Origin of the sequence: Nocardia sp. NPDC058480, assembly GCF_042720495.1 — a bacterium.
Classification (GTDB): Bacteria; Actinomycetota; Actinomycetes; order Mycobacteriales; family Mycobacteriaceae; genus Nocardia.
This window is the reverse complement of the sequence record NZ_JBHXMN010000008.1, coordinates 56901-112467: the sequence shown is the minus strand read 5'-3', so window position 1 is coordinate 112467 and position 55567 is coordinate 56901. Positions and strand designations below refer to the sequence as shown.

At 67.7% G+C, this 55567-nt stretch carries 54 protein-coding genes, 1 tRNA gene and 2 pseudogenes (1 of these 57 running past the window's edge); 28 read left to right on the top strand and 29 right to left on the bottom strand.

Features of this window, described 5'->3' with window-relative positions:
* On the bottom strand, nucleotides 1-1130 hold the 5' portion of the coding sequence (locus ACFWO8_RS20340) for a WD40 repeat domain-containing protein (protein WP_378953225.1). 2233 nt of this gene lie to the left of the window's left edge; 1130 of the gene's 3363 nt are visible here — the first part of the coding sequence; it begins with the start codon at nucleotides 1128-1130; its stop codon lies beyond the left edge, outside the window.
* A gap of 99 nt (nucleotides 1131-1229) precedes the next feature.
* On the opposite strand from ACFWO8_RS20340, the gene ACFWO8_RS20335 reads away from it, so the two are divergent.
* The 4 genes from ACFWO8_RS20335 to ACFWO8_RS20320 all read left to right on the top strand — a co-directional run bounded on the left by ACFWO8_RS20335 (nucleotide 1230) and on the right by ACFWO8_RS20320 (nucleotide 4168).
* Complete coding sequence (locus ACFWO8_RS20335) at nucleotides 1230-1727, top strand: hypothetical protein (protein ID WP_378953223.1); 498 nt, start codon at nucleotides 1230-1232, stop codon at nucleotides 1725-1727.
* A 213-nt stretch (nucleotides 1728-1940) separates the two neighbouring features.
* Nucleotides 1941-2597 carry a hypothetical protein gene (locus ACFWO8_RS20330; protein WP_378953221.1) on the top strand — a complete coding sequence of 219 codons (657 nt, stop codon included), beginning with the start codon at nucleotides 1941-1943 and terminating at the stop codon, nucleotides 2595-2597.
* Nucleotides 2597-3274, top strand: coding sequence for a hypothetical protein (locus ACFWO8_RS20325; protein ID WP_378953219.1), 678 nt, complete (start codon nucleotides 2597-2599; stop codon nucleotides 3272-3274). Before ACFWO8_RS20330 ends, ACFWO8_RS20325 begins: the two co-directional genes overlap by 1 nt.
* A 330-nt stretch (nucleotides 3275-3604) precedes the next feature.
* On the top strand, nucleotides 3605-4168 hold the full coding sequence (locus ACFWO8_RS20320; protein WP_378953217.1) for a hypothetical protein: 564 nt from the start codon (nucleotides 3605-3607) through the stop codon (nucleotides 4166-4168).
* A 146-nt stretch (nucleotides 4169-4314) separates the two neighbouring features.
* Here the strand turns inward: ACFWO8_RS20320 and ACFWO8_RS20315 are convergent, their stop codons facing one another.
* Nucleotides 4315-5694 (bottom strand): lipase family protein, encoded by a 1380-nt coding sequence (locus tag ACFWO8_RS20315; RefSeq protein WP_378953215.1) that lies wholly within the window; start codon nucleotides 5692-5694, stop codon nucleotides 4315-4317.
* Between the two features lie 248 nt (nucleotides 5695-5942).
* Between ACFWO8_RS20315 and ACFWO8_RS20310 the strand changes: the two genes are divergently transcribed.
* Nucleotides 5943-7217, top strand: a complete 1275-nt coding sequence (locus tag ACFWO8_RS20310) for a PucR family transcriptional regulator (protein WP_378953213.1) — start codon at nucleotides 5943-5945, stop codon at nucleotides 7215-7217.
* Between the two features lie 43 nt (nucleotides 7218-7260).
* Here ACFWO8_RS20310 and ACFWO8_RS20305 read toward each other — a convergent pair.
* A pseudogene (locus ACFWO8_RS20305) lies at nucleotides 7261-7587 on the bottom strand (transglycosylase family protein); the annotation flags it as partial.
* A gap of 397 nt (nucleotides 7588-7984) precedes the next feature.
* Here ACFWO8_RS20305 and ACFWO8_RS20300 point away from each other — a divergent pair.
* Entirely contained in the window at nucleotides 7985-8479 is a 495-nt protein-coding gene (locus ACFWO8_RS20300) for a DM13 domain-containing protein (protein ID WP_378953211.1), read from the top strand.
* A 6-nt stretch (nucleotides 8480-8485) separates the two neighbouring features.
* On the opposite strand, the gene ACFWO8_RS20295 is transcribed toward ACFWO8_RS20300, so the two are convergent.
* Both ACFWO8_RS20295 and ACFWO8_RS20290 read right to left on the bottom strand, forming a co-directional pair.
* Complete coding sequence (locus ACFWO8_RS20295; protein WP_378953209.1) at nucleotides 8486-9118, bottom strand: response regulator; 633 nt, start codon at nucleotides 9116-9118, stop codon at nucleotides 8486-8488.
* A gap of 95 nt (nucleotides 9119-9213) precedes the next feature.
* Nucleotides 9214-10416: a sensor histidine kinase gene (locus ACFWO8_RS20290; RefSeq protein WP_378953207.1), complete on the bottom strand. Its 1203-nt coding sequence runs from the start codon at nucleotides 10414-10416 to the stop codon at nucleotides 9214-9216.
* Nucleotides 10417-10733: 317 nt separating this feature from the next.
* Here ACFWO8_RS20290 and ACFWO8_RS20285 point away from each other — a divergent pair, with 317 nt between their 5' ends.
* Nucleotides 10734-11294 (top strand): heme-binding protein, encoded by a 561-nt coding sequence (locus ACFWO8_RS20285; protein ID WP_378953205.1) that lies wholly within the window; start codon nucleotides 10734-10736, stop codon nucleotides 11292-11294.
* Nucleotides 11295-11343: 49 nt separating this feature from the next.
* Here ACFWO8_RS20285 and ACFWO8_RS20280 read toward each other — a convergent pair whose 3' ends face one another.
* Nucleotides 11344-12297, bottom strand: a complete 954-nt coding sequence (locus ACFWO8_RS20280; protein WP_378953203.1) for a DNA polymerase domain-containing protein — start codon at nucleotides 12295-12297, stop codon at nucleotides 11344-11346.
* 110 nt (nucleotides 12298-12407) lie between these two features.
* On the opposite strand from ACFWO8_RS20280, the gene ACFWO8_RS20275 reads away from it, so the two are divergent.
* The 3 genes from ACFWO8_RS20275 to ACFWO8_RS20265 all read left to right on the top strand — a co-directional run bounded on the left by ACFWO8_RS20275 (nucleotide 12408) and on the right by ACFWO8_RS20265 (nucleotide 14375).
* A tRNA-Glu gene (locus ACFWO8_RS20275) sits at nucleotides 12408-12480 on the top strand.
* A gap of 125 nt (nucleotides 12481-12605) precedes the next feature.
* Complete coding sequence (locus ACFWO8_RS20270) at nucleotides 12606-13211, top strand: QsdR family transcriptional regulator (protein WP_378953201.1); 606 nt, start codon at nucleotides 12606-12608, stop codon at nucleotides 13209-13211.
* 18 nt (nucleotides 13212-13229) lie between these two features.
* Nucleotides 13230-14375, top strand: coding sequence for an acyl-CoA dehydrogenase family protein (locus ACFWO8_RS20265; protein ID WP_378953199.1), 1146 nt, complete (start codon nucleotides 13230-13232; stop codon nucleotides 14373-14375).
* Between the two features lie 53 nt (nucleotides 14376-14428).
* Here ACFWO8_RS20265 and ACFWO8_RS20260 read toward each other — a convergent pair whose 3' ends face one another.
* The 8 genes from ACFWO8_RS20260 to ACFWO8_RS20225 all read right to left on the bottom strand — a co-directional run bounded on the left by ACFWO8_RS20260 (nucleotide 14429) and on the right by ACFWO8_RS20225 (nucleotide 22039).
* Nucleotides 14429-15616, bottom strand: coding sequence for a cytochrome P450 (locus ACFWO8_RS20260; RefSeq protein ID WP_378953197.1), 1188 nt, complete (start codon nucleotides 15614-15616; stop codon nucleotides 14429-14431).
* Between the two features lie 29 nt (nucleotides 15617-15645).
* Entirely contained in the window at nucleotides 15646-16899 is a 1254-nt protein-coding gene (locus ACFWO8_RS20255) for a cytochrome P450 (protein WP_378953195.1), read from the bottom strand.
* The gene (locus ACFWO8_RS20250) at nucleotides 16896-17447 is read right to left on the bottom strand and encodes an ATP/GTP-binding protein (protein ID WP_378953193.1); all 552 of its coding nucleotides are present in this window, start codon (nucleotides 17445-17447) and stop codon (nucleotides 16896-16898) included. The genes ACFWO8_RS20255 and ACFWO8_RS20250 overlap by 4 nt, the downstream gene beginning before the upstream one ends.
* Before the next feature lie 43 nt (nucleotides 17448-17490).
* Nucleotides 17491-17835, bottom strand: a complete 345-nt coding sequence (locus tag ACFWO8_RS20245) for a DUF742 domain-containing protein (RefSeq protein ID WP_378953191.1) — start codon at nucleotides 17833-17835, stop codon at nucleotides 17491-17493.
* Nucleotides 17832-18242, bottom strand: coding sequence for a roadblock/LC7 domain-containing protein (locus tag ACFWO8_RS20240; RefSeq protein WP_378953189.1), 411 nt, complete (start codon nucleotides 18240-18242; stop codon nucleotides 17832-17834). The genes ACFWO8_RS20245 and ACFWO8_RS20240 overlap by 4 nt, the downstream gene beginning before the upstream one ends.
* Entirely contained in the window at nucleotides 18239-19633 is a 1395-nt protein-coding gene (locus ACFWO8_RS20235; protein WP_378953187.1) for a sensor histidine kinase, read from the bottom strand. The genes ACFWO8_RS20240 and ACFWO8_RS20235 overlap by 4 nt, the downstream gene beginning before the upstream one ends.
* 199 nt (nucleotides 19634-19832) lie before the next feature.
* Nucleotides 19833-21044 (bottom strand): SGNH/GDSL hydrolase family protein, encoded by a 1212-nt coding sequence (locus tag ACFWO8_RS20230; protein ID WP_378953185.1) that lies wholly within the window; start codon nucleotides 21042-21044, stop codon nucleotides 19833-19835.
* Complete coding sequence (locus tag ACFWO8_RS20225) at nucleotides 21041-22039, bottom strand: saccharopine dehydrogenase NADP-binding domain-containing protein (RefSeq protein WP_378953183.1); 999 nt, start codon at nucleotides 22037-22039, stop codon at nucleotides 21041-21043. The genes ACFWO8_RS20230 and ACFWO8_RS20225 overlap by 4 nt, the downstream gene beginning before the upstream one ends.
* A gap of 117 nt (nucleotides 22040-22156) precedes the next feature.
* Between ACFWO8_RS20225 and ACFWO8_RS20220 the strand changes: the two genes are divergently transcribed.
* Complete coding sequence (locus ACFWO8_RS20220; protein ID WP_378953181.1) at nucleotides 22157-23071, top strand: AraC family transcriptional regulator; 915 nt, start codon at nucleotides 22157-22159, stop codon at nucleotides 23069-23071.
* Nucleotides 23072-23074: 3 nt separating this feature from the next.
* Here the strand turns inward: ACFWO8_RS20220 and ACFWO8_RS20215 are convergent, their stop codons facing one another.
* Complete coding sequence (locus ACFWO8_RS20215) at nucleotides 23075-23482, bottom strand: RidA family protein (protein WP_378953179.1); 408 nt, start codon at nucleotides 23480-23482, stop codon at nucleotides 23075-23077.
* Nucleotides 23483-23559: 77 nt separating this feature from the next.
* On the opposite strand from ACFWO8_RS20215, the gene ACFWO8_RS20210 reads away from it, so the two are divergent.
* A complete protein-coding gene (locus ACFWO8_RS20210) occupies nucleotides 23560-23892 on the top strand; it encodes a type II toxin-antitoxin system RelE/ParE family toxin (protein ID WP_378953177.1) in 333 nt (110 codons plus the stop codon).
* Between the two features lie 4 nt (nucleotides 23893-23896).
* Complete coding sequence (locus tag ACFWO8_RS20205) at nucleotides 23897-24178, top strand: helix-turn-helix domain-containing protein (RefSeq protein WP_378953175.1); 282 nt, start codon at nucleotides 23897-23899, stop codon at nucleotides 24176-24178.
* Nucleotides 24179-24192: 14 nt separating this feature from the next.
* Here ACFWO8_RS20205 and bla read toward each other — a convergent pair whose 3' ends face one another.
* Nucleotides 24193-25128 (bottom strand): class A beta-lactamase, encoded by a 936-nt coding sequence (gene bla / locus ACFWO8_RS20200; protein ID WP_378953173.1) that lies wholly within the window; start codon nucleotides 25126-25128, stop codon nucleotides 24193-24195.
* 169 nt (nucleotides 25129-25297) lie between these two features.
* Between bla and ACFWO8_RS20195 the strand changes: the two genes are divergently transcribed.
* The 4 genes and pseudogenes from ACFWO8_RS20195 to ACFWO8_RS20180 all read left to right on the top strand — a co-directional run bounded on the left by ACFWO8_RS20195 (nucleotide 25298) and on the right by ACFWO8_RS20180 (nucleotide 31255).
* Nucleotides 25298-26173, top strand: a complete 876-nt coding sequence (locus ACFWO8_RS20195) for a LysR family transcriptional regulator (RefSeq protein ID WP_378953170.1) — start codon at nucleotides 25298-25300, stop codon at nucleotides 26171-26173.
* Nucleotides 26170-27150 (top strand): serine hydrolase, encoded by a 981-nt coding sequence (locus tag ACFWO8_RS20190; RefSeq protein ID WP_378953168.1) that lies wholly within the window; start codon nucleotides 26170-26172, stop codon nucleotides 27148-27150. The genes ACFWO8_RS20195 and ACFWO8_RS20190 overlap by 4 nt, the downstream gene beginning before the upstream one ends.
* Nucleotides 27104-27568, top strand: a pseudogene (locus tag ACFWO8_RS20185) (hypothetical protein); the annotation flags it as partial. The gene ACFWO8_RS20190 and the pseudogene ACFWO8_RS20185, both read left to right, overlap by 47 nt.
* Before the next feature lie 411 nt (nucleotides 27569-27979).
* Nucleotides 27980-31255, top strand: a complete 3276-nt coding sequence (locus ACFWO8_RS20180) for an arabinosyltransferase domain-containing protein (protein ID WP_378953552.1) — start codon at nucleotides 27980-27982, stop codon at nucleotides 31253-31255.
* A 66-nt stretch (nucleotides 31256-31321) separates the two neighbouring features.
* Here ACFWO8_RS20180 and ACFWO8_RS20175 read toward each other — a convergent pair whose 3' ends face one another.
* Nucleotides 31322-32410: an alpha/beta hydrolase gene (locus ACFWO8_RS20175; RefSeq protein ID WP_378953166.1), complete on the bottom strand. Its 1089-nt coding sequence runs from the start codon at nucleotides 32408-32410 to the stop codon at nucleotides 31322-31324.
* 299 nt (nucleotides 32411-32709) lie between these two features.
* Between ACFWO8_RS20175 and ACFWO8_RS20170 the strand changes: the two genes are divergently transcribed.
* A complete protein-coding gene (locus ACFWO8_RS20170) occupies nucleotides 32710-33840 on the top strand; it encodes a metallophosphoesterase (protein ID WP_378953164.1) in 1131 nt (376 codons plus the stop codon).
* Between the two features lie 54 nt (nucleotides 33841-33894).
* On the opposite strand, the gene ACFWO8_RS20165 is transcribed toward ACFWO8_RS20170, so the two are convergent.
* Nucleotides 33895-34596 carry an LppP/LprE family lipoprotein gene (locus ACFWO8_RS20165; RefSeq protein ID WP_378953162.1) on the bottom strand — a complete coding sequence of 234 codons (702 nt, stop codon included), beginning with the start codon at nucleotides 34594-34596 and terminating at the stop codon, nucleotides 33895-33897.
* A 191-nt stretch (nucleotides 34597-34787) separates the two neighbouring features.
* On the opposite strand from ACFWO8_RS20165, the gene ACFWO8_RS20160 reads away from it, so the two are divergent.
* Both ACFWO8_RS20160 and ACFWO8_RS20155 read left to right on the top strand, forming a co-directional pair.
* Nucleotides 34788-36254: a 3' terminal RNA ribose 2'-O-methyltransferase Hen1 gene (locus tag ACFWO8_RS20160; RefSeq protein WP_378953160.1), complete on the top strand. Its 1467-nt coding sequence runs from the start codon at nucleotides 34788-34790 to the stop codon at nucleotides 36252-36254.
* Nucleotides 36251-38770: a polynucleotide kinase-phosphatase gene (locus tag ACFWO8_RS20155; protein WP_378953157.1), complete on the top strand. Its 2520-nt coding sequence runs from the start codon at nucleotides 36251-36253 to the stop codon at nucleotides 38768-38770. Before ACFWO8_RS20160 ends, ACFWO8_RS20155 begins: the two co-directional genes overlap by 4 nt.
* Nucleotides 38771-38844: 74 nt before the next feature.
* On the opposite strand, the gene ACFWO8_RS20150 is transcribed toward ACFWO8_RS20155, so the two are convergent.
* Complete coding sequence (locus ACFWO8_RS20150) at nucleotides 38845-39489, bottom strand: dihydrofolate reductase family protein (protein ID WP_378953155.1); 645 nt, start codon at nucleotides 39487-39489, stop codon at nucleotides 38845-38847.
* A 60-nt stretch (nucleotides 39490-39549) separates the two neighbouring features.
* Here ACFWO8_RS20150 and ACFWO8_RS20145 point away from each other — a divergent pair, with 60 nt between their 5' ends.
* The gene (locus tag ACFWO8_RS20145; protein ID WP_378953153.1) at nucleotides 39550-40068 is read left to right on the top strand and encodes a winged helix-turn-helix transcriptional regulator; all 519 of its coding nucleotides are present in this window, start codon (nucleotides 39550-39552) and stop codon (nucleotides 40066-40068) included.
* Nucleotides 40069-40071: 3 nt separating this feature from the next.
* Here ACFWO8_RS20145 and ACFWO8_RS20140 read toward each other — a convergent pair whose 3' ends face one another.
* Nucleotides 40072-41088, bottom strand: a complete 1017-nt coding sequence (locus tag ACFWO8_RS20140) for a fatty acid desaturase family protein (RefSeq protein WP_378953151.1) — start codon at nucleotides 41086-41088, stop codon at nucleotides 40072-40074.
* Between the two features lie 155 nt (nucleotides 41089-41243).
* Here ACFWO8_RS20140 and ACFWO8_RS20135 point away from each other — a divergent pair, with 155 nt between their 5' ends.
* A complete protein-coding gene (locus tag ACFWO8_RS20135) occupies nucleotides 41244-41435 on the top strand; it encodes a hypothetical protein (RefSeq protein ID WP_378953149.1) in 192 nt (63 codons plus the stop codon).
* A 38-nt stretch (nucleotides 41436-41473) separates the two neighbouring features.
* Here the strand turns inward: ACFWO8_RS20135 and ACFWO8_RS20130 are convergent, their stop codons facing one another.
* From ACFWO8_RS20130 to ACFWO8_RS20120, 3 genes are all read right to left on the bottom strand, one after another.
* Nucleotides 41474-43888 carry a hypothetical protein gene (locus ACFWO8_RS20130; protein ID WP_378953147.1) on the bottom strand — a complete coding sequence of 805 codons (2415 nt, stop codon included), beginning with the start codon at nucleotides 43886-43888 and terminating at the stop codon, nucleotides 41474-41476.
* Nucleotides 43889-44035: 147 nt separating this feature from the next.
* A complete protein-coding gene (locus ACFWO8_RS20125; protein ID WP_378953145.1) occupies nucleotides 44036-44350 on the bottom strand; it encodes a WXG100 family type VII secretion target in 315 nt (104 codons plus the stop codon).
* Between the two features lie 143 nt (nucleotides 44351-44493).
* Nucleotides 44494-45300, bottom strand: a complete 807-nt coding sequence (locus ACFWO8_RS20120) for a DUF6585 family protein (RefSeq protein WP_378953143.1) — start codon at nucleotides 45298-45300, stop codon at nucleotides 44494-44496.
* Between the two features lie 133 nt (nucleotides 45301-45433).
* On the opposite strand from ACFWO8_RS20120, the gene ACFWO8_RS20115 reads away from it, so the two are divergent.
* Nucleotides 45434-45613 (top strand): hypothetical protein, encoded by a 180-nt coding sequence (locus tag ACFWO8_RS20115; RefSeq protein WP_378953141.1) that lies wholly within the window; start codon nucleotides 45434-45436, stop codon nucleotides 45611-45613.
* A gap of 96 nt (nucleotides 45614-45709) precedes the next feature.
* On the opposite strand, the gene gndA is transcribed toward ACFWO8_RS20115, so the two are convergent.
* Both gndA and ACFWO8_RS20105 read right to left on the bottom strand, forming a co-directional pair.
* Nucleotides 45710-47155 carry an NADP-dependent phosphogluconate dehydrogenase gene (gndA, locus tag ACFWO8_RS20110; protein ID WP_378953139.1) on the bottom strand — a complete coding sequence of 482 codons (1446 nt, stop codon included), beginning with the start codon at nucleotides 47153-47155 and terminating at the stop codon, nucleotides 45710-45712.
* Nucleotides 47156-47321: 166 nt separating this feature from the next.
* A complete protein-coding gene (locus ACFWO8_RS20105; RefSeq protein WP_378953137.1) occupies nucleotides 47322-47768 on the bottom strand; it encodes a MarR family winged helix-turn-helix transcriptional regulator in 447 nt (148 codons plus the stop codon).
* Between the two features lie 62 nt (nucleotides 47769-47830).
* Between ACFWO8_RS20105 and ACFWO8_RS20100 the strand changes: the two genes are divergently transcribed.
* Nucleotides 47831-49096, top strand: a complete 1266-nt coding sequence (locus ACFWO8_RS20100) for a multidrug effflux MFS transporter (RefSeq protein WP_378953135.1) — start codon at nucleotides 47831-47833, stop codon at nucleotides 49094-49096.
* A 25-nt stretch (nucleotides 49097-49121) separates the two neighbouring features.
* On the opposite strand, the gene ACFWO8_RS20095 is transcribed toward ACFWO8_RS20100, so the two are convergent.
* Nucleotides 49122-51437, bottom strand: coding sequence for an ATP-binding protein (locus ACFWO8_RS20095; protein ID WP_378953133.1), 2316 nt, complete (start codon nucleotides 51435-51437; stop codon nucleotides 49122-49124).
* Nucleotides 51438-51737: 300 nt separating this feature from the next.
* Complete coding sequence (locus tag ACFWO8_RS20090) at nucleotides 51738-51896, bottom strand: hypothetical protein (protein WP_378953562.1); 159 nt, start codon at nucleotides 51894-51896, stop codon at nucleotides 51738-51740.
* Here ACFWO8_RS20090 and ACFWO8_RS20085 point away from each other — a divergent pair.
* The 3 genes from ACFWO8_RS20085 (at nucleotide 51829) to ACFWO8_RS20075 (ending at nucleotide 53041) form a co-directional block, all read left to right on the top strand.
* Nucleotides 51829-52083 (top strand): OB-fold domain-containing protein, encoded by a 255-nt coding sequence (locus ACFWO8_RS20085; RefSeq protein WP_378953550.1) that lies wholly within the window; start codon nucleotides 51829-51831, stop codon nucleotides 52081-52083. The genes ACFWO8_RS20090 and ACFWO8_RS20085 overlap by 68 nt on opposite strands.
* Before the next feature lie 107 nt (nucleotides 52084-52190).
* Nucleotides 52191-52430, top strand: a complete 240-nt coding sequence (locus ACFWO8_RS20080) for a type II toxin-antitoxin system Phd/YefM family antitoxin (RefSeq protein ID WP_378953131.1) — start codon at nucleotides 52191-52193, stop codon at nucleotides 52428-52430.
* Entirely contained in the window at nucleotides 52427-53041 is a 615-nt protein-coding gene (locus tag ACFWO8_RS20075) for a type II toxin-antitoxin system VapC family toxin (RefSeq protein WP_378953129.1), read from the top strand. Before ACFWO8_RS20080 ends, ACFWO8_RS20075 begins: the two co-directional genes overlap by 4 nt.
* On the opposite strand, the gene ACFWO8_RS20070 is transcribed toward ACFWO8_RS20075, so the two are convergent.
* Together ACFWO8_RS20070 and ACFWO8_RS20065 are read right to left on the bottom strand one after the other, a co-directional pair.
* On the bottom strand, nucleotides 52973-53824 hold the full coding sequence (locus ACFWO8_RS20070; RefSeq protein ID WP_378953127.1) for a hypothetical protein: 852 nt from the start codon (nucleotides 53822-53824) through the stop codon (nucleotides 52973-52975). The genes ACFWO8_RS20075 and ACFWO8_RS20070 overlap by 69 nt on opposite strands.
* Complete coding sequence (locus tag ACFWO8_RS20065; RefSeq protein ID WP_378953125.1) at nucleotides 53821-54768, bottom strand: SPFH domain-containing protein; 948 nt, start codon at nucleotides 54766-54768, stop codon at nucleotides 53821-53823. The genes ACFWO8_RS20070 and ACFWO8_RS20065 overlap by 4 nt, the downstream gene beginning before the upstream one ends.
* Before the next feature lie 170 nt (nucleotides 54769-54938).
* Here ACFWO8_RS20065 and ACFWO8_RS20060 point away from each other — a divergent pair, with 170 nt between their 5' ends.
* Nucleotides 54939-55361 carry a hypothetical protein gene (locus ACFWO8_RS20060; protein WP_378953123.1) on the top strand — a complete coding sequence of 141 codons (423 nt, stop codon included), beginning with the start codon at nucleotides 54939-54941 and terminating at the stop codon, nucleotides 55359-55361.
* Nucleotides 55362-55567 lie beyond the last annotated feature (206 nt).

Below are 55567 nucleotides of genomic sequence, written 5' to 3'. Positions count from 1 at the left end.
AGCGCGAGGTTCGCCCGGGTGCGGGTCCTCGCGATCGCCTCGGACACGGTGCGGGCGGACGAGATCCGGTCGGCGTAGTTCTGTGGTGCCTCGTCGGCGGCTGCGCGGTAGGCCTCCGACGCGACCACGACCCGCAGCGACGAGCGTTGCGCGGCAGTGAGTTTGCCCGCATAGCCGCCGACGGCCGTCAGGTTCGCGCCCGACAGCCCGGCGGTGACCGCGCACTCGGGGTCGAGTCGGCGGGGCCGCAGCCGTCGCAGCAGCGCGTGGCGCGGCGCGAGGTCGTCGAGAGCGACCGCGAACGCCGCGCCCATCGACGCGCCGTTGATGTCGTTGGCCGGTGCGCTGCCGTGCGTCGAGACCGACCATCGCACACACGCGTCGGTGCCTGCCAGTCTGCTGATGCTCCATGCTCTTTCGAGGCTGTCGGTGAATTCGCGGTCGGCCTGCAGGAAGCCCATTCGCGCCGGGTCGGGGTGCAGGCCGCTCGGTCCGCCACGAACCTGGTCGAGGCGCAGCACGCCCACCTCGCCACCACCACCGAAGTTCAGGAACAGCACGCTGATCCGGCTGCCGCGCACGATCGGGAGGGTGTGCCCGGCCAATTCCAGGGCGGCCATGATGGCGTACCCGCGCGCCGCACGACCGCCCTGACCGAGCAGATGGCGCACGATCTCGCCGAGCGGGGCATTCGCGGTGGTGATCGGAATGCCCGCGGGCAGCAACTGGGTGCCGACCGAGGTCAGCCCGGCGCGTTCGGCGTGATCGAGGAAGGCCTCGCACGCGTCGCCGGTGTCGATCGAACCGGTCAGTGCCTGCGCCAGCACCGCCATGGCGCGTGCCGCGGACAGATCCGCGGTGATCCGGCGGTCTTGCGCGTCGGGATCCTCGGCCTCTTCCTCGAGCAGATCGTCGTCCGCGGCGAGGTTCTTCCACCTGGCCAGCGACTGCCGGGCGAGCACACCCGTCTCACGGCGGTGTTCCAGCAGTCGGCGCGCGGCATCCGGCCCGACGGCAACGGCGTCGCGGCACAGGGTCAGCCACCGTTGCGGTGCACCCGTCAGCTCGATCAGCACCGCGTCGTCGGTCAACAACGCGTCAGCCGACTGATCGGTCGATTCGACCGCCATCTCTCCCCCGTCTTCCGCCAGGCATCACCGGCGACCCTCCCGAGAACGCCCCGATACGATGGAATTCCAGCACACCATCGATCCACCCAGGGGACCACGTTGCCGAGACGACACATCGCCGGACGCACCCTGGCCGCCGCAGCCCTGCTCGCCGTGATGGCGGTGTCGACGAGCTGTGCCGCCGCCGAGGACACCACCACCGAACCGACCACAGTGGTAGCGCAGGAGATTTCCGCGCCGCTGCTGCTGCCGAGTGCCGACGAGGTCGGGCAGCTGATGCGGCGACTGCTCGACACGACAGTGCCCAACGCCGAGAAGATCGAGCTCATCCAGGGCATCGGGAGCGACCCCGAACTGCCGAACCGCGTCGCCGACGCCCCCCGCCAGGGCGGCGCCACCATCACGATCACCATCACGGGTACCCGAACCGCACCACCCGGCATGCTCGCCGACGGCACCGCTTCGATCAACAACAGCCCGCCGCAGCCGATCATCGTGAACTTCGTGGCCGAGGACGGGAAGTGGAAGATCGAGAAGGCCTGGTACTGCCAGATCGCGTTCTCGTTCATGGTCGCCTCCCCGGCATGTCCGACCTGATCGCGCGTGTATGCCGGGGAGGCGACCGGCGAACCGCTCAGGGCGGCAACCGCATCTGTGTAGGAGCCGATCGACCCGACAGGAGGCTTCGCGATGCGACATGCTCGATCCCGTACCGCGCTCCGCTGTCTCAGATCGGCGGCGCAGGTCGCATCGACGAGGTCGGGAAGACGGGCCGAGGTGTGCCCGTTGCCGGCCGAGTGGGGGTACCGGGTGAGTTCTGAGCCCTTGGACCGATGGCTCGGCGCCGGGTGGAGCGAAGTCCCCGAACGGCTACGTCCCGCGGTCGTCGACCACATCTTCGGCGCCGATCTGGTCACCATGTCGAGCTATGCGGCAGCCAAGGCGCGCTACGTCCTGGATCGGCTCGACCCGGATATGCGCAGCGACTTCGAAGATGTCGCCCAGGACATGATGGTCGAACTCACCGCGACGCTGCCCACCGAGCGGATCCGGCACTGGAAAGCATTGGTGCTCAAGAAGCTTCAGTGGCAGGTCCTCCAGGACCGGCGCAGTCGCACAGCCGAGAAGCGCCACCCTGGGCAGCGGGTCGACTACGAGTCGACTGTCCTGGTTCTCGAGGATCATCGGTGCGGAGATGCCGAGAACCGGCTCGCCGACCGCGCCATCCTGCGGGACGCGCTGGCCTCGATCGCGCACGCGGAGACCGCGGCCGTGCTCCGCGCGACCTTCGTGATCGCCACCGACGGCAGCTATTCCGATGTGCAGACCACCGGTGAGGTGGCCCGCGACCTGCGGTTCAGCCAGGAGAAGGTCAAGCGATTACGCGCGGCGGGCGCGAAGTTGCTACGCGAAGCCGTGCGCGCGCAGCTCGACGCCCGCGACCGGGACAACGAGGAGACAGCGTGATGGCGCCGGAACATGACGCGGACCGGCTGAGTTTGCCGGTGGATATCGATGTGCTGATCGCCTTCGCCGAATCCGACAGCCCGAATGTCGACGCGGAGTCCGCCGCCGCCGGGGCACGGATCGCCGAGCGACTGTTACGCGCCGGCGCGGTGTCGAGCGAGGTCACCGTCGGCGACCTCGGCGCGCGCCGCGCCGTGATGGCGGTGCCCGGCTGGACCGTGCAGCCGCTGGCCGCGTCGTCCGACGGCGAGACGACGGCGACCCGCGCGGTGCAGAAACAGCTCGACCGGGAGCTGGGTATCGAATTCACCCGCTCGCCCGCGGGCGCGGAGCAGACGCGAATCTCGGTGCACTCGTTCGGTGCTCGGGCCGCGGCGGGCGACATCGTGCGGGTCGCGGTGAGCCTGGGTGCCGAGCGCAGCGAACTGCTCGTCGTCCTCTACACCGATGCCGACGGCACGCTCACCGGGCAGGTCGTCACCAGGGCGCTCACCATGTCGGAGGATCTCGAGATCTCGCTGCTGCCGGGTGCCGCACTCGGCAGCACGCACACCTCGGCGGTCACCGACGCGGTGCGCTGCTCACTCACGGCCGGGCGCAACGCATGGCGCCGGGTGGCCAAGGGCCTACCCGCCGGTGATCCCGTGCGGGCCGCCATCGTCGCCGGTTTGAGCTGATCGTCACGGGTCCGCCACAGTGCACGAACCCGATTGCCGGAAGTGCTTGTCCGACAATCGGGTTCCGATGCGCCCCCAGGAGGGCGCACCGCCGAGACCGGGTGGAACCCCCCTGCGGCTCCACTCGGCGAGCGGCGGCGCGGCCGTCGCTCCCGGGGGCAGTAGTACTCCACCGACGTCGATGCGGTGGTGGCGCCGACGTCGGTGAAACCCCTCACCGACACTGATGCCGTACGGGGCACGAACGGTTCGCGGCGAACCGCTGCCGGGACGCGGCGCATCTATGTTCTCGACGGCCGCTGATGCGGCCCGGTAGTGAGGAACGCGGGGATGACACCTTCGAGGAACGACGCAGCGCGGCAGCTCGCTGTCGCCGCGGCGATGGTGTTTCAGGTGAGCGCGCATGCCAGGACTGGATTGCGGGCGACGGCCGAGGCTTTCGAAGCCCAGGCGCGGTTGTTGCTCGCCGAGGGTGAGGCCGAGCATCGCGACAGCGTGCGGGACGCCTGTGCGCGGGCCGAGGAGCTCGCCGCGACGGCCGATGCCGAGCTGGCTCGGCGACAACGTGATGGTGCGGTCGACGGGGCGGATCGGCGTCGGCACTCCCTGATCGCCGCGATCGCCCGTCATCGACTCGACGAGGACGCTCGCGACCGCCACCGCGCCGCGGCCATCGACAAGCAGGAGCGTGCCGCGCGGCGTGTGCTGATCGAGGCCAACCGCGGCGACCTCTGCGCGTACCGGCCGACGGTGCCCTCACCCGCCGGTGTGACGGTCGACGAGTTGGTGGCCGCACAGGAATTGGCCGTGCACGAGTTGCGGCGTCGCCTCGATGTCTACCTCGCGGCGGTCGAAGCACACCCCGAAGACGACAGATACGTGGCGGACCTGTGAGCCCGACCGACAAGTTCGCCGCCGATGGCGCAACCGCGCGCGAGCCCGGCGAGTTGCCCGCCGGCAGTGGACAGGTGCCTTGCGGCGCTCAGCTCACCGCCGTGGTGGAAACGCGACCGGCCACCCACCTCCGCGAGAGCACGGACTCAGCATTCGACGGCGATGGCGCCATCATCGACAACGTGCGGATGTTCGGAATCGCCGCGACACAAGCTGGTTCGTTCCGGTGACGCCCCCGCATCCGTCCCACCGATCGGCATCCCGCCGAGCATGCGCAGCACCAGGCGCACGAACGCGAGATGTGTGCGTAAGGCTCGCGGCGAACGGGCGAGGGAGGCCACGGTGCACGTACCGGTCGGCGCGGGACGGGAAGCGAACCGGTCGGTGAGCCAGTCGAGAATCGCGGGCACGATGAGGAATTCGAGTGGCAGGTGCGAGCCGCGGCGCACCCGCAGGTAGCGCACCGTCGCCCCGGCCTGCTGATAACGGCGCACGTGGGCGTCGATATCGGCGACGGCGATCACCTCGTCGTTCACCCCTTGGACGATGAGCAGCGGTGCCGCCGGCGCGCGAGTGCCGGGTTCGATGTCGGCGAGAATGCGGCGCAGGACGGGTTCGGCGAGCAACTCCCCGATGCCCCCGCGCAGATGCCGGGAGACATCGCGCCGGGCGAACCGCAGCAGCAGCGCGAAGGTACTGCGCTCTTCGGCTTCCCCGAGCAGCTCGCGGTAGCGCGCGTCGAGGTGATCGTGCAGCAGCGGACCGAGCTCGGGATAGGCCTGGCGCAATCCCGCGACGAACGCCGCCGGGAACCCGGCGAACCACCCACCGTTGAGACGCTCGAAGGCGGCGGCCGGGTCACCCACCGGTGAACCCGCCACCGCACCGACGATATTCAGCTCCGGTGCGTACTCGGCGGCCAGTTCCGCGGCCCACGCCGTCGCCAACCCGCCACCCGAATAGCCCCACAGGGCAACCGGAGTGGACGGTGTCAACGCCATCGGGGCGAAGTCGATGGCGGCCCGAATCCCGTCCAGCGCACGGTATCCGGGTTCACGCGCGGCGCCGAACCGACCGCCCAACCCCTCGTGATCGGGCACCGACACCGCCCAACCCTGCTCCAGGGCCATCGCGATGATCGGTAGCTCGAGCGGCGCGATCGAACCGATCGTCCGCGCACCGCGCCGCAGCGCGTACGACGGAAAGCACTGCGGGGCAACAGCATCGATCGCACATTGGAACGACACCAGCGGCCGGGGCCGCGCCGAGGCACCCCACGGCAGCAGTACCGTCGTCACCGAGACTTCCGGCGCACCGTCGAGATCGCAGGTGCGATACAGCAATTGCCACGCCGCGATCCGCTGCCGGATCACCCCGAACAGCGCGACCTCCACCGGCCGCGACCGCACCACCGTCCCTGGCGCGAGCGCGTCGATGCCGGGTGGGGTGGCGTAGAAGGGATCGTCGGGTGGTAGTAGTGGCGCGTCGTGCCAGGTGGTGTCCCGTGTCGGGGCGTCGAGGGTCACGAGCTGTCGCCGCCACCGAAGAACCAGGGGTTGGCCGTACAGGTCAAGGTGGGACTGCCTTCCGGATCGAGAGCACGCAACGCGATCGAGGTGGCTCGGACGCGCTCTGCGAATCTATGACCCATGACACGGTGATGTCACTGCACGGGGCAACGAGAAACTCTGGACGAGATTGGCGCGGGAGCCAAGTTCTGTTCGTCTTCGATCGGAGGCGCCTGTACCGGCCTGTCGTCGGACACAATCGAGTCATGCTCGCCGAACACCCCGTTTCCGAACTCCCCGCGCTGCCCGCGCTGACCGCCCGTCTGCTGACACGGTGGCCACAGATCTCCGAGCGCATGCTCGCCGACGGTCTGGGTGCCAACGCACCCGCCGAACTCCCCGACGGGCACTTCACCGCGGAAGTGCTGCCGACCATCTACGCGTGCGGTCGGGCCGTGCTCGAGGCGATCGGCGCCGATCGGGAGTTCACCTACGCCGAGGTGGCGGCGTTCGTCGCCCCGGTCGCCGAGCGTCACGCCGAGGACCGGCTGCCGTTGCCGATGCTGATCGGCGCGATCCACGGGTCGGCGCAGTCGGTGTTCGCGGAGGCGCTGTCGCTGGCCCAGCCCACCGAGATCGCGGAGATGGCACGGGTCGGCGGCCGCCTGCTCGAGCTGCTACGCCACATCAATATGACGGTCGTGGAGACCTACACCGAGGTCGAGCAGTCGATCTATCACGCCGAACGCGAGGCGCGCCGGGAGCTGTGTTCGGCGCTGGTACGCGGCCTGCCTGCCGAGGAACTCGCGGCCCGCGCCGACACGATCCTCGCCGACCAGTACACAGTGCTCGCGGTCCATCTGAGCGAGCCACCCCGCGTCGGCACCGCGGCCAACCTGGTGACGAGGCGACGGATCCGGGTGCTGCAGCGCGCATTGGACGAGCTCACCGGCACCACCACCCCGGCCACCTTCGATGGCACACACGGCATCGCATTGCTGAGTCACAGTTCCGAAACCGACATTCTCGACGCGGCGAAGTTCGACGAACTCGCCGACCGCCTGCGCGCGCAGTTCGGGGTACCGGTGTATCTGGCCGAATTCTCCGATATCAGCCGTGACGCGATTCCGGCCGCGGCCAAGGACGCGACCGAACTGACCGAGCTGGCGCGACTACGCGGCAGGCCCGGCGGCTGCTATCGACTCGACGATCTACTGCTGGAATACCAACTCACCCGGCCCGGCCCGGCCCGGGAACGTCTGGCGCAGCGGGTGATTCCGCTCCTGAGCAGTCCGCACCTGATCGACGCACTGGAAGCGCATCTCGTTCACGGCACCGACCGCAAAACGGCGTCACGACTGATTCACGTGCACCCGAATACTTTTACCTATCGACTACGCCGGATTGCCGAACTCACCGGTCTCGACCCGGCCGATCCGACGGATTCACGTATGCTCGCCGCATCGCTCACGGTGTATCGACTTGATACTCCGGAAAACGAAAAAACCCGCTATTCGACGTGTGCATCGAATAGCGGGTAATTCGTTTCCCGACAAGGAAAGTCTTACGTGTCAGCGCTCTTTACAGGTAGGCGCTGCACACGGGCCAGGCACCGGGGCCCTGCGCGGCCAGCACGTTCTCGGCCACGCGGATCTGCTCTTCACGGCTGGCGTTGTCGGCAGTGCCCGCGCCACCGTAGGCTTCCCAGGTGCTCTGCGAGAACTGCAGGCCGCCGTAGTAGCCGTTACCGGTGTTGATGTTCCAGTTGCCCGTGCTCTCGCACTGCGCCACGGCGTCCCAGTTGTTCGCCGAGGCGGTTGCGGTGGTCAGACCGGCCGGAACGGCGATCATCGCGCCGGCAACAGCGGCAATACCAAGGGCACGGGTGGTGAACTTGCGATTCAAAGACATAAAGTATTTCCTGCCTGCGCCCACCGACTCGGTGATGAAAACTACCGTGTCCCTGCCCCTCAGTCATGTCGGGGATCCTCGAATCACGGGGCAGGCTTTCCGGTGTTCTGCGATTCGATTCGGCTCGGGTTGTTGTTCAAGCCGTGATCGAATGTAGCCGGAATGCGCGCTGAGATCACGTGCCGATCACGGAGCCGTTTGTAGCGGCTATTGTCCAAAGGAACACTGTTCACCGCTGGTCGGCCGTGACAAATCCGTAATCACATTACTGTCGTTATAGCGTTGTAATGTGACGGGGCTCATATGGATCCGGAGACCCCGGTCACGTTTCTTTTCCGGCAATTCGGGCAAGCGCTGCGGGCCGCGACGGGGGATGATGGGTGAGAAGGAGGCACCGATGAGCACTCGCCGGACCCTGTTCACCGTCATCGCCATCGGCTTGGTCGCGGCCGTGACAGTGGGTCTCTACCTGTTCCAGCCGTGGCGGTTGTTCACCACGGTGACCGTCAACGAGGCACCGATCGTCGCGGTGGATGGTGCGCCACCACCGGTGATCGCCGAGGGCACCTTCATCTCCCATGAGCACGACACCTCCGGCACCGCGCAGCTCCAGCGCACGTCAGAGGGCACAATCGTGCTCCGGATCGCCGACCTGAACACCTCCGACGGACCTGACCTGCACGTCTGGCTCACCGATCAGCCGGTGATCGCCGACGACTGGCACAACTTCGACGACGGCAACCACATCGACCTCGGCTCATTGAAGGGAAATGAGGGCAGCCAGAACTATGAGTTGCCCGCGGGCACCGATCTGTCGACGGTGAAGTCGGTCAGCGTCTGGTGTGAGCGCTTCCGCGTGTCCTTCGGCGCCGCCACTCTGGCGCCCGGGTAAGTCCGGTCAGGCGAGCAAACGCCGCTCGGTGGCCACCGCGACCGCCGCCGCGCGGGTGTCGACGCCGAGTTTGTCGTAGATGCGGCCCAGATGGGTTTTCACCGTCGCCTCGCTGATGTGCAGCGCGCGGGCGATCTCGCGGTTGCCGAGGCCGTGCGCGAGTTGGCCGAGGATGTCACGCTCGCGGGCGGTGAGTGTGGGGCCGGGATTGCGCATCTTGGCCATCACCTTCGCGGCGACCGGCGCCGACAAGGCGGTCTGCCCGCTCGCGGCGGCGTGGATCGCGGCGAACAGTTCCTCGGGCCGTTCGGCTTTGAGGAGGTATCCGGTGGCCCCCGCCTCGATCGCGCGGGTGATGTCGGCGTCGGTGTCGTAGGTGGTCAGCACCAGGACGTGCGGGGTCGGCGCGGGCTGGGCGGTGATCCGGCGGGTCGCTTCGACGCCGTCCATGTCGGTGCCGAGCTGTAGATCCATCAGCACCACGTCAGGGTGCAGACTCGCGGCCAGTGCGACCGCGGTCGGTCCGTCGGCAGCCTCCCCGATGACCTCGATATCGGGCGCGCTCGACAGCAGCGCGTGCAGTCCGGCGCGGACGACAGCGTGATCGTCACAGATCAACAGGCGCACGGTGGTGGTCACGTCCCGATGTTAATGCGCGCATTCCGGTCGCCGCGTGTTCTCTCGCGGGCGTGCGTCCGCACGGCGTTCGAGGGGGCCGAGCCTCGGTGACCGATTCAGCGGTCGGCGATCGTGTCGGCGGTGGTCGGTGTGCCCGGAACGAGCGGGATAGCGGCGGAGAGCACGGTGCCGTCGCCGGGCGCGGATTCGATGGTGCAGGTGCCGCCGAGTTGACCCACGCGCGCCCGAATCGCGGGCAGACCGTGTCCGCGATGTTGTGCGGGGTCGGCCGGTGCGTCCAGGTCGAAGCCGCGTCCGTCGTCGGCGACGTCGAGCACGATCTGATCGTCGAGGCTGGTCAACGTGATCGTGGCGGTGGTGGCCGCCGCGTGTTCGCCCACATTGGCCAGTGCGCCCTGGGCGATGCGCAGCAGCGTGGCCTCGACCCGCTGGGGCAGCGGGCCAGGTGTGCCTTCTATATGGCAGCGCACGGTCAAGGTGTCGGTCGTCTCCCGTTCGGCGAGTGCGGCCAGCGCGGCGGGCAGCGATCCGCCCGCGGCGAGGTCGGCCGGGGCCAGGTCGTGGACGAACCGGCGCGCCTCGGTCAGGTCACGTTCGGCGATGGCCGCGGCCGATCGCAGATGCGTGTGGGCGAGTGGTGGATCGCTGTCCCACACCAGGTCGGCGGCTTGCAGCAGCATGCGCTGGCTCGACAGACCCTGGGCGAGGGTGTCGTGGATTTCCATGGCCAGCCGTTGTCGTTCGGCCAGCGTGCCTTCCCTGCGTTCGGTGGCCGCCAGTTCCTGCCTGGTCCGCACCAGGTCATCGATCAGCGCGGCCTGCCGTTCGGCCTGACGGCGCATACCGACGAACAGTGCGGTGGTCACCGCCGCCACCGCGGGCGGGGCGAGTACCAGATTCGGATCGAGCCAACCGGCGATGCGCACCTGACTCGACACCACCAGCGCGGTGAGCGCGACGACCAGGATCACCGCGACCCGCTCCGACAGAATCCGCAGGCCCGTGTACACCAGAGGTACCGCGCACCAGGCGAAACTCGGCGCGAGCACCACCAGCACCGACCAGGTGAGCACCAGCATCGCGAACCACGCGAGCCGACCCGACTGCCGCAACTCACTCAGCGCGTACAGCACCGCGAGCGTCAGCGAGAGAACGACGATCAGCGGCGTCGAACGGGTCTCGCTGTGCCGGATCAGCCACCGCATCAACGATGCGGCCAGCAGGACATAGAAGGCACTGTGGACGATGACGGCGAGCAGGCGCGTGTCGTCCCGCTGTTGGCCGAGTAGCTGAGCCAAAGAAACCACCTCTGTTTCTGCGGACGGTGGCGTCGCTGCGCCAACGAAGATCAGTTCTCGGCCGCCTCGATCTGGACTGACCGGAGGGTGCGACGAAGGAGTGCCCGGAGGGAGGGAAGATCGAGGTTAATAGGCCGAGAACACGCGGCGCCAGCCGCCAAGAATACGGGTCATCCGATCGGTTGACCCGGGTGTCGGCCGATCCGGCCGCGGAGTGCAGCCGGAACGCCGATCCGCGGGAGGCCCCGGGCGAACAGGATGGATATCAACAGGCCACGGCAGACTGCCGGCCGGCCGGGATCCACACAGGAGCAGCCATGTCCGCCAAGTCCACCACCCGCAACCGCCTGATCATCGCCGGTGCCACCGCTGGTGTCGTCGCCGCCGGAGTGGTCGGCGTCGTGACCGTTCAGGCGCAGGATCAGGACCCGGCGACCCGCACCCCCGTCGTCGTCAACGCCGCCGACGCCAACCTGGCCCAGTCCACCCACCTGTCGATCGCCGCCGCCACCAAGGCCGCGCAGACCGCCCTCGACGCCGCGGCCAAGGAGAACCAGCGCGTGAGCGTCGCGGTGGTCGACCGCAACGGCAACGTCATCGTCACTCTGCGCGGTGACGGCGCGGGCCCGCAGTCCTACGACGCCGCCCAGCAGAAGGCCTTCACCGCCGTCTCCTGGAACGCCCCGACCACCGAACTGGCCAAGCGTCTCGAGTCGGCCCCCCACTTGGCCGACATCGACGGCACCCTCTTCCTCGGTGGCGGCGCGCCCGTGAAGGCCGACAACGCCCCGATCGCGGGCATCGGCGTGGCCGGCGCCCCGAGCGGTGACCTCGACGACAAGTTCGCCCAGGCGGGCGTCGCGTCGATCGCCGGCTGATCAGGATCTGACAACATGTCGCCCTATCGAATTCGACAGGGCGACATGTTCATTCGTCGCGGCGGGCGCGGGCCCGGCGTTTGCCTTCGTGCATGGCCTGGACCCGGGCAATCGGGATCGTGTGGCCTTCGGCGATCAGATCGGCGGGAAGCGCTTGTGGTGCGGGCATTTCCGTGTCCCATGGGTCGGTGTCGCCGAGCAGGTTCGGTGCGGTGCGCAGGGTGAAGTCGGCGGGGGTCACCGAGTCGATGTCGTTCCAGCGCAACGGAAACGACACCGTGACTCCGGGACGGATGCGCGGGCTGTATGCCGCGATCACCGTCGCGCCACCTGCTCGGGTGGAGTCGAGAAAGACCTTGCCCGCTCGGTCCTCGCGGATGAACGCGGTGGTTCCGACGGCGGGATCGATGCGCTCGGCCCTGGCCGCGATGGCCCGGGTCGCCGCCGCGGCATCCTCGATCGCGACGCCGGGCTCGATCGGCACGTAGACGTGTAGCCCCTTGGCACCGCTGGTCTTCACCGCACCGGCGAGCCCATCGGCCTCCAGTGCCGCCCGGATCAGGTGCGCGCCCGCTGCCGCGTCTCGAAACGTTTGTCCCGGTGAGGGATCCAGGTCGAGCACCAGGTGTGTCGGGCCCGCGCTGTGATCGACCGGCAACAGCAGCGGGTGGTACTCCACCGCGCGCTGGTTCCCGAACCACAGCAGCGTGCGCACGTCGTCGCCGAGCGCGTAGGTGACCTCGCGATGCGAACTCTCCGCCCACACCGTCGCGCGCGGCACCCAATCCGGCGTGTATTTCGGCAGGTTCTTCTGCATGAACGGCGGCTGCCCCGGCCGCACCCGCACCACCGAAAGCACGCGCCCCCGCAACACCCGGACCAGCCGCTCCCCCATGAACTCGAGATAGTCGACGAGATCCCGCTTGGTTGCCTCGGCCCCGTCGAACAGCGGCTGATCGAGATTGCTCATCTCCACCCCGCCGCGCAGCTCTTTGCTGGTCATGGCCCCACCTTGCCCCGGCGCCCAGGGGTGGTCAACCCCCGTTTTGGTCGATCACCAGGTCGTCGGCTATCGTATGATCCGCGCGGCTCACCCCGGTGAGCTGTTGTTCTGGCCCCGTCGTCTAGCGGCCTAGGACGCCGCCCTCTCAAGGCGGTAGCGCGGGTTCGAATCCCGTCGGGGCTACAACGAGAACTCCTCGGTCATGGTGACCGGGGAGTTTTTTTGTGCCCCTTTTTGTGCCTGGAGTGCAACATATTGACAGACGTTGCACGGTTCATACACTGTAGGAAACGGTGCATGGAGGTGACGTGATCGAACAGACGGCACTGGAGAAACGACTCCAGGACGCGGCAGCGCGTCCCGATCCCGTGAGCGCGTTCCGCGCCGCCAGGGCCGTGTTCATGGCCGGGCACCGACTCGAGATGAAGGAACTCGCCGTCGCGCTCGGCGTGAACCGGGCGACGCTGTTCCGGTGGGTCGGCGGGCGCGACGAACTGCTCGCCGAGGTCATCTGGTCGGTCGCCGAGCCGACATTGGGTCGCGCGGCCGCCGCCGCACCCGGTCGCGGCGCGTACCGCATCGCGACGATCCTCGGCGATTTCGCGCAGGCCACCAACACCTCCCACGCCTTCCGCCAGTTCCTGTTGCGCGAACCCGAACGGGCGCTGCGACTGCTCACCACGCGCGCGGGATCGGTGCAGCACCGGATCGTCGCGATCGTGGAAGATCTACTCGCCGAAGAGATTTCGGCCGACGCTCTCGATCCGCTCCTGCCGGTGCCCGAGTTGGCGCTGCTGCTGGTGCGGATCACCGAGACCTTCATCTACACCGATGTGATCAGCGGTGAGGAACCCGACGCGGCCAGAGTTGTCCGGGCGTCATTGGTTCTGCTGGGCGAACGGCCCGAACAGTAAGTCAGCCGAAAGGACCCCATGAAGCGCTCCATCTACACCTCCGACCACGACGCCTTCCGCGCGTCGGTCGCCGAATTCGTCAAGCGCTCGATCGAGCCGAATGCCGAACGCTTCGTCGAAGAGCGCGCGATCGACCGCGAAACCTGGCTCGCGGCAGGCGAACTGGGCTACCTCGGCCTCGGTGTGCCCGAAGAGTTCGGCGGTAGCGACGCGGGCGACTACCGGTTCAACGCCGTGCTCGGCGAGGAGATGGCCAAGGCGAGCGCGGCGCTGTCGTCCTCGTTCGGCATCCACTACGATGTGTGCGCGCCCTACCTGGTCGAGCTCACCACCGACGAGCAGAAGCAGCGCTGGCTCCCGAAGTTCTGCACCGGCGAGATCATCACGGCCATCGGCATGACCGAGCCGTCGGGCGGTTCCGACCTGGCCGCGCTGAAGACCACCGCCGTGCGCGACGGTGACGACTGGATCGTCAACGGCTCGAAGACGTTCATCACCAACGGTTTCAATGCCGACCTGGTGATCGTCGCCGCGCGCACCAGCCCGGAGAAGAAGGCCAAGGGCATCACCCTGTTCGCGATCGAGACCGGGATGGAGGGGTTTACCCGCGGTCGCAAGCTCGACAAGGTCGGCCAGCCCGAATCCGATACCGCCGAACTGTTCTTCGACAATGTGCGCGTCCCCGACGCCAACCGGATCGGCGAGCTCGACCGCGGTTTCATCGCCATGATGGAACGGCTGCCGCAGGAGCGTATCGGCGCCGCGGTTTCCAATCTCGCGCACGCCGCCGCGATTCTGGACGAGACGCTGCAATACGCCAAGGAGCGCAAGGCTTTCGGTCAGCAGATCGGCAGCTTCCAGTACAACAAGTTCCTTTTCGCCGAACTGGTCACGAAAGTCGAAGTGACACAGGCCTTCGTCGATCAAGGTATCGCCGCGCACGCTGCGGGTGAGCTGTCCGCGGTCGATGCCGCGAAGGCGAAGTGGTGGTCGGCGCAGGTGCAGAACGAGGTGCTCGACGCGTGCGTGCAGCTGCACGGCGGCTACGGCTACATGCGTGAGTACCGGGTCGCCCGTGCGTGGATGGACGCCAGGGTCACCAAGATCTGGGCGGGTTCCAACGAGATCATGAAGGAACTGATCGGCCGCGATCTGGGCCTGTAGAGCGGAAAGCGTCGCGCCCGGTGGATCCTTCGCCGGGCGCGACGCGACGCCGGTCAGCTCAGGATGATCGGCAACGCGGCCAGATCGTTCTGGGTGAGCACCGGCAGGTTGCCGATCTCACTGTGGGGCACGGCAAGTCGCAGCTGCGGGAAGCGGGCGAACAGCGCGGGCAGCGCGATCGCGGCTTCGAGGCGCGACAGGGCGGCGCCGGGGCAGATGTGCGGCCCATAGCCGAAAGCCAAGTGGCGGTTGGCGGTCGAGCGCGTCACGTCGAACTCGTCGGCGGTCTCGCCGTGCACCGTGGTGTCGCGGCCGACCGCGCGGTAGGACATCACCACGCCCTCGCCCTTGGCGATCACGGTGTCGCCGACGGCGATGTCCTCGGTGGCGAAACGCATCAGCAGGTGCGAGACCGGGCCGTCCCAGCGCAGCGACTCCTCGATCACCTGCTTCCATTCCACGTCGCCGGCAAGCACTTTCGCCAGCTGTTCGGGTTCGCCGAGCAGCGCGCGCACGGTGTTGATGATCAGGCTCACGGTGGTCTCGTGCCCGGCGGCGACGAGCGCGGTGATATTGCCGATCGCCTCTTCCTCGGTGAGCGGCTCACCGCCCTCGTCGGCGATGATGAACGCCGAGGTGAGATCGTCGCCCGGGTTCGCGATCTTCTGCCTGACCTGGTCGGTGAAATACGCGTCGAGGTCGCCGATCACCCGCAGGCGCTCGTCCTGCGGGGTCATCACCGAGAAGAACTTCTTGTACCAGTCGAGCAGCTGCGCGTGGTCTTCGCGCGCGACGCCCATCAGGTCGCCGACCACGCGCATCGGCAGCGGGTAAGCGAACACCTCCTTGAGGTCGACCGGCGCGCCGTCGGCACCGGCGGCCGCAAGGTCGTCGAGGAGCTCGGCGGTGAGCTGCTCGATCACCGGACGAAGCTCTTCCAGCCGCCGCGGAGCCAGCGCCTGCGCGGTCTTGAGGCGCAGCTTGCGGTGCTCGGCACCGTCGACGGTGAACATCGATCGACCCACGTCGACCATGCCGATCAGCGGCCACTGGTTCGTCACCACACCGTCGGCGTACAGCGACCACGCGTTGATGTCCTTGACCAGCCGGGTGTCGGTGGTCAGCTGGCGCGCGACGGCGTGATCGGTGATGGTCCAGGCCGGCACGCCGAGCAGGTCGATCCGGGCGATCGGGCCGAGTGCTCGAAGGCGGGCGGTTTCCCCGTCGAGGTCACCGACCATAGGGTCGATGGCGAAAGGGCATGGCGAATTCACGAAAAACCTCCGACGGGTCGAACTGGTGTGAAACGAACGGGCAGTGCGCTCATGCCCCGAAGGAAAGCCGAAGGTCGCCGGGTGAGTTGGTCGGCGGGTACTGCGAGGTCCATGTCGGGGAGCCGGTCGAGCAGCACCTCGATCCCGGTCCTGGAGATGATCTCCGCGATCTGCTGCGCCGGGAAGGGACAGCGGTATTCGCCATAGCTGAACGCGAAGTGCGCGTTGTTGCCCGTCGGCACCGAGCCGCTCTCGGTGAACGACTGGCGCACATGCGGATCCAGATTGGCGGCGGCGAGACCGAGTAGCACCATGTCGCCCGCCCGGATCGTGTGATCGGCGAGTCGGGTGTCGCGCGCGGCCCACCGTCCGGACAGGATCGAGGTGGGACTCTCTTCCCAGAGCACTTCGCTCATCGCCTCGCCGACGCTGCGCCTGCCGCCGCCGAGCGCGTTCGCGAATCGATCGTCGGTGAGCATCAGCCGCATCGAACTGCCCAGCCAGTCGGCGGTGGGCAGATGGCCCGCGGCGGTGATCGCCACCAGGTCCAGCATGTATTCCTCATCGGTGAACGGCTCGGCGTCGGCCAGCATCAATGACACCAGGTCCCCTGCTGGACGGGCCTTCTTCGCTGCGACGAGCCGGGCCATGTGCTCGGTGAAACGCATGTACGCGGACTGCGCGTCGGCGCCGCCGTCGGCGAGCTGTTTCATCACCAGGGCGAGGTCGGCGGCATCGGCGTCGGGCAGCCCGAGAATGCGGGCCAACGCCAGGATGGGCAGCGGCACCGCGAATTCCGCCATCAGGTCGGCGGTGCCACGACCGCAGAACCTGTCGACCAGCCGGTCGGCGATTTCCTCACAGGCACGCCGCAATTCGAAGTGGTCGACCGCGTCCAGCGCCGGTTCCACCATCGCCAGATGCCTGCGGTGTTCGGCACCCGCGGTGAAGTAGATCGAGGGCATGGGCCCGCCGACCATCGGGAGCAGCGGCCAATCGCCGGGCACATTGGGCCACTGATTCCACAGCGACACATCGCGCGGGAAGAGCAGCGGATCACTGGTCACCTGGTGCAGTTCGCGGTAACCGATGATCAGCCAGGCCGGGAACCCGCCGGGCAGTTCGACCTGCACCACGGGACCGTGATCGCGCCGCATCCGCCGATAGACCTCGTGCGGTTCGATGTGGAATTCGGGGCCACTCAACGGCACCGCGCCGGTGATCGGGCAGGCGCCGGTCGGTGTGCTCATGAGACGGTTTCTCCCTGCGGGACAGCGGAATACAGATGCTCGACCAGTGCGATCAGCACCTGCTTGCTCGATTCGCGCGAGCGCGCGTCACACATCACCAGCGGCACCGCCGGATCGAGGTCGAGCGCTTCACGCACATCGTCGGCGGCGTGGGAGTCACCGAAGTCGTTGCAGGCGACCACGAACGGGGTGCCCTGATGTTCCAGCCGGTCGATCGCGTACCAGGAGTCGCTGATCCGGCGCTGGTCGACCAGCACGATCGCGCCGAGCGCACCGGCGAACAGCCGGTCCCACAGAAACCAGAACCGTTGCTGCCCAGGAGCTCCGAACAGATACAGCACATGTTCGTCGTCGAGGGTGATCCGGCCGAAGTCGAAGGCGACGGTGGTGGTCGACTTGCCCGGCACACCGCTGGTGTCGTCGACGCCTGCCCCGACATCGGTCATGGTGGCCTCGGTGTCGAGTGGCCGGATCTCACTCACCGAACGCACCAATGTCGTTTTGCCGACACCGAATCCGCCGATGACCACGATCTTCAACCCATGCATTGCCGTGCTGTGCAGCGGCGCTCGAGCCCGCTCGGGCACGTTCTCAGAGCTTGCGAAGTCCAACGAGCACCTTCTCGAGGGTGGAAGCATCCAGCGACATCGCCGCCGACAGCGGTGGGCGCACCGTGATCTTGCCCGCGGCCAGCAGGTCCGACAGCACAACTGTGGCGACACCGACGGGCAGGCGCAGCTCGGCCGCGATCTCCACCACCGCGGTCGGCGCCCGGCACATGTCGAGGACCGCGGCCTGCTCCGAGGACATACCCGCGGTGGGTGCCGACTCGCTGACCACCAGGGTGACCAGGTCGAAGTCCTCGGTCACCGGCGCGCGACCGCCGGTGAGGGTATAGAACCGGTCGGGATCGTCGTCGCGACCTGCCCTGGTCAATCGATCGCTCCGCGTCTGGGCTGGGTCGCCAGGTGCTCGCCGAGCTGTTCGACCAGCTCGTGCATCGTGTGCCCGACCAGACCGGCATCGGCGTCCTCGGCGGCGACCACCGCCAAGTGCGCGCCGCGCCCCGCCTCGACCACGAACAGGATGCCGCCGTAGAACTCGGTCATCGACTGGCGAACGCCGCCACGCCCGTCACCGAACTCCACGGATGCCCCGTGCGCCAGGCTCTGGAATCCGGCGGCGATCGCGGCCAGCTGATCGGCGCGGTCCACATCGAGTTCCGGTGTGTGGCAGATCTTCAGGCCGTCACCCGACAGCAGCAGGGCATGCCTGGCGCGTGGGGTGCGCGCGAGCAGCTTCTCGAGCAGCCAGCCGAGATTCGCGGGGGCGGTGGTGGTCATCGGTCCTCCAGTGGGTCGGGAGCCGCGGCGGCGCTGCCCGGTTCGTGGCTTGCGGTGGTGCGGCCCGGCGCGGAACGCTGGAAGGCACCGAGGGCGGTGGGCTCGGCCGGTGTGGCCTTGGCGGCCGGCGCGGTGGTCAGGCCTTCGGGGTGGACCTGGGCCAGGGTGTCGCCCCGGCGACGTTTCGGCAGCGTGGGCGAGGAGGAAGGGACACCGTCGGTTTCCGGTCGCGCGTGCTGACCGGCAGGCGCGCTGAAATCCATGGTGCCGGTGTCGGTTCTGCGTGGGATCGGACTGTCGAACTGGCTCAGCGTGGCGGGCTCGGCGAAGCGCGGCGGGGCCATCGCAGTGCGACTGCGGCGTTCGGCGCGGGCGGTGAGCTCGCGCGGGACGACAACGACCACCGCGGTGCCGCCGATCGCGGACGGCCGATACGACACGGTGAGTTCGTGTTTGCGCGCCAGATGCCCGACCACGGCGAGCCCGAGCCTGGTTCCCGACAGCGAGGCCAGGTCGGCGCCTTTGCCCTTGTGGTCGCGCCCGGTGACGGCGGCTTCGGCGCGGCGCAGCGCGGAATCGCTCATGATCAGGCCGCTGTCCTCGATCGTGATCACCACGCCCGCAGGCACTTCCGCGGCGTAGACGTGCACCTCGGTGGTGGGCGGCGAGAAGTTGCAGGCATTGTCGAGGAGTTCGGCGAGGCTGTGCATCACGCCTTCGGCGGCATGCCCGGCGATGCCGATCTCGGCGATCGCGCGCAGCCGTACCCGCTGATATCCGGCCACGCGACCCATCGCGCCGCGCAGAATAGATTCCATCGCAATCGGTTTCGCCCAGCGGCGGCCGGTGCGCGCACCGGACAGGACCGCGATGCTGTCGGCGAGGCGCCCCGCCTGGGCGGTGCGGTGGTCGATGTGGAGCAGGTCGGTGAGCACCCTCGGGTCGGCGTGACGGTGTTCCATCTCGCGCAGTTCGGCCAGCATCGAGGTGGTCATCGCCTGGATTCGCCCCGCCGCACCGGCGAACGCGGCCAGTGCCGCCGCGCCCCGCCGCGAATTCTCCTGGGCTTCCCAGGCGTACGCGGCGGTGTGTTCGTCGGCCTGGGTCAGACGTGCGCTCGCCTCGGCCACGGTGGCGGCCAGTCGCTGTTCGGCCAGCTGGGCGGTGGCCAGACTCGCGCGCGCCTGCGCACGCTGACGCAGTGCGAACCAGACCGCGGGGCAGCCGAACAGTGCCGCGGCCACCGCGGCGGCGAGCACCGGGATGCCGATAGTCTGCGGCGTGAACACCGCGGTCACGGCGGCGATCGCCACCACCGCCACCCCCGCACCGAGCACCACAGATCCGACGCTGTCACCGGACCCCTCCGGTGCGGCTACTGTCTGTGCCATCGGCAGTACTTCCGCAGTACTCACAGGCCCCCAAGCCATCAGTGGTCGAGCAAACACGCAGCAAGGCAGCCTGTTTCGAAGTCGGAGTCGAGCATATCGAGCCCCCGCCCTACCTGCCACTCGACCGATCAGGGTTCACCGGCCGTTCGGGTACGGGTCAGCGTCCGGCCTGCTCGGGGTCCTTGCGGCGAGACGGTGATCACGTGGCGAGGGCTCGTGCGATAACCACCGCCATAGCGCGATAGCCGGAATCATTGGGGTGCAGGTGATCACCGCTGTCGAACGCCGCGGCGAGGCGGGTGCGATCACCGGGTTCGGTCAGCGCTTGTTCGAGATCGACCACCTTGTCGAACGCGTCCGACTCCCGTATCCACGTGTTCACTTCGGTGCGCAATCGCTCCTTCTCGGGCGAGAAGTAGGTCGACCCGGCGAACGGCGGGATGGTCGCGCCGACGATATACACACCGTCCGTCCGCGCCTGGGCGATCAATTCGCGGTATCCGGCGATGAGCTGAGCCGTCGAAACCTGTGGGTAGACCACCCCGTCGGGCCCCGCGCTCCCCGACAGACCAATGTCGTTGATCCCGATCAGAACGATGGCGGTGCCGACGCCCGGCTGTTCGAGAACGTCGCGGCGGAAACGAGCCAGGGCGCTGTCGCCGAGCACGGTCGAGTCGGTGAGCAGCCGGTTGCCGCTGATTCCGGCGTTGACCACCGGGCCGTGGTGGCCCGCCGCCGCGAGTTGGTCGGGGTAGCGCAAGTCGGCGTCGAGGGTGGAGCGGTAGCCGTCGGTGAGCGAATCGCCGAAGGCCACGGTGACATCGCCCGCGCTCGGCCGCAAGGTGTCGACGCCTGCGAGGTAGTACCAGGACTGGGAGGTCTCGGTGAACGGTGCCGCCGAGGGCTCGGCGGAGTGATCGCCCTGTGCCCGATAGGTGGTGGCGAGCGCCTGGCCGTGCTGGGTCGCGGGGCCGGTGGGTTGGGCGAAGTAGAGAGTCACCGCCATCGACGCCCCCGCCGTGTCCATCGCATCGCTGACTATCTCGCCCCCGGGAGCGATCACGAAGGTGGACTGTCCGCCAACGGTCAACGCCCGCACCGATTCCGGGACGACAGCGGCTCCACCCTCACTCGCGGCGACGGTCGCCGCCGTGACCGGCAGGGGGTACTCCCCGTAGCGATTCGACAGCCGGATTCTGACTTGGGGGCCCTCCTCCGACAGGCGAACCACCTGTCGCACAGTCTGATCGGAGAAACCGAGTGCGGACCAGTTCTGGTAGATCGGGTACTGGACAGCGGTCGCCCACGCACTCGACCATGAGGTTTCGGTGTCGCGAGCACCGAATGCCACCAGGGCCAACGCGGCTACGGCAGCGACGGGCGCGGCGATCCAGCGCAGGCGCACCGTCATCGGAGCGACCATGTCATGCCGAAAGTAGCTAGGGCGTCGAGGAATTCGACCGGCTCGAACAGTTCGGCGGGTGACTGCGCGCCCGGCTTGCCCGCGCCCGTCGCGATGCGCGTCGCGACCTCGACCGCGAGTTGGGCGCTGTTGCGGTAGGCGTCGGGGCCGCTGCCGATGCCGCGCAGTGTCCGGCCGCCGCGATGGATGTCGACGACCATCGAGTACGCGGCCGGGACCGACGGCGTTTCGGGCGCCGCATCGAGATCGGCCGCGGTGACGGTGCCGACGATCTCGAAGATCGACTTCGCGAGGACGCCCTCTACCGAGCGCACCGCGGTGTGGCGTGGAATCGTCACGACCGAGGGTTGTGGAAACTTCATCACTGCAATGGGTTCCGTCTCGTCAGGGAGTAGGAAGGTTGCGCGGCGGGGCTGGGGGCCGGTGTGGAATTCGCCGTCGGACCAGGACAAGCCTCCACTGGTGAAGACATCTAGATTCTGGAAGACGGTGCGCATACTCCCGCGCGAGCCCTCGCCGCCGGGCGCGGCGACGTGACTCAGGACGATCTCGTCGGCGCCGCCGAGTCGCCGCGCCCCGAGGTGGGCGAGTAGGTCACCGAAGATCCCGGCTTCGGTGGTCGCGGTCGAGAGCGTCACGCCGGCCTCTACCGCGAGCTGGCTGTATTCAGCGAAGACCTTCTCGACGAAGAGCTGTTCGCCCGCGACGTCGACGTAGTGGGCGCCTGCCGCGATGGCGGCGCGCAGGACTCCTTCGCCGGTGCCGGTGAAGTCGGGCAGCGTGCTGATCACGGCGTCGGCATCGGCGAACGCGGCGACGAGGGCGGCGTGATCGTCGGCGGCGGCGACGCGGACCTCGGCGCCGAGACCGGCGAGGCGCTCGGCGTCGCGGCCGACGACCACGGTCTCGATACCGCGCTCGCGCAGCTCCCGCACCGCGAATGTTCCGACGTGGCCACTGGCTCCGTAGACGGCGATCTTCATGTCGTTCTCCTTGTTCATCGGGCTGATGAACTCAGCGTATGAGCCAGATCAAAGACAGGAAATCATCAATAGTCTTTCCCAGATATCCAATCGTCTCTACCCGGTATCATTCTGGACATGGATCTACTGAGCGATGTCCTGGCCACCGCGAAGACCGGCAACCCGGCCTCCGGCATGTTCGTCCGGCACGCGCCGTGGGGCCGGGCGTATCCGCGCATCGAGAGCGCGGGCTTTCACGTGGTGCTCCAGGGCTCGTGCTGGCTGACGCGGCCCGACGCGGAGCCGCTGGCACTGGGCGCCGGTGACGCGGTGTTCATGCCGCGCGGTGTCGCCCACGATCTGCTCGACCAGCTCGACAGCCCGGTGACCGAGACCGCCGGACCGGCCGACGTTCGGACCGTAGCGGGACCGGGCGCTCCCGCGACCCTGCTGTGCGGTTCCTACCAGCTCGCCGCCGACCGGACCCATCCGATGCTGGCGGAACTGCCCGAGGTGGTACACATTCCGGCCCGGCTCGGCACCCATCCGTCGCTGCGCGCCGCCGTCGACCTGCTCGCCGACGAACTCACCGACACCCACCCCGGCGCCGACGCGGCGATACCCCCGCTGCTGGATCTGCTGCTGCTCTACCTGCTGCGTGCCCGGCTGGCGGACACCAAGGAGACATCCGGCTGGGCCGCCGCGGTCGCCGACCCCGACATCTCGCGGTCCCTGCGCGCCGTCCACGACGACCCCGCCCACGGCTGGACCGTCGAATCCCTCGGTGCCCGAGCGGGTCTCAGTCGCGCCGCCTTCGCCAAACGCTTCATGAACCTCGTCGGCGAACCCCCACTGACCTACCTCACGCGCTGGCGCATGCTCACCGCCGCCCGTCTGCTCCGCGACACCGACCACCCCCTGTCCACCGTGGCCAGGCGCACCGGCTACAGCTCCGAGTACGCCTTCAGCAAAGCCTTCAAGCGCGAATTCGACACGGCCCCAGGCCGATACCGCTCGGCACCGACCGAAGTCCTGGTGGCCGGAGTGTTGTGATCCTCAGTCGAGCACGGCTGTCGCCTCGACCTCGACGAGCAGATCCGGCTCACCGAGCGCGGCCACCCCGATCAGCGTGATCGGCTTGACCGGATCGACCCCCAACTTCGCCGCCGCCCTGGCGACACCTTCACCGAGCAGCGGGAACTTGTCCGCACTCCAGTCGACGACATAGATGGTCAACTTCGCGACATCGTCGAACGAACCACCGATCGCCCCGAGCGCGGTGCCGATATTGAGATACGCCTGCTCGACTTGAGCAGCGAAATCACCTGTGCCGACCGGATTTCCGTCGGCATCACGGGCGACCTGCCCGGCCAGGAAGACCAGCCGCGAGCCTGTCGCGATCGAGAGTTGCCGATACACCTCCGGTTTGGGCAGCCCTTCCGGATTCACCAGTTCCACTGACATGCCTTCTCCCGCCACTCGAACGTCTGTGCGGATGATGGTAGCCGATCCGATATACATGCTACCTGTATACTTTCGGCATGAAGGAACTCCGGTGGGTCGGCGACGCGCTGGACCGGCTGCGCGAATTGCCGCAGCCGGTCCAGCGTGGCCTCGGTTACGGCCTACACCGAGTCCAGACAGGCCAGACGCCGCTCGACTTCAAGCCGATGCCGACTGTCGGCGCCGGTGCATTCGAACTTCGATACCGCGATCGAACCGGCGCATATCGCATGTTCTACGTCGCTCGATTCGGCGATGTCGTTTACGTGCTCCATACCTTTACGAAGAAGACGCAAAAGACCGCGCCCGGCGACTTGTCCGTCGGCCGGGACCGCTATCGCGCGGCGGAAGCGGATGCAAGGAAGGGATGAAGCCATGAGAATTCAGCGAACGTCCGATGTATGGGAAGCGATCACGGACTCCCCAGAAGAGGCCGAGCGGCTTCGAGTTTGGGCCGAGGCACTGGACGCGGTGCTCGCACGGATCGATGAGTTGGAACTCACGCCCACCCAGGCAGCCGAGCGACTCGGTGTCGCCAGGTCACGGATCTATGAGATGCGGGCAGGCAAGCAGGGTGTGTACAGCCTGGAGAGGCTGATCGGCTTCGGTGCGCGCCTCGGTTTGCACACCCATCTGACAATGCGAAAGACCGCGTGAGGCGGACCAACTGGCTAATCGATCTCGCCCACAGCGAATTTCGTTGCCTCGGCTACGAGTTCATTGGACGGTTGCGCGTTCTGTTCGGGCTTGGTGGTCAGGACGGCGAGGACGAGCGGCGCGCGGCCGGGCGGCCAGGCGATGGCTACGTCGAGGGCGGAGCCATAGGCGGGGGTGCCGGTTTTGTCGCCGACTTTCCAGTCGGCGGGCAGGCCCGCTTTGATGCGTTTGGCACCGGTGGCGCTGGCGAGCAGCCAGTCGGTGAGCTGAGCACGTTCGGGGTCGGCGAGGGCTGTGCCGAGGACGAGGGCGCGGTAGTCGGCGACCAGGGCCGCGGCGGTCGTGGTGTCACGTTCGTCGCCCGGGATGGCGGTGTTGAGCTCGGGCTCCCAGCGGTCGAGGCGGGAGACATTGTCGCCGAGGGTGCGCAAGAAGGCAGTGAAACCCGCTGGGCCGCCGAGCAATCGGAGGATGAGGTTGCCCGCGGTGTTGTCGGAGACGGTGATCGCGGCGTGGCAGATCGCGGAGACCGTCATCCCGGTATCGATGTGCTTTTCCGTCTCGGCGGAGTTCACCACGATGTCGGCCGCCGTGTAGTGGATGACCTGGTCGAAGTAGCCGGTGGACAGCGGATGGGCTTGTAGAAGGGCGCCGCACGCCAAGCCCTTGAAGGTCGAAGCCATCGGGAAGCGTTCGCTCTCACGGTAGTTCACCGTCGCGCCGCTGCCGGTATCTACGACCGAGAGTCCAAGCCGGGCACCGTATTTCGCTTCCATATCGACGAATGCGGCTGGCGCGGCCGACGCCGCAAGCCCCGATGTCGACGGTGGCGCCGGTGTTACGTCGTTGCTCGAGCAGGCCGTCGTTGTCACGGCCGAGATCGCCAGCGCGACGGCGGCGATTCGGGTTCGGAGGCGCGGCGCGCGGCGCGTCAGTGCGGTGGGAGTCACCGGTGCACAACATCATCGTCGGCCACCGTGAGGCCAATATCGGACACCCGCCTGGACAAGTCGCGCTCGATATCACCGCAGGTAGGTGGCGGTAACCCCACCCAAACGGCCGATCGCCACCGGCCGCGTCCTCGCCGATCGACCAAGTGGTAGCAAGCGCGCTGGTTCAATGGCCGATATGGATCTGATCCGCCACCTCCGGTTCTTCGTCTCTGTCGCGGACGAGGGCCACTTCGGGCGGGCAGCAGCGGCGCTCGACATGACCCAACCTCCTTTGTCGCAGGGATTGCGCCGCCTCGAACAGCATCTCGACATCGAACTCATCCGCCGCACCAGCCACGGCGCACTGCTCACCACCGCGGGCAGGCAATTGTTGCCGCGTGCCCGGCTGCTCGTCGACGACGCCGATCGGTTGCTCGCCGAATCACAGCGGATCGCGCAGCTCAGCGGCACCGTGCGGTTCGCGGCGACAACCGCGCTGCCCGATCGGCTGGTCACCGCGTGTGTCACGGGCCTGCGCGCCGCGGGTGGCAGCGTGGCGACGACGCTGGGCACGACCGTCGATCTCGTCGCCGAGGTGCGGGCGGGTGTGTGCGATGTGGCGGTGGTCGAACATCCGGCGCTGGTCGACGGTGTCGAGGCCGGACCGGTGGTGAAGTTACCGCGCTGGTTGGTGGTGCCCGCCGAGCACCGCACCACCACCGCCGAGCGCCCGACCTTCCCGATGCTCGCCGGGCTGAATTTCGCACATCCGCCGCGCGCCGCGAACCCGCCTGCCTTCGACAGCATCATCGATCTGCTGCGGGAACGTGGACTGGACGCGCCACCGCTCGCAGCTCCCGATGATCGGGCGGTGCTGGCCGCCGTCGCCGCGGGCACCAGCTTCGGTGTCAGCGCTACACCGCCGACCCCGACGCCGGGGGTGGCCTGGCTGACGTTGGCGCCGCAGTCGATCGCAGTGCGGGTCAGGGTGATTCGCCGGGCCGATGCCGGCGCCCATGCCGAGGCGTTGGATCGGGTGCTCTACCGGGAGCGGCTGCGATGAGCAGGTTCGACGCGGCTGAGGCGATCGGTCCGCCCGATGCGAGCTGGGATGGTTATGGCGAGGGCGGTTGCCGCGTGCCAGGCGTCGCTGAATCGGCGACCGCCAGGATTCGCGCGGTGTTCGCCGACGCGGGCTGTGCCGGTTGGTTACACGCCCGGCGCTGCGACGGATCCCCCGGCGAGGTCTCTGTCGGTGGGCGCGACCGCGTGGTGATCGCTTCGGTCTACAAACTGCTGTTGCTGGCGGCCTTCCTGCGGCAGGTCGACCACGGCCGGATCGACCCGGCAGGCCGTCTCACCATCAACCCCGCGGACTGCACTCCGGGCCCCACCGGCATTGCGGCACTGCGTGATCCGGTCACGCTGAGCCGCCGCGATCTGGCTACGTCGATGATGACGGTGTCCGACAATGCCGCCGCCGACGTGTTGCTCGGCGAGGTCGGCCTCGCCGCGGTGGTGGAGCTCGTGCACGAACTCGACCTGACTGATACCCGCATCGTCGGCGGCACGGCCGACCAGCACCGCAGCCTGGTGCGCGATACCGATACCCACAGCACCGCAGAGGCTTTCGCGGCATTGGCCGACAATGACGAGGCGTGGACGGTTTCCGCCTACGACCCGTCCTTCGCCAGCGCGACCACGCCCGAAGAGATGACCCGGTTTCTGTGGAAGCTGTGGTCGGGCGACATGTTGTCCACGGCGAGCATCGAATTCGCGCGCACGGTGATGAGCAAGCAGATCTGGCCGCACCGCATCGCCGCCGGATTCCCCCATCGCGGGGTGCTCGTCGCGGGAAAGACCGGCACCATCGGGGTGATCCGCAACGAAGTCGCCGTCATCGAGTTCCCCGGCGAAACGCCGGTAGCGGTAGCGGTTTTCACCCGCGCCGCCCGCGCCGACCCGATGCTGCCGGTGGTCGACGCCGCGATCGGTGAAGCGGCACGGATCGCCGTCACCGAACTGCGCCGCCCGCACTGAGGCGACCACTACGGCACCACCATGGCTAGCATCGTCGTTTGTGGGTGGAGATTCTTCCGGCTTCGGCCGAGTGCAGAAAATCGGGATCGCGGCGGGGGCGCTGGGTGTAGTGCTGGCGGTGGCGACTCCGCTGCTGCCGGTGCAGCAGCAGCGCGCGAGCCTGGATTGGCCGCAGCCGCAGTCGATGCAACTCAGCGCGCCGCTCGTGGACTACGTGCCGCTGTCACTCGAACTGAGCATTCCGTGTACCGCGTTGCGCGAGATGACCGGCGGGACCGTGCTGTCCACAGTTCCCGCCCAGGCGCCGCGAGCCGGGTCGAAGGGGTTGGTCGCGCGAATCGAGGACCGGCCGGGAGCTGGGCGGACGTTGTCTGTGGTCCTGCGCGACAAGCTGCTTTTGAGCGCGTCGATCGCGGATATCGCAGGAGGCGATCCAGCGAACGCGGGCGCGCCCGGCTCCGCGGCCGAGAGCCAGGCAGGCACACAACCCCCGCCCACCGGGACAAACCAACCTGCGGGGGCTACCGGCGCCCAACCTCCCAGCAGCACTCCACCTAGCAGTGCACCGCCCCTCGGCAGCACCCCACCGATTGGTGCTCCCGCTGATGGAAGCACCGATCCGGGCGGTCGTCTTCCTGCCGGGAACCCGTCCCCCAGCGGTGACGGGTCACCGCCCAGCGTGCCCACTTCAGGGGTACCCGGTACCGGCCAGCCGCCAGGGTCGCCACCGCCCGGCAGCGCTCCCCCTTCAGGAGCGGTTTCGCCGAACGGACCAAGCGCACCGCCTTCGACTACGAAGCCGCCGGCCGGTCCGGCGGGTGGGCCCGGTGTGCCGGGAGACGCTGCGAATGCGCGGGATGCTCGATGCGGTGCGTTGACGGTGGTTTCCACGGCGGCGAGCACGACCGCCGAGCTCACCGGCATGGCTCGGGCAGACGGGTCGCCGATGAAGACGACCGTCGACGCTGATGTGCGGCCGCAGCTGGTCGGGGTCTTCACCGAATTGGATCGTGGACGGATGGGGGACGCGCGGCTGCATGCCGAGATCGATGCGCGGTTCTCGTCGAGTCCGAGTGGCTGGAAGCTGGCGGCGATCATCGGGGCGGTGCTGTGTGCACTGCTCGCGTTGATCTGCTTGCACCGCGGCGATATTCGCGACGGCCGTCGTACGCGTCGCATCCTGCCCGCACGCTGGTGGCGATTCACCGGTCTCGACGCGGTGGTCGCGGCCACCCTGGTCGGGTGGCATGTGATCGGCGCCAACAGTTCTGACGACGGCTACATCCTGACGATGGCGCGCGCGTCGAAGGAAGCGGGCTACACCGCCAATTACTACCGGTGGTTCCAGGTCGCCGAGGCCCCGTTCGGGTGGCCCTACGAGGTGCTCGCCCAGATGACCCGGGTCAGCGAGGCCGGGCTGTGGATGCGGTTGCCCGCGTTGCTCGCCGGGTTCGTCTGCTGGCTGGTGCTCAGCCGGGAAGTGTTGCCGCGCCTGGGTTCCGGCGTGAGTTCGAGCGTAGTGGCGCGCTGGACAGCGGCGCTGGTTTTCCTGTCGATCTGGCTCCCCTACAACAACGGCTTGCGCCCCGAACCCCTGATCGCGGTCGGCGCGGTCCTCACCTGGTGCTCGATGGAACGGGCGATCGCTACCCGCCGCCTTCTGCCCGCCGCCGTCGCGGTGCTGATCGCCGCATTCTCCCTCGCGGCGGGCCCCACCGGATTGATCTGCGTGGCAGCACTTTTGGCTGGTTCGAGACCGGTAATCCGGACGATCATCGCCCGTGCCACGCCGGACTCGGGCACCGTCGCGGTCGCCCGGTCCGCTCCGAGCACGGTCGCGATCACTCTCGGAGCCACCTTCCTCCGGTACAGCGCACTGGTAGCCCCGATCCTCGCCGCGGGCACCCTCGTGCTGGTCGTCGTGTTCGCCGACCAAACCTTCTCGACCGTCCTCGAAGCCACCCGCGTGCGCCAGCTCGTCGGCCCCGACATGTCCTGGTTCGAGGAACGCACCCGCTGGGATTCCCTGCTGTCGGTCAACCCCGACGGTTCCCTGGCCCGCCGCTTCGGCATCCTCGCCATGCTCTTGTGCCTCGCCGTCGGCATCGTCGCGACCCTGCGCCGCGGCCGCGTCCCCGCGACCGCCCGTGGCCCGGTCACTCGAATCCTCGCTGTCGTCTTCATGGCCCTGCTGCTGATGATGTTCACCCCCACCAAGTGGACCCACCACTTCGGCATCTACGCGGGCCTGGCAGCCGCCCTCGCCGCGATCACCGCGGTGGCCTTGGTCCGCGTCGGACAGAACTTTCTCCGAACCCTGTTCGCCGCCGCCGTCCTGTTCCTGCTCGCCGTGAGCTTCACCGGCTCCAACGGCTGGTGGTACGTCTCCGGCTACGGAGTCCCCTGGCCCGATCGCGCACCCGCTCTCGGCGGCATCGAGGTATCGACCTTCTTCCTCGCCGCTACGGCCGCGGCCCTCGTCACCGCCCTGTGCCAGTACTACCGTGCGCCGTTCGCACCGGCCAACGGTGACGTTGACCGTGCTGACGTCGGCCGCGAGTCCGAGGTAGGTGCCGGCAGTGGCCGCGTTGTCGATCGTGGCCGCGTGCGCGCTGTTGCCGGTCATGTCGGCAGTGGACGAACTCGCCGAGCTCCCGCGGTCGCGCCGCTGACCGTTGCCGCGGCAGCCATGGTGTTGTTCGAAGTGGGATCGCTTGCCTCGGCGGCAATTTCGCAATACCCGGCCTACTCGGTCGGGCTGTCGAATCTGCGCGCGCTGGCGGGGAACCAGTGCGCGATGGCCGATGACGTGCTCGTCGAGACCAACACCGCGGACTCGCTGCTCACCCCGTACAGCGGCACCGCCGCCGACGGGCTGGCCGCCGAGAACACCGGCTTCACCCCGAACGGCATCGGCAGCCTCGCTCCCGATCCCGGACCCGGCCAATCCTCTGCCCCGCCTTCAGGTTCGGGCCCTGGCCCCGGGGGCAGCGGACCCGGCGGCAGTGGTCCCGGCGGTTCCGGCCCGGGTGGCGGCGCACCCGGCGGGGGCGGACCCGGCGGGGGCGGCCCGGGTGCCAGCGCATCCGGCAGCTCAGGCCCCGGCGGCGCAAGTCCTGGCGGCTCAACACCTGGTGGAGGCGCTGTTCCGGGCACGAACGGGACGCCGGGTGGTGGGGCGAACGGCTCCGCACCAGGCAGTTCCACCGGGGCACCGCCGAACGGTCCGAATGCGGGACCGCCGGGAGCACCTGGCTCGTCCGGGCCCGCGGTGACCGGCGTGAACGGGAGCACAGTCGCATTGCCGTTCGGGCTCGCTCCGGAGCGCACACCGGTACTCGGTAGCTACTCGACTGGCGAACCGCAACGCACCCAGTTGACTACACAGTGGTATCGGATGGATCTTGCTGCCGCACAGCAGAATCCGGCGTACCGAGTGTTGATCCTGACAGTGGCCGGGCGAATCGAGTCCACCGCACCCGATGGCTCACGCATGCCAGGCCAGCGATTGCGGGTGGAGTTCGCTCGTCGTGCTGAGGACGGAACCACCACCGCCCTAGGCGATGTGATCCCGCCAACGGTTGGTGGTGCTCCGGGCTGGCGGAATCTCCCGGTCGCGCTGGATCGAATTCCCGCAGGCACCACAGCCATTCGACTGGTCGTCGACGCCGCGGAGCCCGACCCCATGCAGTGGCTCGCGATCACCCCGCCGCGCCTGCCGAAACTGTCGAGCCTGAACACCGTCGTCGGCAGCTCCGACCCGGTCCTCGCGGATTGGCATGTGGGACTGGCATTCCCGTGCCAGCGCCCGTTCGACCACCGCGACGGCGTCGCCGAGATGCCGATCTGGCGAATCCAGCCCGACAAGCTCAACGCCCAGGTCTCCGAGACCTGGCAGGGCGACACCGGCGGCGGCCCCCTCGGCTGGACCGGCCTGCTCATGCAGTCACGCACCATCCCCGCCTACCTGGCCGACGACTGGACCCGCGACTGGGGCGAACTCCAACGCCTCACCCGCACGGTCGCCGCGCCACCGGCGGACATCGACGTCCACACCGAAACCCGCTGGGGCCTGACGAACGAAACCCCGATCAAAACCAGCTGACCTCCGACAAACACGAAACCGCCGCCACCCGAATAGGGGTGGCGGCGGTTTCGGTGGTGACAGCGGCTACTTCGGCGGTTCGCCACCGGCGGGCGGTCCACCGGCCGGTGGTCCTCCGGCGGGCGGTGCACCACCGCTGGGCGGGGTCGCGCCCGCAGGCAAGGGCTTGCCGATATTGCGTGCCATGTCCGGCATCAGGCGGATGGCGACCTGTTCCCAGGTGCCCCAGTTGTGGATGCCGATGTCGGGGAAGTCGTAGCTGACATTCTCGTAACCCAGTGCGGTCACCCGCTTTTCGAAGGAGCGGGTGTTGGCGAGGGCGATCGCTTCCAGTGGCATGCCCTGGGTGATCGCGTCGATCGAGGACAGATCCTGATCGGCGGGCTTGGCGCTGCCCGCGGAGACGTAGAGGCGGGTGTTGTTGGCGATCAGCTTCTCGACGAAACCGTAGGGGTCCATCCGGCGCCACTTCTCGCTGCCCGCGGGCGCCATCGCCTCGATGTTGTACCCACCGCTGGCGATCATCGCCCCGCCGAGTGCCTCACGCATGCCGGGCATCGACATGTGCAGGTAGCCCGACAGCGAGCCCGCGTAGGTGAACTGCTCCGGGTAGTAGGCCGCCATCAACATCGCCGCGCTACCACCGCTGGACAGACCGACCACACCGTTGCGGGTGGAGCTGAAGCCCAGCCGGGACTTCATGGCGTCCGGGAGGGTCTTGGTGATGAAGGTTTCCCACTTGTAGGTGTTGGTCTTGCCCTGGGTGTCTTCCCAGCCGCCGATCGCCGAACCGGAGTCCGCGCTCGGCAGCAGCGACCCGTCGGGATTGATGCCGCCGAAGCTGCTCGGCTGCTCCCAGTCGGCGTAGAAGCTGGACTGACCACCCACCGGCATCACGACGTTGATGTTGAACTTCGCCATCTGCGCCGGGATGGTGGTGTGCTTCTCCCAGCCGTTCAGGTCGTCCTCGGCCCGTTCGCCGTCGAGCAGGTAGACCACCCGATCGGTGTTACCGTCGGCCGCGCGGATGATCCTGGTGTTGATCTCACCCATCGACGTATCAACCCGGAAGTCGATCGCGGACGGGTCGGCATCGGCTGCCGCGGGTGCGACCGACGCGCCGAAGGGCAGCACCGCCACCACCGCACCTGCCATGACCCGCCGAAAAAGAATATTTACCCCACGCATGATCGGTGTACTGACCTTCCCGTTTACGCGGCCGCGCCGCTTCCCCACTCGACCCGCCACGGTACGAAACCTGCGTGCGGGGCCCTGCCGGGCAGCATAGCGCGCCCGGCGACCCCCGGGAATATCGAATTGCGCAGTGGGGCAGCCCGCTTCGCGCGTGCGTACGGTTCCGCGGATTCTCGGCGAGGGAGCGCCCGGGCGGAGCGCTACCCTGGGAGGTCGATTCGTGGCCGTGCCCGGCCGCCCTGCCCCAGAACGGGACCGTCGTGAAGCTCGCCGTACGCCTGATGATGTTGCTGCTGGTCCTCGCCCTGCTGTTCGGGGTGCCCTGGTGGATGTTGATCTCGGCGCCGACCGGTGGCAGCGGCACGCTGTTCTGGATCGGGACGGCGATCTGTGTGGCCGCCCTCGGGTGCCTACCGCTCACCATGTTCCTCGGGCACGGGCCCGCGCAGTCCGATCCGGCGGTGATCGTCGGCGACACCCTGCTCGGGGTGCTGTGGGTGGTGTTCTCCTGGTCGGTGATCGGGGTGTTCGCGCGCGGAGCACTGTCCGTGGCCGGTGTCGACGGCGCGCTCGCCGCGCGGTTCGTCGCGGTCGGCGTGCTGGTGATCGCGGCGGCGCTGGTCGCCTGGGGCGTCTACGAGGCGCGGCGGGTGCCACGGGTGCGCACCGTGGACGTGGCGATCCGTGGACTGGCCGACGGGCTCGACGGGTTGCGCGTCGTGGTCGTCACCGATACCCACTACGCCGCGCTCGACCGGCAACGGTGGTCGGAGCGCGTGGTCGAGGTGGTCAACGCGCAGCAGCCCGATATCGCGTGCCATGCGGGAGATCTGGCCGACGGATCGGTGGCGAAGCGGCACGCCCAGGTCGACCCGCTGGCCGAGGTGAAGGCGCCACTCGGCCGGTTCTACATCACCGGCAACCACGAGTACTTCGGCGACGCGCAGGGCTGGATCGACCACATGGCCTCGATCGGCTGGGAGCCGCTGCACAACCAGCACCGGGTCGTCACCCGCGACGGCGACCAGCTCGTCGTCGCCGGTATCGACGACCCGACCGGCAAGGGCCTGCCCGGCCACGGCCCCGACCTGCCCGCCGCCCTGAGCGGCGCCCCCGATGTGCCGGTGGTGCTGCTGGCCCACCAGCCCAAACAGATCGCCGACAGCGCCGCGGCAGGCGTCGCGCTACAGATCTCGGGTCACACCCATGGTGGGCAGATCTGGCCGTTCCACTATCTCGTCCGGCTCGACCAGCCGGTGGTCGCGGGCCTGAGCAGGCACGCGAACAACACCCAGCTCTACACCAGCCGCGGCACCGGCTTCTGGGGTCCGCAACTCCGGGTGTTCGCACCCAGCGAGATCACCGTGCTGGTGCTGCATCCGCACCGTTGATCCGCGTGACTTCACCCAGCGAGTCGCCCACATGGCTGGGTGAATCGCACGAGATCAGCGGTGGGGCTGGGTGACCTCCGACGGCAACGGGCCACTCATCACGACACTCGAACCGGTCCACGAGTAGGTGATCGTCGCGGGTCCGCCCTGGGGTGCGGCGAAGGGCTCGTCCGCGGCCAGCCACCGGTACTCGACGGTGACGGCGGTGCTGCTCGACCCCACCACGGTGGTGAAGGCATACGGCTCGGAAGTGCCTGTGCCCAAGTATTTTCCGTCATGGAAGAACAGCACGTGAATCGGTGCGCCCGCCGAGTTGCCGCCGATGGCGCGCACCCACAGCAGTTCCCCGCAGTTACCCGGCTGATCGGCCGAGGCCTGCCCGGCGACCCAGCTTCCGGTGAGGCTCGCCAGGGCATTCTGCACGCCGGTGGAGGACGTATCGATGCAGCGACCGGGTCCGCTGATGTTGTTGCCGGGGGCGGGAGAGGTGGTGTCGGGCACCGGAATGATCGTGGGCGGCGGTGTGACCGGCGGCGTTTCGGGCTCCGGCGCGATGGTGGCGCCGGGCTGGGGTGCGGCGGTCTCCTCGGGCGCGGTCGGCCCCGGCGCCTGGGTACCCGGCGCGGGCTTTGCCGACGAGGCTGCCGTCGAGTGGGAGGTCGAAGTGGTTGTCCCTGAACCACTCTCGCCAGTGCAGCCTGCGACCAGCGCCGCGGCGACGGCGATCAGCGCACCCATCCGAACTGCGTTCTTCATGGTTCCTCGATTCTGTGTCCCCTACGCGCTGTAGCGCGCGTATATGCACACTTCATCGGGGCCCTCGGCACGGTCGTTAGGCGGTTCAACGCAATCCTCACCCTAGGGTGCGACATCCGCACCCTGAGGCCTGGAGCTGGTCGTCGCGGCGCCAGGCGAAAACCGCTGGCGGGGCGTGACAGGATCAGCAAGTGCTCTTGACGATCTCTACGACTCACACGCCGGCGACAGACCTCGGTTACCTCGTGGTCAAACATCCCGACCGCGTGCAGTCGTTCACGACCACCGGCGGCACGGCACACGTCTTCTATCCACAGGCCGATGTCGACCGCTGCACGGTCGCGCTGCTGCTCGATGTAGACCCGGTCGAGTTGGCGCGACCGACCAAGGGGCACAACGGATCCGCGCTCGGACGCTATGTGAACGACCGGCCGTATGTGGCGTCGAGCCTGCTGTCGGTGGCGTTGGGCAAGGTGTTCCGGTCGGCGCTGAACGGGACCAGCCGCGACCGTGCCGAGCTGGCGGAGACGGCGATTCCGTTGGAGATCGAGGTGCCCGCCGTACCCTGCCGAGGCGGGACAGAGATCGTCGAAAGGCTGTTCGCGCCGCTGGGCTGGACGGTGTCGACGACGACGGTGCCGCTCGATCCGCAGTTCCCGGAATGGGGCCCTTCGCCCTACACCCACCTACGCTTGACCGGGACGCTGCGGCTCGCGGAGGCGCTGAATCACCTGTACGTGCTGTTGCCGGTGTTCGATGACGCCAAGCACTATTGGGTGGACGCCGACGAGGTCGACAAACTGTTGCGCGCGGGCGAGGGCTGGCTCGGTGCCCATCCCGACCGCGAGATGATCGCGCGACGCTATCTGACCGGACGCCGAACCCTGATGCTGTCCGCGCTGGAACGTTTGCGTTCGGTGGACGAGCCGCTCGATGAGGCCGAGATCCCCGGGGACGCGATCGACCGCGTCGAAGCCGCCGAGCGCCGCACGCCGCTCGTGAAGCTCCGCAAGGAAGCGGTGCTCGCCGCGCTGGCCGAGACCGGCGCATCGCGGGTGCTCGATCTCGGTTGTGGCCCAGGCGCTTTGCTCCTCGCGCTGCAAGCCGATGCCCGGTTCACCGACATCGTCGGCGCCGATGTCTCGAGCGCGGCGCTGTCGATGGCGGAGCGGCGCTTGAAATTCGATCGGATGTCGGACCGGCAGCGGGCCAGGATCACGCTGATCCAGTCGGCCCTGACCTACCACGACAACCGGCTGCGCGGCTACGACGCGGCGGTGCTCATGGAGGTGATCGAACACGTCGACGAGTCCAGACTGCCCGCGCTCGAACGCGCCGTCTTCGGGCATGCCGCACCTGGCGCGGTGATCGTGACGACGCCGAATGTGGAATACAACGTGCACTACGAAACCCTCGACGGTCACCGCCACGATGATCACCGATTCGAGTGGACCCGTGCGGAATTCGCCGCGTGGTGCGCCCGCGTCGCCGAGACGTTCGGCTACACCGTCGACATCCGCCCGGTCGGCGACCACGACCCACGAACCGGCTCCCCCACCCAGCTCGCGCTCTTCCGGAAGGTCACGGCGCCGCTACCCGACCCTGCGCGGTCGCCCTCCACCACCCCCTCCGGGCCCGATCGTCAAGGCGCGCTATGAACATCGACCTCCCCGAACTGTCGCTCATCGCCCTCATCGGCATCTCCGGCTCCGGCAAATCCACCTTCGCCCGCGAGCACTTCAAGCCCACCGAGGTGCTGTCGTCGGACTTCTTCCGTGGCTTGGTCGCCGACGACGAGAACGATCAGTCCGCGACGAAGGACGCCTTCGACGCGCTCGGTCACATCGCCGGGATCCGGCTGCGCGCCGGTCGCCGGGTGGTCATCGACGCCACCAATGTGCAGAAGCACGCGCGGGCCGAATTGGTCTCGCTGGCACGGTCTTTCGATGTGCTGCCGGTCGCGATCGTCATCGATACGCCCGAAGCTGTCGCGTGGGAACGCACTCAGGGCCGCACCGATCGCACCTTCGGGCGCAATGTGCTGAAGCGGCAGAGTCAGGACCTGCGGCGTTCGCTGCGCGAGCTCGGCCGTGAGGGTTTTCGCAAGGTGCACGTCGTCAGCGATCCGGCGGACGTGACGATCGCCTACGAGAAGGCGTGGAACGACCGGCGTGAACTCACCGGGCCGTTCGACATCATCGGCGATGTGCACGGCTGCCAAGCCGAATTGGAAACGCTGCTGGGCGAACTCGGATGGGCGCTGGTTCGCGACGAAGCGGGTCGACCGGTCGATGCCACGCACCCGGAGGGTCGTCAGGCGGTCTTCGTCGGTGACCTGGTCGACCGTGGGCCCGATTCACCAGGGGTGCTGCGATTGGTGATGGGGATGACCGCGAACGGCCATGCGCTGTGCGTGCCGGGTAATCACGAGCAGAAGTTGCTCAAGAAGCTGCGTGGTAAGAACGTCACGGTGTCGCACGGGTTGGCCGAGACACTCGAGCAATTGGACAGTGAGACACCGGAATTCGTTTCAGCCGCCGCGCAGTGGATCCACGACTTGGTGAGTCACCTGCGATTGGACGGCGGGCGCCTCGTCGTGGCGCACGCCGGGCTCAAAGAGGAGTACCACGGTCGGGCCTCCGGACGGGTGCGCGACTTCTGCCTGTACGGCGAATCAACCGGAGAGACAGACGAATACGGCTTGCCGGTGCGCTATCCGTGGGCCAGGGATTATCGCGGCGCGGCGACGGTTGTCTACGGGCACGTTCCGACACCGAAGGTGGAGTGGATCAACAACACCGTCTGCCTCGACACCGGCGCGGTCTTCGGCGGCGAGCTGACGGCGATGCGCTACCCAGAGAAGACGTTCGTCGCGGTGCAGGCCGAGCGGATGTACTACGAGCCGATCCGGCCGCTCGCCGACGCCGAATCCGCGCGCGACAACGAGACTCTCGACCTCGCCGATGTCACCGGGCGCAGACACATCCGTACCGATCACGGCACGGTGATCGTCGATGCCGAGAACTCCGCGGCCGCACTGGAAGTGATGAGCCGGTTCGCGATCGACCCTCGGCTGCTGCTGTGGTTGCCGCCGACCATGTCCCCGCCGTCGACCTCGACCGTCGAGGGTTATCTCGAGTACCCCACGGAAGCGTTCGCCGACTATCGCGCGGCAGGCGTGGACAAGGTGGTGTGCGAGGAGAAGCACATGGGGTCGCGGGCCGTGGTGCTCGTGTGCCGTGACCGGGCAGCGGCCCGGTTCGGGGTCGGCGACGGGTGCTCCGGTGCGATCTACACCCGCACCGGCCGGTCGTTCTTCAACGATCCGTCCCTCACCGAGACCCTCCTGGAACGCGTACGTGCCGCAGCCGCACCGCTTTTCGACGAGCTCGGCTCGGACTGGCTGCTCTTGGATTGCGAGCTGCTGCCCTGGTCGGCCAAGGCAGCCGGGCTGATCCGCACCCAGTACGCGGCTGCCGGCGCCGCCGCGCGCTCCGCACTTCCGTCCGCCGTCGCGGCACTCGACGCCGGACTGGCCCGCGGGCTCGACCTCGGCGAACTGCGCGACCGCACCGCCGCCAGAGCCGAGAACGCGGCCGCCTTCACCACCGCATACCGTCAATACTGCTGGCCGACAACAGGACTCGACGGCATCCAGATCGCCCCGTTCGCCCTCCTGGCCTCCGAAGGTGCCACCTACGCCGACCGCGACCACGGCTGGCACCTCGACATCAGCCACCGATTGGTAGCGGCTGACCCCGCGACCTTCCGTCCCACCGGCCGCCGCATCGTCGATCTGTCCGACCCCGCCGCCGAAGCCGAGGCAACCACCTGGTGGCTCGAGATGACCGAGGCAGGCGGCGAAGGCATGGTCATCAAGCCCTACGCCGGCCTGGCCCACCGCACCAAAGGCAAACTCGCCCAACCGGGCATCAAATGCCGAGGCCGCGAATACCTCCGCATCATCTACGGCCCCGACTACACCACCCCGCAGAACCTCACTCGCCTCCGAGACCGCACCCTCAGCCGCAAACGCACCCTCGCCCTCCGCGAACACACCCTCGGCCTGGCAGCCCTGGACGCCGTCGCGACCGGCGAGCCGCTGTGGCGTGTCCACGAGTTGGTTTTCGCGATCCTCGCCATGGAATCCGTACCCACCGACCCTCGCCTCTGACCACCGGAGCCGCGGTGCGGTCCGTGCCGACCACGCTCAGGGTTGCGATGACGGCGGCGGCTGCCAGGTGATGCTTATCGGCGCCAGAAGAAGTGGTGTACCACTCCGCTGGGGCTGGGGATCTGCTCGTGGTGGAAGCGGTCGTCGTACTCGTCGGAGCTTTCCCACAGTCGTTCGCCCGCACCGATTTCCACCGGGGCGACGGCTATGTGCATCGCGTCGATGAGGTCGGCGGCGAGGAACTCGCGGACCGTGGCGACGCCGCCGCCGATGCGCACATCCTTGCCGTCGGCGGCGTCAAGAGCCTGGGCGAGCGCGTCCTTCGGGGTGGCGTCGAGGAAGTGGAAAGTGGTGTCGGCCAGGGTAAATGACGGGCGCTCGTGGTGGGTGAGGACGAAAACCGGGGTGTGGAACGGCGGGGTGTCGCCCCACCAGCCCTGCCAGTCGTAGTTCTCCCACGGTCCACGCTGCGGGCCGAACTTGTTGCGGCCCATGATTTCCGCGCCGATGTTGAAGGCGAAGTCGCGGATGATGTAGTCGTCGAGGCCGTAGGTGCCCCCGGGATCAGTGCGGTTCGGCCAGTGCGCGGTGGCGCCCGCCCAGGACATGAAGTCAGCGGGTTCGGCGTGGCCGAACGGCCGGTCGAGACTCTGCCCCTCCCCCGCACCGTAACCGTCGCTGGAAATGCTGAAGTTCTGAACGCGAACCATCTGAGCCATCGGGGTGCCCTTTCTGATTGCAATGTGCAAGCAGTGACGAAGGTATCCTAGACTGATCCTATGTCGCAACCAGTTTCTCAGGAGAAGTTGCCGGTGGCGCCGGGCAAGTCGGGCTGCCCGATCAATCTGACGGTCGAGCTCCTCGGCGACCGCTGGAGCCTGATCATCGTGCGCGACATCATGTTCGGCGGGCATACGCACTTCCGGGAGTTGCTCACCGGGTCCATCGAGGGCATCGCCTCGAACATTCTGGCCGCGCGGCTCGCCAAACTCGTCGCCGCGGGTCTGCTCACTCGTGACGACGACCCGAGCCACCGCCAGAAGGTCGAATATCACCTCACCGAGGCCTCGATTCAGCTCGTTCCGGTGCTGGCCGCACTGGGTGCGTGGGGCGCGCGATGGTTGCCAACGGCGCCGGAGCTGACCGTGCGCGCGGAGTTACTCGCCGCGGGCGGGCCCCCGATGTGGGACCGATTCATGGATGAACTGCGCGCCACGCACCTGCGCGGCGCGCCGCTTCCCGACGACGGGGTGCTCGCAGAACTCACCGCCGCCTACCACGAGGCGGTCGGTCAGTAGTCGCTAACGGACGGTCTGGCGGCCGACTTCGTTCAGGTGGGCCATCGCCTGGCGGTAGGACTCGAACAGGCCGGTCTCGCAGTAGGGAACGTCGATCTCGGCGCAGAACTGGGCGACCATCGGCTGGGCGTGGCGCAGGTTGGCGCGGGGCATCGATGGGAACAGGTGGTGCTCGATCTGGTAGTTCAGGCCACCCATCGCGGTGTCGACGAGGAAGCTGCCGCGCACATTGCGCGAGGTGAGCACCTGCCTGCGCAGGAAGTCGGTGTTGTCACCTTCGGGCAGAACTTCCATGCCCTTGTGGTTCGGGGCGAAGGTGGAGCCCATGTACAGACCGAACAGGCCCTGCTGAACGGCGATGAACACCAGCGCCTTACCCGGCGACAGCACCAGGAACGCCGCGGAGAGCAAGCCGATGAAGTGGGCGGCGAGCAGCGCGCCCTCCCAGATGCGGTTCGGGATCGGCCAGCGGAACACCGCGACGATGCTCTTCCAGTGCAGGCTGCCGCCTTCGAGCAGCAACAGCGGGAAGAACAGCCACGCCTGGTAGCGGAAAATGAATCGGCGCCAACCCTTCCCGGCCCGCGCGCGGTCACCGGAGAACGCGAGCACGCCCATCGCGTCCGGGTCGGCCCCCTCGGTGTTGGGATGGGCGTGGTGGCGGTTGTGGTTGCTGGTCCACCAGCCGATGCTCAACCCGATCGCGAGATTGCCCGCGATCAGGCCGTACAGATAGTTGGCCCGTCGCCCGGCGAAGATCTGCTTGTGCCCCGCATCGTGGCCGAGGAACGCGATCTGCGAGAACACCGCGGCCAGGAACACCCCGACCGCCAGCGTCCACCACGAGTCACCGATGACGAAAAACGCCACCCAACCAGCGACGAAGGCCCCCGCGGTCAGCGCGCTCTTCCACCCGTAGTACCCCACTTGCCGGTCGAGCAGGTCTGCCTCCCGGACGCGGCGCAACAGGACCGAGTACTCACTGCCACGCACGGGGACGACATCAGACGCGATAACCACGGGACAAGCATGGCGCATGAAGGGCACGAGCGGATGAACGGGTTGCAGATCGATGACAACCGAACCGCTGCATGCCCAAGAATCTGACGTCTCACCCCCGTGCCGCACGCGAATTATGGTGGCACCGGAGTGAAATTTTCCGGTCGAAAGGTCTCATGAAGCGCGCCATCACCACCTCAGCCATCACACTGGCACTGTTCGTCTCTGGTCAGCTCGCCGTCGCCGGCACGGCGTCCGCTGACATCGACGTCCCTGGCCCGGACGCACCGTTCGGTTCGTGCGCGGCCTACACCTGCACAGACCCGCTGGCGTACCTTTTGGACCTTGTCACCGGATCCGCAGGGTAGAGCTCAGAAACGTGGAGGTCCGGCGGCAAGCCAGGCCTCTACGTTGACACGATCGCTACCGTCGGCTCAGGTTCAGGCTCGGGCTCCGGTTCAGGCCCGGGCTCCGGCTCCGGCTCTTGTTCAGGCTCTGGTTCAGGCTCTGGTTCCGGCTCCGGCTCCGGCTCCGGCTCAGGCTCAGGCTCAGGCTCAGGCTCCGGCTCCGGCTCGGGTTCAGGCTCCGGCTCCGGCTCCGGCTCCGGCTCCGGCTCCGGCTCCGGCTCAGGCTCAGGCTCAGGCTCAGGCTCAGGTTCTGGCTCGGGTTCAGGCTCAGGTTCTGGCTCGGGTTCAGGCTCCGGCTCCGGCTCCGGCTCCGGCTCCGGCTCAGGTTCTGGCTCGGGTTCAGGCTCCGGCTCCGGCTCGGGTTCAGGCTCCGGCTCGGGTTCAGGTTCCGGTTCGGGCTCAGGCTCCCAAACAGAATCATCGGGAGGAGCCGCTGCCTCGTACTCCTCGATCGGCGGGACGCTGAAGTACCGCGGCGTATACGGAATCTTCGACGTCGTGTCGGGAAACTCGTCGGGCCGCTCTTGTCGTGCAGGTACTTGCTCGTCATCGGGGGTTTGCTCCCTGCCAGGTTTTGATTCCCCGTCCGGGGTCGGCTGTGGCTCAGGTGCCGGGTGGGGATCCGGCTTCGGCGCCGACTCGGTGGTAGTTCGAAGGCCGTCGAGATCGGCTCGCAGCTCCCGGCGCTGGTTCATGAATTCGTTGATCTGCGCCTGCAACTCCCGGCGCTGCGCCATCAGTTCGTTCGGCCGCAACCCCGCTCCCTCGACCGCCGCGGTCCTCTCCGCGAACTCGTCCACGCGCCTCGAGAACGCCTCGTCCGCAGCAGTCCGCATCTGCGCCGGAGTCAGACCGTCCGGAGCGATGCCCAACCCGCGCAACTTGTCCCGCATCGAATCGAGCGGCGCCTCAGAGTTCGTCGACTGCTCGGGCATTTGCTCGCTCTGGGGCGCCTGCTCGCCTTCCGGCTTCCGCGCGACCTCCGGCTGCGGCTGTTCCTCTCGCGGAGCGCGGGTTTCGGGGTTGGCCGACGGTGCGGCTTCCTTTCCGGCGGGACCGGCCTCGACGCCCGGTAGCGTCTCGAACAGGTTGGTGTGGCGTTCGACGGCACCAGCGCGCGGCTCGGAATCGGCCGCGCGGAGTTCGGGGGTACCCGCACGGGGCGGGGTCGGCTCGAGGCCCCTCGGCGCGGTCGGCTGCGGACGGTTTTCCGCACCGGCGGTCGGCTTGGCTTGGCTGCCGTCGCCCACCGCGGGAGGCGGTGTGGACCGTGTGGGGTTCGGCTCCTGTCGAACGCCAGCGCTTTCGGGGCCGCCAGGAATTCCGGAACGAGTTTCGCCGCCGGCACTGCTGGTTCCCTCACTCGAATTCAACAGTCGCCCAGTCTGATTCCCAGAATGATTGATTGCAGGATCCCCTGCCCGCGACCCGGAACCATTCTCACCAGCCGTATTCCCGGTACCGCTGTTTCCAGGTCGATTGCCGCCGTTCGACCGGTTCTCCCCGGAAGTATTGTCAGCCGGATCCCCGGCGCGATGGCTGCTCTCGGCGCGCGCCGGTGCGCTACTGCCGTCCGGTCCATCGAAGCGTGCGGGGTCCGCCGCGGTGAATCCGTTCGCACCGGGCCCACCGCCGGTCGGCGAATGACGGAAACCCTTGCTGCCACCGGTCAACACACCGTAGGCCGCACCGCTGGTGAGCAGCCGCGGATCCCAGGTCCACCCATTGGCGATACCGCCGACCCCCCAGGCTCCCAACGCGCCAACCATCCCCGATCCCGCGCCGACAGCCGCGCCCTTCAGTCCATTGACACCCTTGGCTGCCCATTTCCCTTCGGGCACAGGCAATTTCCCGGCTGCCTTGCCGAACAGCGCGCCGGCGGGCCCACCGACCGCGCCCGCCGCCCCGGCGGTGTACGCGGTAGTCCCCACCCGTTCCCAGTCGATGCCGTCCCGATGCCCCTTGCCGACCTGGTATGCCTGAATCGCGAGATCCTGCCCGGCCCCGAGCACCGTACTGAGGGCGACATGCTTCACCGTGAACTTGGCGACCGCGGCGATGCCGGTCTTGGCGGCGAATCGCGCGATGGCGGCGATCGCCCGGTTCGCCAGCAGCCGCACCGCCACGCGGGTAACGGCGATCGCTGCCGCTTGAACCGCAGGCGCGGTCGGCGGAAACAGCCATGCCAGTGCGATTTCGGCGGCGAGCATTCCCAATGAGCTGATAACCAGGATCTTGGTGTACTCGATCTCGGTGGCGAGGGCATCCGCGGATTCGGCCACGTAGTCCAGAACCTTGGCCAGTTCCTCGAGCGACTCCGGGCCCCTGTCCAGCTTGTCCAACGCCGTGGTCATGGCCTCGACGCCGTCGCCCCACGGGTACGCCTCGATGGTCGCCTTCTTGGCAGTCGCCAATTCCGGTAGCAGTTCCCGGATTTCGGCGGCGGCTGTGCGCCAGTCCTGCGCGATCGCCCACATCTGATCTTCATCGCCGTCGGGCCAATCCGATCCGGCGATCCAGCCGAGCCATTCCAGCTCACCGGGAAGAGTGATGGACATGCGTTACTGGAACGAGTCTGTCGACCGCTGTTCGGTCCGGGCCAGTAACTCCGCGGCCTTGTACTGCCCATCGGAGTACGAGTCGAAGGTCTTGGCAGTATTACCGAGCCCCTCGATGAGGTTCTCCCGTGCCGCGACATAACCCTGATCGCCGTCCGCGAACGTGCTGCCGTAACCGTCGCCGCCCCAGGGCGCCCCCTTGGCGTCCAGCGAAGTCTCCAAGTTGGTGAGGATCTCGCGCATTCGATCGCGCAGATCACCCATTTTGCCTGCCGCACCACGCATTTGCTCCGGGGTTACCCCGACTTTCGATGCCACGCCTAGCCCTTTCACCGATGATTCGATCTCAGACGATGGCACCGGTGCCCGGGGCGGGAAAGATTCACCACCGAGTATTGACGCTTCCTTGATAAACGTTGCAGGACAATCATTCTCGTCTTGACGCAACGTTGACGGTCGCACTACGACAGCGACGGGCCATACTTCGCGCGCATCCGCTGGGCCAGCGTCAGAAATACGGTGAAGTTCGGAATCAGGCTCACCGGAAGCGATTCCAGTGGTGCGGCCTGTCCGGTGACATGGATGCTCACCCACCCCTTACTCACCTCGACATCGGTCACCCGCAACCAGGCCGCCGATCGCTTCCCGGAACCGATCCGCGTCGACGTCATCCAGAAGTGTTCGAAGTCGAGTTGTCCACCCGCCTCGAGAACCGCGATCGCCCGAGGCAATTGCGCGGCCGTAACGGCCCTGTCGATCGCCGGACCCCATTTCTCCGGATGAGCGATCGCGTGCCGCATCACAATCGGATCGCCAATGACGTCGGTGAGCGTGTAAGCGTGCGAAACCTGTTCCGGTGCTGGACTACTCACAAGCTGGACGATATTGCGCTTCAGCGTGGTGGTGTCGTAGCGAATGGTCCGTGGAGCCCCCCGCACGATCACGATGAGTCCGTGCTCGTACAGGCTCAGTCGCGCATTGTGATTGCGGCTGTTGACATACCCCAGCCGCAGCAGATCGAACAGTAATCGACCGCCGACCATCCCCACGACGGTGAGACCGAGGATGCCGAGGATGTCCGCTCCGATCGCGAACCCGGTCACCGTCACCGCCGTGCCCAGGACAACACCGAGCGCCTCGATGGCGGGTCGGCGCATGCTCGGTTCCGCCGCGGTATAGGTCGCGCGGTGCCGCCCCAGATCCGCCTGCGCGGCGGCTCCGGCGACGGCATTGCGCAGATCGAGGTCGTTGCCGGGAAGCCCCGTCACGACCGCTCACCGTCCACTGTGCCCATACTCGCCGATCATGCCCGCAGCATCCCTGCGCACACTCGATCCGACGATCGTCCTTGACGGAACTTTCACGCTTGTGACACCCACGGCGCCGATACGCAGGATCGTGATGAGAGCTGGGTTTCAGCCCGACTCGGCCACTGACCGGCGAAATCCCTATAACGCGACCACCTGGCATCGCCTCTACCCCGAACTGCGGCTCAGCGAGCACCTGACCCCGCAGATCGTCGGGTGGACGCGCGACCGGCGCAGCGGCACCGCCCCGACCCCGACCTGCAACGCCGGGTAGTTCGCACCGCGAGAAACGACAAACGGCCGAGCTCGAAAGCCGGGCCGTTTGTTCACGAACTCGCGGGCGATCGTCTCCGGTGCACCCGAGTTCGGCTCAGCCCTCGGCGACCTCGCTGCGGTCGCCACTCCACAGGGTGTGGAATTTGCCCTCGGCGTCGATGCGCTCGTAGGTGTGCGCACCGAAGAAATCGCGCTGGCCCTGGGTGAGTGCGGCCGGCAGGCGCTCGGCGCGCAGGGCGTCGTAGTAGGACAGCGAGGACGCGAAGGCCGGGACCGGGATACCGAGCAGGGTGGCGGTGGACACCACACGCCGCCAGCTGTCGATGGCCGTCTCGATGGCCGCACGGAAGTACGGCGCGAGGATCAGGCTCGGCAGGGCGGGGTCCTGTTCGTAGGCGTCCTTGATCCGGTTCAGGAAGCGGGCCCGGATGATGCAGCCGCCGCGCCAGATCGTCGCCAGATCACCCGGGCGCAGATCCCAGCCGTATTCGGCGCTGCCCGCGGCGATCTGGTCGAAGCCCTGCGCGTAGGCGACGACCTTGGAGGCGTACAGCGCCTGCCGGATGTCCTCGGTGAACTGCGCGACATCGGTGGGCTTGTCCGCGAGTGTGCCCGATGCCAGACCCACCGCGGCTTTGCGCTGGGCTCGGGAGCCCGACAGCGCCCTGGCGAAGACCGCCTCCGCGATACCGGTGACCGGAACACCGAGATCGAGCGCGGACTTGACCGTCCAGCGGCCGGTGCCCTTCTGCTCGGCAGCGTCGACGATGACGTCGACCAGCGGCTTACCGGTTTTCGCGTCGACCTGGGCGAGCACCTCGGCGGTGATCTCGACCAGATAGCTCTCCAGGTCCCCGGAGTTCCACTGGGTGAACACCTCCGCGATCTGGCCCGCATCGAAACCGAGCGCGTCGCGGAACAGGTGATAAGCCTCGCCGATCAATTGCATGTCGGCGTACTCGATGCCGTTGTGCACCATCTTGACGAAGTGCCCGGAACCGTCGGGGCCGATGTGGGTGCAGCACGGGGTGCCGTCTACCTGCGCGGCGATCGACTCCAGCAGCGGGCCGAGCGACTCGTAGGACTCCTTCGGCCCGCCCGGCATGATCGCGGGACCGTTGAGCGCGCCCTCCTCGCCACCCGAGATTCCGGCGCCGACGAAGTTCAGCCCGCGCTCACTCAGGGCGGCCTCGCGGCGGATCGTGTCGGTGTAGAGGGCGTTGCCGCCGTCGATGATGATGTCGCCCGGCTCCATCGCGGCGGCCAGTTCCTCGATGACGGCGTCGGTCGCCTCGCCCGCCTTGACCATGATCAGCACCCGCCGCGGCTTCTCCAGCGCCGCGACGAACTCCTCGACGGTCTCGGTGCGGACGAAATCGCCATCGCCACCGTGCTCGGCGAGCAGCGCGTCGGTCTTGGCCACGGAACGGTTGTGCAGCGCGACGGTGTAGCCGTGCTTGGCGAAATTGCGGGCGATATTGCTACCCATCACGGCCAGGCCGGTGACCCCGATTTGTGCGCGCGCGGTGGAGACAGGCATTGATCAGCTCTCTTCGTCGAGTGGTCCAGTGGGTGTGCGGAAGACAGCTTCCGCGGCGGCGCGCCTGGCGCGCTCCTTGTTGTAAGCCAAGCTACTTGGTGCCCGGACCGGATCCTGCACGGAGCTAGGGGAATCAGGCGTGCCATAGCTTCGCTTTCGAGGCAGATCAGTCGCCGGACATCGCGCCGAGACGCGCGAGCAACGTAGCGGCTTCAGCGAGTTTCGCGGCGTCCTCAGGACTCAGCTCGTCCAGGAGTCGCCGGATTCCGCTGATCCACATGTCGTCGATCAGCTGATTGTTGTGCTCGGCCAACTCCGTCTCGTGCAGCCGGTAGGAGCGACCGTCCTCGGGGTCGGCCCGCTTGTCGAGCAGTCCGCGGTCCACCAGACGGCGGACGGTGGTGCTCACATTACTGCTCTGCAAACCCAGGAATCGGGCGACTTCGGAGACCGTGCTGCCCGGCCGCTCCGCGACAGTTCGGAGCACTTCGATCTCCGAGTGCGGAAGCCTGGACAGTCCCGCCTCCCGCTCACCGAAGCGACGCAGGGCCCACACCAGCGACCGCGCCGTCTGCGCGAGGTGTGCGACGTCATCGAGCGAGGGCTTGGACACGGGCGCAGTCTACCGTCTAATCTATCTATAATTCTAGATATACTTTCATAGAAAGAGACCATGTGAGCCCGCACCCGCAGGACACCCTCGCTGCCGTAGCGCAGATCGAGGTGCCGGTTACCCCCGGCGAAGACCGGCCCACCCACTTTCCGGCGAAGCTGATCGCGACGCTGACGCTGCTGGCAGCTGTCGCACCGCTGGCCATCGACATGTATCTGCCCGCATTCCCCCAGATGGCAGCGGAATTCGACACCAGCGCGTCAGCGATCCAGCTGACGCTCACCGCGTTCCTGATCGGTCTCGCCCTCGGGCAACTCGTCATCGGGCCGCTGTCGGACCGCTACGGCCGGCGTCCGCTGCTACTCGCGGGCACCCTCGTCACCGCGCTGTTCAGCGCGGCATGCGCGCTCGCCCCCACCATCGAGGTGCTGGCCGGAGCACGCTTTATCCAGGGATTTGCCGGCGCCGCGGGCATTGTGCTCGGCCGGGCCGTCATCTCCGACCGGGCTCAGGGCGCCGCCGCGGCGAAACTGTTCGGCCTGCTGATCGTCGTCAACGCCATCGCCCCGATCATCGCCCCCCTGCTCGGTGGCGCCATCGTCGCGGGCAGCGGCTGGCGCGGAGTGTTCTGGGCGCTGGCCGCGCTGTCGGTGCTGATGTTCGTGTGCGTGCTGACGATGGTGCCCGAGAGCCACCCGAAAGAACGGCGAACAACCGGCGGGGCCGCGGCGACGTTGCGCGATGCCCGCACCGTCCTGCGCAACCGTCGATATCTCGGCTACACGCTGGCCTACGCGTTCGCTTTCGGCGTGATGTTCGCGTACATCTCCGCCTCACCGTTCGTCCTGCAGGACGTCCATGGATTGTCGACCACCTGGTATTCGCTCGCTTTCACCGCCAACGCACTGGGTCTTGTCCTTTTCAGCATCGCCAACGGCGGGCTCGTAGCCCGCTTCGGTGATCGCGCGACGCTACGGATAGGACTCGTGCTGCTGGTCGCGGTCTCGGCGTTGATGCTGGTCAACAGCCTCGTCGGACCCGCGCTGTGGGCCACGCTCGCCCTGCTGTGGTGTTCGATGGGCAGCCTCGGTCTGGTCATCGCCAACGCAACGACGTTGGCGCTCGGGCAGGCACGCCGAGCCGCGGGCACCGGTTCAGCCATTCTGGGAGCACTCCAGTTCCTCCTAGCCGCGGTGATCTCGCCGCTCGTCGGCATCGGCGGCGAACACACGGCCGTCCCGATGGCGATTGCCATGGTCGTCAGCGCGGTCGTCGCACTGGCCGCGCTCACGCTGACCAGCGAACGATCCACCGCCGAGGTCGCCTAGCGGCAGAAATCGCCGGCGTGGATGGCTACGTTCGATGGTGAGCGACCACCCACGCCGCGACCTGTGCGCGGGTCGCGAAGTGCAGTTTGCTCAGGATGTGCTCGACGTGGCCTGCGGCCGTGCGCTGTGAGATGACGAGTTTCTCCGCGATGGCCCGGTTGGTCAGGCCCTCCGCGACGAGTTCGGCTATCTGCTTCTCGCGGCGGGTCAGTACGGCCATCGCGGCGGGAACCTCCGCCGCCGCTGACGGATCCTCCTCGAGTGCGTAGGCGAGCGCCGTGTCGATGTCGAGATCGTGGCCCCGGCGCAGCGCGACCTCGAAGGCGCGCTGCCCGAGCGCATCAGTGGCGTTCTGTTGCGCCTGGGTGTGGTGGCGGAACATCTCGAGAATGCTGACCACCTGGCTACCAACGGATTCGCCGACCGCCATGGCGGCGCCGACGAGCACAGCGGCCCGTTGCGCCTGGCCCTGCTCGGCCGCGACAAAGGCCAAGGTCGCCAGACAGCTCGCGACACCCAGCCAATCGTCGATCATCCGGGAAACCCGCAGACTCTCCTTGACCAGCACCGTCCCACGCTCGAGGTCGCCGCGCTCGACCGTCGTATAGGCGAGCTGTGCGACGGCATAGGACCGGTAGACCGACTCGCCATGCGCGGTGGTGAGCGCCAGCGCCCGCTCCTGACAAGCCGTGGCGCGGTCCGTTTCCTGCAGCAGACCGCACGCGACGCCGAGACCGAGCAAGCTCGACACCTGATGCAAGACATCACCGGCTGCCTCGAACCCCGGCACGGCTCGCTCGAGCTGTGTCCGCGCACCGGTGAGGTCACCGGAGAACAGCGACAGCAATCCATCCGCACCATCGACGTACGCGCACAACACCTCGTCGCCGCTGCCCTCAGCCAACGAACGTGCTTGTTCGATTCGCGCGGACCCGGACTGGATGTCTGTCTGCATCGCGGCCAGCACAGTGTCCGCGCACAGTGCCGCGATGTGCTGCAACGTGGCCCCGCTTGTGCTCTCCAACACGCGCCCGAGCCAATACCGGGCCTCGCTGGCCCGCTGCCGCGCGACCCAGAACTCGTAGAGGGCCACCGCGATCCGTTCGGCCGATCCCGCCTCGTCGGGCTCGGCCAGGCAGAACTCCATCGCCTCACGCAGGTTGGGCTGTTCCCGGTGCAGCCGATCGATCCATTCCCGCTGTTCAGGCCCCATCCATGCGGTGTAGGCCCGCAGCGCCAGGCGTTCGAACCAGTCTCGGTGGCGGCGCTGCAACGTCTTCTCGTCACCGCTGTCGCGCAACCGTTCCCGGCCGTACTCGCGCAGCGTTTCGAGCATTCGGTACCGGACGCCGCCGTCACCGCGGGACTCACGGATCAAGACCGACTTGTCCACCAGCGAGCCCACCAGGTCGAGCACATCGCCGGGATCGAATCCGTCACCGCAGATCGCCTCCGCGGCATCCAACTCGAAGCCGCCCGTGAACACCGTCACCCGCGCCCACAGCTCCCGCTCCCGGTCGGTCAGCAGGTCGTAGCTCCAGTCGATGCACTGGCGCAGCGTCTGTTGACGGGTCGGCGCCGCGCGGCCGCCACCGGTCAGCAGTCGATATCGGTCGGTCAGCCGTTGCAGGATCTGCTCCGGTGACATCGCCCGCAGCCGGGCCGCTGTCAACTCGATGGGCAGCGGCAGGCCCTCGAGTCGCCGGCATATGCGTGCGACGGTGATCTTGCTGTCTTCGGTCAGCTCGAAACCGGGGACCGCGGAGCGCGCGCGGTCGACGAACAGCGCGACGGCGTCACACCGCAACATCGCGCGCAAGCTCGGCGACCGCTCCGCCCCGGGAACCGACAGCGGCGGCACCGGGACCACCACCTCCCCACCGACGCCGACCGGCTCCCGGCTGGTCGCCAGGATGTGCAATCGTGGCCCGGCACGCAGCAGCGATTCGGCCAGCGAGGCGATCGCGTCCACCAGGTGCTCGCAGTTGTCTAGCACCAGGAGCAGATGGCGCGTGGCGACGAAGTCGACGAGCAGCTCCTGCGGCGTCTGGGCGGTCGGCCCAGCCAGTTTCAGTGCGGACGCGGCAGCCCCGGCCACCAGATCCGGCTCGCGAACCTTGCCGAACTCGACCAGCCAGACCCCGTCCTCGAACGCTCGGCGCACCTCCTCGGCTGCCCGAATCGCCAACCGGGTCTTGCCTACCCCGCCGATACCGGTCAACGTCACCAGCCGCGCCTGCGACATCAACTGTCTGACCTCGACGATCTCACGTCCTCGGCCGACGAATTGAGTCAATTCCGCGGGGAGATTTCCCAGCGCGCCCTGACTGGTTGGCGGCATCGAGCATGCCTCGCATTCGGTGGCGGAACGGTCTAGAACGCCAGGTTACGCCGTGTCGACCAGGACAGAACCCGATCGAGCCACGGCCCCGCCACCTGCTATGCGCCGGCTTCAGAAATAAACCGATTTCCGAAAAACGGGTATATCGACCGTCCCCGCGACGCCGTGGTCGGAGGACGCTGTAGCGAGGTCAGCATCATTTCCCGGAGGTCCGATGTACCCACCCGATCCAGCCGTCACCAGCGAAGACAACACACAGCACGTGGAAGACATACTGATGATTCGCCGGTGCACCTGCTGCTACACGCTGTTCGCGGCGGTGACGGTCGGCTGCTCCTCCTGCACATCCGGCAGCCTCGAGTGGCTGCCGTCGTCGGGCGCCGGTTCGATCGTGTCCTGGCGGGTCGTGGATCGCGCCGCGACCGGAATGCGCGGCGTACAGCCGTTGACGATCGCCATTGTCGAACTCGACGAGGGCCCGTGGGTCTACACCTCCATCGAAGGCGAGCTCCCGCCCCGGAACTGCCCGGTGCGTGTGCAATTCCAGCCGTGTCCCAGGGACGACGGATTCCCGGTATTCGCGGTGAGTGCCGGTCACCGAACGTCGGGCGACCAGCGCCGGTCCGCCAACCGTATCGACGCCTGACCAGGCTTGCTCTGGGCGACGAGTCGGCCACCTTCACCCTTGGAACTATTGGCGGCGACCACAAGCCGAGGTATCGTAGGTACGTACCTACATTAGGAGTCGCTGCCATGTCTTCGATGAGTGCTCGAGAATTCAACCAGGATGTCAGCGCTGCGAAACGGGCTGCGACTGAGGGGCCGGTGGTGATCACGGATCGGGGCGAGGATGCTTTTGTGCTCTTGTCTATCGACGACTATCGACGACTGAAGGCCGACAGTCAGGATCTTGTTTCCCGGCTGAGCATGGATGACGAAATCGAGTTCGAACCGGCGCCACTGCAGGTGGAGCTGAGGGTCGCGGACCTGTGACTTTTCTCCTCGATACCAACGTCATCAGCGAGTTGCGCAAATCGCCACAGTCCGTGGACCCAGCGGTGCGCTCATGGGCGGCGCAACGGCGACCATCCGACCTGTTTCTGAGCGTTGTCACGATCATGGAGGTCGAAGTCGGCATCTGCCGGATAGAACGCCGCGACTCCGCCCAAGGCAGTCGGCTGCGCAGGTGGCTCGAAGACGATGTGCTGGACGTATTCGCGAACCGAATCCTGCCACTCGACGTGGCCGTGGGTCGACGCGCCGCACGGTTGCACGTGCCGGATCCTCGCCCCGAGCGCGATGCGATGATCGCGGCAACGGCGAACGAGCACGGTATGACGGTGGTGACTCGTAATGTCAAAGACTTCGAGCCGATGGGCGTGCCTGTCATCAACCCTTGGAATCACACTGACGATCCGGCAAACGACGTTCGGCGGCGGTGGAAGAACTACAAAAGGTCCGGCCCTATGGCCGGGCCTTTTGTGTTGGGTGAGGCCAACGTCCTACAACCCGAACACCCCGCTGACCGAAGTGCCTCAGCGCACGAGGCGGAGTCGGGTGGCGGCGAGTCCGACACTCAACCGCTGCCCCCAGGACAGGCGTAGTGCGTCGTGCTCGATGCCGTCGCCGAAGGCCACCAGGCCGTCGGACTCGACGTCGATGTGCAGGCTTTCGTCGGTGATCTCGCCTTCGGTGTGCGTGACCCCGGTGGTCGGTGAAGGCCATGCCTCTCTGACGAACCAGACGAGTCTGCGCTCGGTAGGTTCGGGCAGGGGCAGTGGGCTTTTCCGTTCGCGGTGCGTCGATGAGCACCAGCCGGTGGCGCCCGTGCCGCTGCCGACGAGGACGCCCGAGGATGCCTGGCGTTCGTTGTGGATGCGGTAGCGGCTGGTCTGGTGGCTCGGATGGCCGAGGTAGATCTCGTTGAGCGCGTGCAGTGTCTGTCCGTCGTCGGTTCTCGCCTCGACCATCGTGAGGTCGTCGGTGTCGCCGGTGCAGTGCAGGAGTTCTGCCGCGTCGGCGGGGGTGTGCGCGGCGAGCACACCCGGCTCCGGGCTGATGCCGATGACGGCCTGGCCGTCGAGATATTTGGCCACGTTGGCGACCAGCCCGTCCTGCCCGACGATCACGACGATGTCCTCGGGCGCGAACAGGAACCGCGACAGGTCCTCCCGCTCGACCATGCCGCGTCGCCATCCCAGCGGAATCGCACCACTGACCTCGGCCAACGCCGCGCGGTTCCGCCGGTCACGCTCGGCCACCTCGTCCAGCGATCTACTCCGTGACCTCAGGAAGAACTCCACCTGCCCGCGCGTTCCGTGCCGTGCCAGCAGCTCGGACAGCTCGGTGCGCCGGTGCACCAGCACGATTCGCGGAGCCAGGCTCATCGGGTGAGCCGTTGCAGGATCGGCGCGATCATGTCCGGCGTCAGGGTGATGCTGCCGATCTCCGGCAGGTTGCCCGCGAGTTCCTTGGCGGCCAGCGCGTAGAGCGTTTCCTGGGGAATATCCCGGTACGCGTCCAGACGCGCCTTCTCACCGGCGGCCTCGGCCTCGGCGAGCTTGCGGATGCCGTCGGCTTTGGCGTCGTCGGCGACCCTGCCTGCCCTGGCCTGGTCCTGCGCCTTCCTGAGCGCGTTCGCGCCGCGCTGGACGACCAGGAGTTCCTCCCGCTTCGCCAGCTCGATCTGGCTCTGCAGTTCGTTCTCGCTGATCGCGCGCTCGCGTTCGACGGCGAGCGCGCGCCGCTCGAAGGTCGCTCTGTCCGCTTCCTGCTGAACCTTCTCGCGGATCGTGGTCTGGAGCGCCTTCTCCATCTCCGCGTCGGGGCGGATCGCGACGACGCGGATGTCGATGATCTCCAGCCCGATGTGAGCCGCGGTCAGCTTGCGCGTGGTGGCTTCCTTGACCTTGTCGACGCCGGTGCGGATGGCGGTCTCGAGGTCGAGCGTGGCGAGCACCTCGAGGGCGTGTTGCTGCGTGTTCTCGGTGAGGGTGTTCGCGATCTGGCTCAGCGGGTCCTGGCGCCAAGTTCCCGTGTCGGGGTCGATCGAGAAGTCGATCCTGCTCGTCGCCGTCTCGGGATCGGTGCAGCGGTAGGTGACCGTGAGCTGGACGGTGACGTCCTGGTAGTCGCGGGTGCGGGCGTGGAACAGCATCGGAAGCTCTCGGTCGGCCACCGGAACCTCACTGAGGACCGCGGTGCTCGGACGGAACCAGAAGCTCAGTCCGGTGCCGTCGTGCAGGACCTTGCCCCGGCGGACATGCCTGACATGGACGGTCGGGGCTCCCCTGAGATGCCGCAGTCCGGGGTAGCCACTGATGTCTGCCATCGCCTTCTCCTTAGTTATGGTCATATTGACTATAACTAGTCTTCGGCTCAGCGGCAAGCCCTGGGTTTTCGGGGTACCGGCCCCGCGAAAACTGTGGAACGCTACCGCTTCAGGCGGTTTCCGGGCGAGCACCGGGGCCGACCACATCAATGCGAAGGACCACCGAACCCATGCGAATCGCAGGACTGACCGCCCTCGCGGCGGGCGCACTCGTTCTCCCGGCCATCCTGGCTCCCGCGGCATCGGCAGAGGTGGAGGACATCACCATCTCCGCCTGGGGTAACAGCGAAATCCCCGTCGCCTGCGACTATGTGGGCGCCAACTGCAGCGTCATGGCCCGGATGTTCGGCCCCGACTACGCACTACCCGCCACCGTGACGATCAACGGCCGCGAACTCAGTTCGCCTGAGCGCCTGGACTACCCGGACCGGGAGCGCAGCGCGGTCCGCGGCACCTGGCGCCCGCCGGCCAAGGGCACCTACACGATCGTGGCCACCCAGGGCTCCTCCACCAAGACCCTTGTCGTCGAGATCACCGGAGACGCCCAGCTCGGCAGCGGCTCGGCGGGACTGCTACCCAGCGGTTCCAGCTAACCATCGAGTCCGGCCCTGGCCGATACCTCGCCTTGCCGCGGGGTAACCGCGGGAATAGTCGAACAAAAAGGTAGGGACTCGAGCCCCTGACACCCACACTGCCGGTGTCGCAGGGGATTTCCAGCGGGCGGGTACCTGTCCAACCTGTCCAGGTCCGGGGCGGTATAGCGTCCAGGCTGTGCCGCCCTGTCCAGGCTATGCGTGCC

Coding starts and splice junctions, on each gene's coding strand:
- ACFWO8_RS20325 (WP_378953219.1), top strand. CDS start 2,597: ATGGCGCCGGAACATGACGCGGACCGGCTGAGTTTGCCGGTGGATATC.
- ACFWO8_RS20320 (WP_378953217.1), top strand. CDS start 3,605: ATGACACCTTCGAGGAACGACGCAGCGCGGCAGCTCGCTGTCGCCGCG.
- ACFWO8_RS20310 (WP_378953213.1), top strand. CDS start 5,943: ATGCTCGCCGAACACCCCGTTTCCGAACTCCCCGCGCTGCCCGCGCTG.
- ACFWO8_RS20300 (WP_378953211.1), top strand. CDS start 7,985: ATGAGCACTCGCCGGACCCTGTTCACCGTCATCGCCATCGGCTTGGTC.
- ACFWO8_RS20285 (WP_378953205.1), top strand. CDS start 10,734: ATGTCCGCCAAGTCCACCACCCGCAACCGCCTGATCATCGCCGGTGCC.
- ACFWO8_RS20280 (WP_378953203.1), bottom strand. CDS start 12,297: ATGACCAGCAAAGAGCTGCGCGGCGGGGTGGAGATGAGCAATCTCGAT.
- ACFWO8_RS20265 (WP_378953199.1), top strand. CDS start 13,230: ATGAAGCGCTCCATCTACACCTCCGACCACGACGCCTTCCGCGCGTCG.
- ACFWO8_RS20260 (WP_378953197.1), bottom strand. CDS start 15,616: ATGGTCGGTGACCTCGACGGGGAAACCGCCCGCCTTCGAGCACTCGGC.
- ACFWO8_RS20255 (WP_378953195.1), bottom strand. CDS start 16,899: ATGAGCACACCGACCGGCGCCTGCCCGATCACCGGCGCGGTGCCGTTG.
- ACFWO8_RS20250 (WP_378953193.1), bottom strand. CDS start 17,447: ATGCATGGGTTGAAGATCGTGGTCATCGGCGGATTCGGTGTCGGCAAA.
- ACFWO8_RS20240 (WP_378953189.1), bottom strand. CDS start 18,242: ATGACCACCACCGCCCCCGCGAATCTCGGCTGGCTGCTCGAGAAGCTG.
- ACFWO8_RS20235 (WP_378953187.1), bottom strand. CDS start 19,633: ATGGCACAGACAGTAGCCGCACCGGAGGGGTCCGGTGACAGCGTCGGA.
- ACFWO8_RS20230 (WP_378953185.1), bottom strand. CDS start 21,044: ATGACGGTGCGCCTGCGCTGGATCGCCGCGCCCGTCGCTGCCGTAGCC.
- ACFWO8_RS20225 (WP_378953183.1), bottom strand. CDS start 22,039: ATGAAGATCGCCGTCTACGGAGCCAGTGGCCACGTCGGAACATTCGCG.
- ACFWO8_RS20220 (WP_378953181.1), top strand. CDS start 22,157: ATGGATCTACTGAGCGATGTCCTGGCCACCGCGAAGACCGGCAACCCG.
- ACFWO8_RS20215 (WP_378953179.1), bottom strand. CDS start 23,482: ATGTCAGTGGAACTGGTGAATCCGGAAGGGCTGCCCAAACCGGAGGTG.
- ACFWO8_RS20210 (WP_378953177.1), top strand. CDS start 23,560: ATGAAGGAACTCCGGTGGGTCGGCGACGCGCTGGACCGGCTGCGCGAA.
- ACFWO8_RS20205 (WP_378953175.1), top strand. CDS start 23,897: ATGAGAATTCAGCGAACGTCCGATGTATGGGAAGCGATCACGGACTCC.
- ACFWO8_RS20195 (WP_378953170.1), top strand. CDS start 25,298: ATGGCCGATATGGATCTGATCCGCCACCTCCGGTTCTTCGTCTCTGTC.
- ACFWO8_RS20190 (WP_378953168.1), top strand. CDS start 26,170: ATGAGCAGGTTCGACGCGGCTGAGGCGATCGGTCCGCCCGATGCGAGC.
- ACFWO8_RS20175 (WP_378953166.1), bottom strand. CDS start 32,410: ATGGCAGGTGCGGTGGTGGCGGTGCTGCCCTTCGGCGCGTCGGTCGCA.
- ACFWO8_RS20165 (WP_378953162.1), bottom strand. CDS start 34,596: ATGAAGAACGCAGTTCGGATGGGTGCGCTGATCGCCGTCGCCGCGGCG.
- ACFWO8_RS20155 (WP_378953157.1), top strand. CDS start 36,251: ATGAACATCGACCTCCCCGAACTGTCGCTCATCGCCCTCATCGGCATC.
- ACFWO8_RS20150 (WP_378953155.1), bottom strand. CDS start 39,489: ATGGCTCAGATGGTTCGCGTTCAGAACTTCAGCATTTCCAGCGACGGT.
- ACFWO8_RS20145 (WP_378953153.1), top strand. CDS start 39,550: ATGTCGCAACCAGTTTCTCAGGAGAAGTTGCCGGTGGCGCCGGGCAAG.
- ACFWO8_RS20135 (WP_378953149.1), top strand. CDS start 41,244: ATGAAGCGCGCCATCACCACCTCAGCCATCACACTGGCACTGTTCGTC.
- ACFWO8_RS20115 (WP_378953141.1), top strand. CDS start 45,434: ATGAGAGCTGGGTTTCAGCCCGACTCGGCCACTGACCGGCGAAATCCC.
- gndA (WP_378953139.1), bottom strand. CDS start 47,155: ATGCCTGTCTCCACCGCGCGCGCACAAATCGGGGTCACCGGCCTGGCC.
- ACFWO8_RS20095 (WP_378953133.1), bottom strand. CDS start 51,437: ATGCCGCCAACCAGTCAGGGCGCGCTGGGAAATCTCCCCGCGGAATTG.
- ACFWO8_RS20090 (WP_378953562.1), bottom strand. CDS start 51,896: ATGGCGATCGTCAACGGCTGTACGCCGCGCATTCCGGTCGCGGCGCGA.
- ACFWO8_RS20080 (WP_378953131.1), top strand. CDS start 52,191: ATGTCTTCGATGAGTGCTCGAGAATTCAACCAGGATGTCAGCGCTGCG.
- ACFWO8_RS20070 (WP_378953127.1), bottom strand. CDS start 53,824: ATGAGCCTGGCTCCGCGAATCGTGCTGGTGCACCGGCGCACCGAGCTG.
- ACFWO8_RS20065 (WP_378953125.1), bottom strand. CDS start 54,768: ATGGCAGACATCAGTGGCTACCCCGGACTGCGGCATCTCAGGGGAGCC.
- ACFWO8_RS20060 (WP_378953123.1), top strand. CDS start 54,939: ATGCGAATCGCAGGACTGACCGCCCTCGCGGCGGGCGCACTCGTTCTC.